Raw genomic sequence first — 57671 nt, 5'->3', positions numbered from 1 at the left:
AACGGGATCATCAAGAGTCCAGCCATTTTAGACATTGTCGCTAAAGAACTAGATCTAAACATGACGGCTGGGCAATTAAACTCAAAAATTACTGTTGCCAGCGAAAACGGATCCCAATTGGTGAATCTTTCAGTACAAGATCCAAATCCACAAACAGCGGCGCTCATTGCCAACAAAACAGCTGAAGTATTCCAAAAAGAAATCGTGGATATTATGCACGTCGATAACGTCAAAATTTTATCGAAGGCAGTAGTGGCAGACAATCCATCCCCAATCAAACCGCAGCCATTATTAAATATCGCCATTGCGATGGTAGTTGGCTTAATGGCGGGTGTCGGAATTGCCTTCTTACTCGAGTACTTTGATAACACGATTAAAAACGAGCAAGATATCGAAAAGGAACTTGGTCTGCCAATCTTAGGTGTGATTGCGACGATTGAGGACCAAAAGCTAGAGGAATTGAAACGGCGCAGTGATGCTAGAAATACAACAGTGAGAGGTGAGACCCTTGGCTCTTAGAAAAAAGAAAAAACTAGTAAGTAAAGATGCACGACGTAAATTAATTACTGCGATTGCGCCAAAGTCGCCGATTGCGGAACAATATCGTACGGTTCGAACCAATATCCAATTTTCTTCGATTGATAATGAAATCAGAACCATCATGGTGACCTCATCAGGCCCAGCAGAAGGGAAATCAACAACGGTGGCAAACTTAGCGGTGACATTTGCTCAGCTAGGCAAGAAAGTGCTGCTTGTCGATGCCGACCTGCGCAAGCCGACAGTTCATCACACGTTTGCAACAGAGAATTTATTCGGCTTTACCTCCGTTTTAACAAGACAGCGGCCGCTTGTAAAAGCAGTTGTCGAATCCGATGAGCAGAATCTGTTTATTTTACCAAGCGGTCCGATTCCGCCAAATCCTGCGGAACTATTAAGCTCGAAATCAATGGATCAATTTATGGATGAGGCGAAAGACCTATTCGATTACATTTTATTTGATACGCCGCCATTATTAGCAGTAGCCGACCCGCAAATTCTTGCGAATAAATGTGACGGGACCATTCTCGTTGTCTTCAGTGAGAAGACGGAAATTGAGTTGGCAAAGAAGGGGAAAGAATTGCTGGAAACTGCCCAAAGCAAATTGCTTGGAGTGGTATTAAATGCCAAGGAGGCTAAAAAGGGCGATTATTACTACTATTATGGTAGCAAGTGACAAGATTCGACAAATTACGCCTCTTTACTAGGACTATAGACGGTGTTACGATGAAATCGTCACGAAATTGTCATAATTAATCGGAAAGAGTTGTCGTTAATGATTGATGTACATTGTCACATATTGCCAGGTTTAGATGATGGTGCGCAGGATTTGTCGGACAGCCTTCGCATGGCGAAACAGGCTGTCGAACAAGGAATCGACACAATTGTTGCGACACCTCATCACTTAAACAACCAATATGAAAATCCGAAACAAGTGATCTTAAATAAAGTTGATGGGTTAAACCAACTACTAAAAGCAGAAAAAATAGATGTAAAGATTGTTCCTGGGCAGGAAGTCCGGATTCATGGTGAAATGGTAGAGGGCTTTGCAAAGGAAGAAATCCTGCCGATCAATGGCAGCCAATATGTATTGGTGGAATTCTCCTCTTCTCATGTGCCGAGATACGCAGAAAGGTTGTTTTACGACCTGCAGGTAAATGGCTTGATTCCCATCATCGTGCATCCGGAGCGGAACCAAGAAATCATCGAACGTCCGGACATCCTCTATCAGTTTGTGAAAAAAGGCGCAATATCCCAAGTCACCGCTGCCAGCATCACAGGCGATTTTGGAAAAAAAATAAGGCAGTTTACATTGAAGTTAATCGAAGCGAATTTAACGCATTTGGTTGCTTCGGATGCCCATAACACCACAAACCGCGGCTTTAAACTGCGTGATGCCTACGATGTAATCGAAGCAAAGTACGGGAGTGAAATGGTGTATTTGCTGCTAGAAAATGCAGCGCTTATTGTGGATGGACTTCATGTCTATAAAGAAATACCAGAACGAATTAAAAAGAAGAAGTTTTTTAAGATTTTTTAGCAGATGTTATATGGGCCGCTTTTTCGGGTATAAAATTAGGAAATTAGAGAGATATAACCAAAATATAACATCTTATCAGGCAATAAAGCCTGAACGGCGAAGCTTCCTGTCCGTTATACATGGGAGCACTCGGCCGTGCTGTGGGTCTTTTGGAGGATAGAGATAGACCTTAGACGCTGCGTCGTCAAGAGCATGGTGTGAGGATGGGTTAGATGCCCAATAAAAAACATACACAAACCAATAATAAATACTTAATGAAAGGTTAAGTGTATTGCCACTTGCAATTTCATTAGGTATTTATTTTTTTGCTGTGAAAAAGGGCGGAGCTGCACAATTACAAAGATTAGCTCGATTCGTTTGGATTATATGATTGAGTTTGTCCATTTATTGTGTCAAAGCTTCGCTAACACCGCCTTTTTTGATTGGGGAAAGGCGTATTAGATTAGAGAAAAAATGGGGGAATGTCTGGTGACATATGGAAAGCGATTGGCTGCGCTGGCAATACTGGATTCAGCTATTGTACTAACAGCGGTTTACATAAGCTATTTTATTTTGGTTCCAAAGCTTTCGATTTTTGAAAATAAAATGCTGCTGGCTACGTCGATTACGTTGCTTATCAGCCATCATGTATTTGCATCGATGTATAAGTTATATAACAAGGCATGGCAATATGCGAGCATCGGTGAGTTGCTGGCTATCGTCAAAGCGGTGACGTTTACGATTATTGTGACAGGAATTATGCAAGAGCTGGGCTTCGGTAATATTTATGTCCGGGCACTTGCGATTACATGGATGCTGCATGTGCTGTTCATTGGAGGCTCGCGGTTTTCGTGGCGGATGTTCCGCGATAACGTCATGACTAAACAGAAGGACACCAAGAGGACGCTGATTATTGGGGCAGGTGCCGGGGGAACGATGGTAGCACGGCAATTGCTACATAACCATGACGTTGATTTAAAGCCGATAGCGTTTATAGATGATAACCCAAAGAAGTTGAAATTAGATTTTCTTGGTCTCCCAGTAGTCGGCGGTTCGGGAAAAATTGTTGAAGCGGTTGAAAAGTTCAATATCGAAAATATCATCATTGCCATCCCTTCCTTAAAAAAGGAAGAGCTAAACCGTATCTTTGATGAATGTGCAAAAACAAAAGCAAAAACGCAAATCATTCCTAGAATTGAAGACATTATGACCGGGAAAGTTTCTGTTAATCAATTCCGCGATGTCCAGGTGGAGGATCTTCTGGGAAGAGAACCTGTCGTATTAGATATCGGCAGTATTTCTGAAAAGGTTAGTGATAAAACAATATTAGTTACTGGTGCAGGCGGTTCGATTGGTTCGGAAATATGCCGGCAAATCTGCAAGTTTTACCCTAGTAAAATCGTGTTGGTTGGGCATGGGGAGAACAGTATTTATCAGATTGATATGGAACTGCGCAATAAATATCAAGGGCAGATTGAAGTTGTCCCTATGATTGGGGATATTCAAGACCGGGAACGAATCTTTGAAATTATGGAAGAACACCGTCCGTATGTAGTTTATCATGCGGCAGCACATAAGCATGTGCCGTTAATGGAATATAACCCTCGTGAAGCGGTGAAAAATAATATCTTTGGTACGAAGAATGTTGCCGAGGCGGCGGACACCTTCGGTGCTAATACCTTTGTAATGATTTCTTCGGATAAAGCGGTAAATCCACCGAATGTAATGGGAGCGACAAAGCGATTTGCGGAGATGGTTATTCAAACTCTAGCAACTACCAGCAAGACAAAGTTTGTGGCGGTTCGGTTTGGGAATGTACTTGGGAGCCGTGGTAGTGTTATTCCATTGTTTAAGAAGCAGATTCAAGCGGGTGGGCCGGTTACAGTTACTCATCCGGAAATGACGAGGTATTTCATGACGATTCCTGAAGCCTCAAGACTTGTGATTCAGGCTGGGTCGTTAGCACGTGGCGGTGAGGTGTTCGTGCTTGATATGGGTGAGCCAGTTAAGATTGTCGATCTTGCAAAAAATCTTATTAAACTATCGGGATATAATATAGAAGAAATCGGGATACATTTTACCGGGCTGCGTCCTGGGGAGAAGATGTATGAAGAGCTTCTAAATGAGAATGAGGTACATTCGAAGCAGGTTTTTGAGAAGATTCATATTGGTAAAGCGAAGGTTATTCATGCTGATGTGTTGTGTAAATTGATTGGTAGTTTGCTTGAGATGTCAGAACAGGATATGCATGATACTTTGATTGCGGTGGCTAACAATAAATTCGAAAGCACTTTAGCTTTTGTTGAAGCAAGTAGTACATGAGAGGTTAAGTGGATGTTTAGCCTCTTCTGATCGGGGTGGGTATTAGAGTGATATATAGAAAATATATAAAAAGAATATTAGATTTTATTCTTGCCTTTATAGGTATTGTAGTGCTTTCTCCGGTTTTCCTTCTATTAATAATATGTATTAAGCTTGATTCAAAGGGCCCAATATTATTTAAGCAGCGTAGGATTGGGAAAGATAAATCAGAGTTTTATATTTTTAAGTTTAGAACAATGAAAATAGACACTCCTAAAGATATGCCAACACACTTATTGAAAGATCCGGAAACTTATATTACAAGTGTCGGTAAATTTATGAGGAAGACTAGCTTAGATGAATTACCACAAATCTTGAATATTCTTAAAGGAGAAATGAGCATAATAGGTCCACGTCCTTGTCTCTGGAACCAGTTTGATTTAATCGAAGAAAGGGATAAGTATAAAGCAAATAATGTATACCCAGGTTTAACAGGATGGGCTCAGATAAATGGACGCGATGAATTACCTATCGATATTAAGGCAAGCCTTGATGGAGATTATGTGAAAAACTTGAGTTTTGCTTTCGATGTAAAGTGTTTTTTCGGTACTATAGTTAGCATTCTGAAGCACGATGGTGTTGTTGAGGGCGGTACCGGAGCACTTGAAAGAATGAAAGCTTCTGAATCAACAGCCGCAACAGCTAACAAAGAAGATAGGTGAAAAGGTAAATAATGAAGAGAGTACTTATTACCGCTAAAAATAGTTATGTAGGAAATGCATTTGCTGCATGGACTGCTAACAAATATCAAATGGAGTTTATCACCTGCCGTAATGACGAGTGGAAGAAAATGGACCTTTCTAACTACGATGTCATATTACATGTAGCAGGAATTGCTCACGTATCCACAGATCCCAATATGGAAAATGAATATTATAGGGTCAACAGGGACTTAACAATAGATTTAGCTGCAAAAGCAAAACAAGATGGAGTTAGACAGTTTATCTTTTTGAGCAGCATTATTGTTTATGGTGAAAGTAGTAGCGCAGAAAGAATTATTAAAAAGGATACTATCCCAGAGCCAAGTAATTTCTATGGTAATAGTAAGCTTCAAGCAGAAAAAGGAATTAAGCCATTAGCAAGTGAGCATTTTAAAATTGCAATTCTTAGGCCGCCGATGATTTATGGTAAAGGTTCTAAAGGGAATTATCCTAAATTAGCAAAGGCGGCACAGAAGTTGCCAATATTCCCGGACATAGATAATCAACGAAGTATGCTTCATATTGATAATTTGTGCGAATTTATAAGGCTTATGATTGAAAATGAAGAAAGTGGATTATTCTTCCCACAAAACAATGAATATGTTAAAACCTCCGAGATGGTTAGGCTAATTGCAAATACCCATGGTAGGGAGATAAAGTTGACGAAAATCTTTAATCCTTTGTTAAAACTATTAGGATTAAAGGTTGGAATTATAAATAAGGTATTTGGAAATTTAGTCTATGATCAGAGTTTATCAGTGTATAAACAGAATTATAGAGTAAGAAATTTAAAAGAATCTATTACGGTAACAGAAAAATAGAAAAAGTGGGTGAAGGGTTGAAAAAGCATATATTAGTCATTTCACAGTACTTCTACCCTGAACAATTTCGTATAAATGATATTTGTACTGAGTGGGTCAAGAGGGGTTATAAAGTAACAGTTTTAACGGGAATTCCTAATTATCCTCAAGGAAAGTATTACGACGGGTACGGATTGTTAAAGAAAAGAAAAGAATTATATAACGGCATTGAGATTATTCGAATTCCTCTTATACCTAGAGGTAACAGTTCAATAATGCTAGCTTTAAATTATTTGTCATTTGTAATCACGGGTTTCTTGTGGCAACTTTTTACGCGAATAAAAGCCGATTATGTGTTTATTTTTGAAGTATCTCCCATGACTCAAGCTTTGCCTGGTGTTTGGTATGCTAAAAAGAGGGAGATACCATGTTATTTATATGTTCAAGATCTTTGGCCTGAAAATGTAGAAATCATTACCGGGATTACTAATAAGACTATTATTGGTGCTATTGGTAAAATGGTAGATTATATCTATGCCCGGTGTACAAAAATATTTACAACATCAACTAGTTTTGTGGAATCGATTAAAAAACGTGGTGTTACATCAGAAAAGATAGAGAATTGGCCACAATACGCAGAAGACTTTTATAGACCAATTGAGAAAACTATTATTCCAGAAATTCCAAGTGATGATGCTTTTAATATAATTTTTGCGGGGAATATTGGTAATGCTCAAGGTTTGGATATTTTGCCGAAAGCTGCTTCCCTTCTTAAAAAGAGTAACCTAAATAAGAAAATTCGTTTTAATATTGTTGGGGATGGAAGGTATAAGGAAACACTAATTAATCAAGTTAATATAGCTAACGTTTCTGAGATGTTTAATTTTATTCCAAAGCAGCCTGCTGATAGAATACCAGAGTTTATGGCAGCCAGCGATGCGGCTTTCCTTTGTTTAACAGAAAGTCCATTATTTGAAATGACAATTCCTGCAAAGCTACAATCCTATTTGGCATGTGGTGTCCCGATAATTGCTTCTGCAGGTGGGGAAACAAGCAGAATAATCAAGGAATCTAATGCGGGTGTAAGCAGCCAGGCTGGAGATGACGAAAAACTTTGTGAAATAATAATAGAATTATTACTTAAATCGAAACAGGAATTAAATAAATTAGGACTAAATGCACGCCTATATTACGATAAAAACTTTAATAAAGTTGACTTATTAAATAGAATGGATAATTATTTTGGATTAAATCCAAACTTGGGGGAAAAACGAAATGTTCAATAATAAGACCTTATTAATAACCGGTGGAACAGGATCCTTTGGTAATGCAGTAATGAAAAGATTCTTGGATACTGACATAAAGGAAGTTCGAATATTTTCAAGGGATGAGAAAAAACAAGATGATATGAGAAAGCTTTATAAAAATGAAAAATTAAAGTTTTATATAGGTGATGTTAGGGATTTAGCAAGTGTTAAAAATGCAATGCACGGAGTAGATTATATTTTTCATGCAGCAGCCTTAAAACAAGTACCATCATGTGAATTCTTTCCTTTAGAAGCTGTAAAAACCAATATTATTGGAACAGATAATGTTTTAACTGCCGCAATAGAGTATGGAGTAAAAAAAGTTATCTGTCTTTCAACTGATAAAGCTGCTTACCCTATTAATGCAATGGGAATCTCAAAGGCAATGATGGAAAAGGTTTTTGTTGCAAAATCAAAAACAGTATCTCCAGACAGAACGCTTATCTGCGGAACAAGGTATGGTAATGTAATGGCTTCACGTGGTTCAGTAATTCCATTATTTATTGAACAAATTAAAGGTGGTCAGCCTTTAACAGTTACAGATCCAAATATGACAAGATTCCTGATGAGCTTAGAGGAAGCAGTTGAGCTAGTTGTATTTGCCTTCCAAAATGCAGAAACAGGAGACATTATGGTCCAAAAGTCACCGGCAAGTACAATTGGTGATCTTGCTCAAGCAGTAAAGGAATTGTTTAATGTTGATAATGATATTAAAATCATCGGAACACGACATGGGGAAAAGCGCTATGAAACATTGCTTACGAAAGAGGAGTATGTGGCAGCAGAGGATTTAGGTGGATTCTACAGAGTTCCTGCCGATCAAAGGGATCTTAACTATGATAAGTATTTCGATGAAGGGAATAAAAAGCTTACTACTGTAGAAGAATATAATTCGGATAATACACAAATCCTCACTGTAGAACAAATTAAAGAAAAATTATTGAAATTAGAATATGTACAGAATGAATTGAAGGAATGGAATAAAAAGACTTCTGTTATGAACTAAGGGTGGAACTAAAAATGAAAATTCTTGTTACTGGCTCTAAAGGTTTTTTAGGGAAAAACCTTGTGGCAGAACTCAAAAATAGGGGATATAACGATATATTGGAAATTACTAGAGAAAGTGATTCTACTTTACTAGAAAAGTATACAAAAGAGTGCGATTTTGTTTTTCATCTGGCTGGGGTTAATCGACCAAAGGATGAAAATGAATTCTTGGAAGGTAATTTTGGCTTTACTTCCCAATTGTTAGAGTTACTAAAAAAACATAGTAATAATGCCCCAGTGCTTATTACTTCCTCTATTCAGGCAGAAAAGGATAATCCTTATGGAAAAAGTAAAAAGGCTGGAGAAGATTTATTATTTAGTTACTCCAGTGATAATGATGTAAAAGTTTATGTCTATAGATTGCCAAACTTGTTTGGTAAGTGGAGTAAGCCCAATTATAATACAGTAGTTGCTACTTATTGTCATAATATTGCAAGAGGCTTAGACATTCAGGTAAACAATCCTGATGCAGAACTTACTTTTTGTTATATTGATGATGTTTTAGATGAATTCTTAAGAGCTCTAGGGGGGGACCCTACTCTCAGGGAAAACTATTGCTTTGTACCAGTAACTCATCAGATTAAACTTGGTGATTTAGCAAATTTAATAAGAAGCTTCAAAGAAAGCAGATTAGATTTAAGCATTCCAAATATGGAAGATGCCTTAACAAAAAAATTATACAGTACCTATTTAAGTTTTCTGCCGGAAGATCAGTTTTCTTATGATCTAAAAATGAATTGTGATCATAGAGGATCTTTTACAGAATTTATGCGAACACCTGAAAGAGGACAGGTTTCTATAAATGTATCAAAACCCGGTATTACCAAAGGGAAGCATTGGCACCATACTAAAAATGAAAAGTTCTTAGTTGTAAGTGGTGAAGGACTAATTCGGTTTAGAAAAATAGATTCTTATGAAATCATCGAGTATAGGGTTAGCGGAGAAAAGTTACAGGTTGTAGACATCCCTACTGGATATACACACTCCATTGTTAATGTAGGAGAAAGTGATCTTGTAACGGTAATGTGGGCTAATGAATGTTTTGACCCCGAAAAGCCCGACACCTATTTTTTGGAGGTATAAGTTAATGAAGAAGTTAAAAGTCATGACTGTCGTTGGTACTAGACCCGAAATTATAAGATTGTCAGCTGTTATTAATAAATTAGAAGAATCTAAAGCAATTGAACATATCCTGGTGCACACAGGCCAAAATTATGATTATGAATTAAATGAAGTATTTTTCAAGGATTTTAATTTAAAGAAGCCAGATTACTTCTTAAATGCTGCTACAGGTACAGCAGTAGAAACAATAGGAAATATTCTCGTTAAAATAGATCCTATTATGGAAGAAGTGAAGCCTGATGCGATTTTAGTACTTGGTGATACTAATAGCTGTCTATGTGCTATAGCAGCAAAAAGAAGACACATTCCGATATTCCACATGGAAGCGGGAAATAGATGCTTTGATCAACGGGTACCGGAGGAAACAAATAGAAAAATTGTCGATCATACTGCGGATATTAATTTGACTTATAGTGATATTGCAAGAGAATATCTTCTAAGAGAGGGATTCCCATCAGATAGGATTATTAAAACAGGAAGTCCAATGTTTGAGGTTCTCAATTCAAGAAAAGACGATATTGATAATTCAGATGTATTAGAAAGATTAGGACTTGAGGAAGGTAAATATTTTGTAGTATCTGCGCATAGGGAAGAAAACGTTAATTCAGAAACCAATTTTATGGATTTGGTTGATAGCTTAAATTCGATTGCAGAGAAGTATAATATACCGATTATTGTTAGTGCGCATCCGAGAACAAGAAAAGTGATTGAGGGAAGAGGTATTGAATTCAATCCATTGGTAAAAACATTAAAACCTTTAGGCTTTAATGATTATGTAAAACTGCAAATCAAGGCAAAAACAGTTCTTAGTGATAGCGGGACAATAAGCGAAGAATCTTCTATTCTAGGGTTTAGAGCACTTAATATTAGACAAGCTCACGAAAGACCAGAAGCAATGGAAGAGGCGTCAGTAATGATGGTCGGTTTAAAGAAAGAAAGGATACTACAGGGAGTGGAGATATTAGAAACACAAGAACAAGGTAATTTAAGACTTGTAGAAGATTATAGTATGCCAAATGTTTCTGATAAAGTATTAAGAATAATTCTATCCTATACAGATTACGTAAATCGAGTAGTTTGGCGGAAATAGGATAAGGAGAATGATTTAGTTGACAGGTTATAATCTAAAAATAAAGTACGATGAAAGACAATTAATATACATTATTAAAGCTTTTGCTATTATTAGTGTAATTATTGCTCATGTATCAAGCACAATAAATAATTTAAATTTATTTTTTGCTAATCTAGGTACACTCGGTGTAGTTCAGTTCTTTATATTATCAGGTTATTTATTTGGAAAGAGCAATGATTCATTTAAAGTCTTTTTATCTAAAAAAAAGTCAATTATTTTACCATGGTTAATAAGCGGATTTGCATTATATCTTTTAACTCAATTTTGGGGTTCGGAAGTTGAATCAATTGGAGGTTATAAATTTTTACTTTATCTTTTAGGCGTAAACTCGTATTTGTATTATTTAACGATGTTAATAATCTGTTATTTTCTATTCTTTAGGAGCAAGAATAATTTTATACTGATTATATCAATTATAATCACTATATTTTCAATCTATTTAACCGCCTATAACAAAATAACATTTATTTCTCCGTATGTGAATCCTCTTAACTGGATTGGATTTTTTACTTTTGGAGTAATAATCAGGAAGAATTGGAGTATTTACCATTTATTCTTCTTGGCGAAAAAATATATTATTTTTATATTCTGTATCTTTATGTTGTGTTTAATACTTTCAGTACTATCTAATAAAGCATATTATTGGACATCTCTTTCTATTCCACTTGAGATATCAGGGGGATCTTTAGTACTAATTCTGGCACACTATACATTATCAAACAAATTATTAAAATTTATAGGAAAACAGTCGTTTTCAATTTATTTATTGCATATGCCATTAGCGGGTCTCTCTAATACAATATTTGATCAAATATTAAATTGGTATAATCCAATTATTAAGGCATCGTTTGTCTTGATCATAATAGTATTACTTCTTTATATTGTTAATAAAATTGCATCTTTTAATAAAAAAATATTTAGGTTTTTTTATTACTGTATAGGGTTTAGATAATGAATTAAAAAATTGGAAGGTATGAAATGAAAAAAATAATATTCGTCAATGCTACCTCCCTTTCGACTGGTGGGGGACTAACAATACTTAATAATTATATAAACCAAGTAAATAGTAAAAAAAATAGTAATGAATTATACTATTTTTTTATTCCAGATAACGTAATAAAAGTAAATAAAAATAGTAATATAATATATATAAAAAATTCTGAAAATGAATATTATAAAAATAAACATTATTGGAACTCCTTGGGAATGAAAAGATGGTCAATAAATAACAAAATAAAACCAGATGAGATGTTTTCAATGCAAAACTATTTCCCATTTGGATTTAAAAAGGATAATATTTTTAAAAGTGTTTATATTCATCAATCAATTCCTTTTTTTCCTTACAAATGGAGTTTTTGTAGAAAAGATGAGAGGAAATTATGGTTTTATAAATATATATATATTTATCTCATCAAAAAGAGTGTTAAAAATGCCGATAAAATAATAGTTCAAACTAAATGGTTTAGAAACCAAATAATGAATAAATTTAATATTAGTAAAGAAAAGTTTGTAATAGAGAGACCAGATATACCCAAAGTTCTCCCAGATAATAACGATCAAATTTTCTTTAGAGAAGGCTTTAAATCGTTATTTTATCCAGCATCATCGGATTTATATAAAAATCATGAAGTATTAATTAAAGCAATGAACATAATTGTAAATATACTTGGTAAAAGGGATGTTTTACTTTATCTAACAATAAATAAAAATGACTATCGTATTAATACCATGATTAGCAGGTATAATTTGGAAGAGAACATAATTCTTACAGGAGTTTTAAATTATCAACAAGTACTGGGCTTATATAAAAAGATTGATTTACTTGTTTTTCCGAGTAAAGTGGAAACCTTTGGATTACCTCTCCTTGAAGTCCAACAGTTTGGATTACCAATAATAGCGGGGGATTTAAACTTATATAAAGAAGTTATTGGTGAATATTCTAGCAAAGTAATATATTGCCCTCTTGACGATGAACAAGCATGGGCTGATTCAATAAAGGAGATATTAGATGAAAGTTTTGTATTTAACTAATATACCTTCACCCTACAGAGTAGATTTCTTTAATGAACTTGGAAAACTATGTGATTTAACTGTCTTATTTGAAAGAAATAATGCTCAGGGTAGAAATGAACAATGGTTTGAAAAAAAGTGTCAAAACTATAAAGCAATTTTTTTAAAGAGTAAAGAATTACAATCGGATGGGGCATTAAGTTTCGAAATTTTAAAATATCTTAAAAAAACTTACGATATTATTGTTATTGGTGGATATTCCACACCAACTTCAATGTTAGCAATTAACTATCTTAAAGTTAAAAAGAAGTCATTTTTATTAAATGCAGATGGAGGATTTATAAATCCAACTGAAAACAAATTAAAAAGGGCAATTAAAAAGTATTTTATTTCTAGTGCAACCTTTTGGTTAAGTACGGGAAAAGAGACGAGTGAATATTTAAAATATTATGGTGCTGATGAAAATCGAATATTTAAGTATCCATTTTCATCTATCATTATGGATAACATTGTTGAATCGCCCATATCTATAAATGAAAAGCAAAGACTAAAAAAAGAGCTAGGAGTATCAGCAGAAAAGGTTGTTCTCACTGTGAGCCAATTTATTTATAGAAAAGGTATCGATGTTTTAATTAATGCATGGGGAAAAATTAATTACCATAACAAAAGTGAGCTAATAATTGTTGGTGGTGGGGAATTAAAAAACCAATATCAACAGATGGTAGAGGAAAAGAAATGTTTAAATATTAGGATTATTGATTTTCAAGTTCAAAACGAGTTATTAAAGTACTATAAAATATCAGATTTTATGGTTTTACCTACAAGGGAGGATATATGGGGTCTCGTAATTAATGAGGCATTTGCTAATGCCTTACCTGTTATTACCACGGATAAATGTATTGCGGGATTAGAATTGATAGAAGATAGCCAGAATGGTTTTATTGTTCCTACAAATAATGTTAGTATTCTCGTTGATAAAATAAATCTCTTGTTATCCAACGATTCATTGTTATTAAATATATCCAAAAACAATCTTGAAAAAATAAGACCATATACAATTGAAAATATGGCGTATAAACATATAGATATTTTTAAGGAGATAAGATCAAATTTTTAATATACAGCCATTGTGTCTATGAAAATTAAAATTTTTAAGGAGATTAGAATGAAAGTTCTTTATATTGGATATGCGATTGATAAAGATTTATGTAATAAGCAGTTAGGGGCCTCAGTTGCAGGAAATAACATGCAAATAGGTGTTATAGAAGAACTATATAAGTTACTTGATGGAAATTTAGATATTATAACAATATTTCCAACTGCTCCTTATCCAAAAGTAAATAATTTTTGGATAAGGAAGAGGAAAATTAATATTTCACCAAATATAAAGGCGCAAACTATAAATTTTGTTAATTTACCCATTATAAAACAATTATGGCAAATTGTAACGGTTTTTTTGAGTGCTAGAATTTATGTAAAAAATAACCAAGGATGTAAAATATTAACCTTTAATGCTTTCCCTGCAATTGGTGTACCAATATTATTGATTTCAAAACTTTATAATTGTGAAACTATTAGCATATTAGCAGATTTACCAATAGATACAATTAAACGGAACCCAATAAACAGGTTATTTAGATTGTTTATGGATAAAGTTACCATTATTTCTATTAAGGCTTTTGATAAGATTATTGCACTAAATAGGAATGCTATAAAAGAATTTGCGCCAAATAAGCCTAATATTATTATTGATGGGGGGTTTCCTTTAGAAAGTATCAATTTAAATAAGTTTGAACGACTTTATGAGAGTACAGGAGAAAAGATATTACTTTTTGCCGGTACACTTGTTGATTATAACGGAATTAAAATGTTAATTGAAGCAATGAGATATGTTAGTGATAAAAATGTTGTCCTGCATATTTATGGAACTGGTCCCCTATTAAATTTTGTTAAACAAAAAGCAGATATAAATTCTAATATTAGATATATGGGTAATATTACAAACTCAGAAATGCTCTTATTACAAAAGCAAGTATATTTTTTGGTTAATCCACGACCAGTTAATGATCCTATAAGCTTAGTTACTTTTCCTTCAAAAATATTAGAATATATGTTAAGCGGTACTCCAATACTTTCAACAAAACTTAATGGTTTTACTGAGGATTATCTAAAATTTATTAACATCATCAATGACACTGACAGCGCAGCAATGGGACAAAGTATAAATAATGCTTTAAAAATTTCTTATGATAAGTTAATGAAAAGGGCAGAAAGTGGTTTAGAATTTGTACTAGAAAATAAATCTTGGGAAACACAATGCCAAAAGATTTATAATTTTTTGAAGCAGACACATCAGAACAACAATTGAGTAGGAGTAATTATGAAAAGCACCGAATTAAAAATTAACCATGGTAAAATAACTTTGGGAAAAGTATTCTTCTATTTTGTTATTATTGATGTTTTATTTTTACCATATTTTAAATACTTTGTAATGCCAAATTCATTAATATTTGTAGTTATATGGACAGTAATAAATATAAAAAAAATTAAAACTGACTTTGATTTTAAAGTATTTATAATTTTATTTTATTTTGTTCTGCTAAGCTCATTTGTTTCTTATTTTTTTACACCCCATACATTAAATGGATACAGCAATATTTGGGGCGATAATATAAAAAGGCCATTTCAACTATTGTCCTCATTTTTGTATTATTTTTACCTTAAAACATATCTAAAATCTAATTCATTTTCTTTAAAAAAAATATTATTATTGTTTATCCTTTTTGCCGATATCTTAGCCCTAATAAGTATTTTAAATATCGGCCTTTACTTTGATATTAAGGAAATGTTCTCAGTTAGAGATCCATTTATAGATAATTTTTTTATAACAACTGATGATTACTTTTTTAGATATAGTTATTTATGGGTAGATCCAAATAGTATAGGATATATAATTGGTGTTGTAGGCTTTTATTTAATGATCAATGAAAAGTTAAGTTCTATCCAGATATTGTTTGTAATAATATCAATGTTATTAATATTAATTACATGTATGAGTTCAGGAGCTTTATTAGCTGTTTCTATTGTTTTTGTTCTGTTAGTAGGGATTTACTTAAAAAGGTTATGTATAAACTTTTCTATAAAAATAAAGAAAAAGGAGATTTTTTCTTTATTAATTTCAATCTGTATATTATTAATAGTTGGTTTAAATATTGAAACTATGTCCAATCTAAAGGTATTTAACTACGGCTTAGATCGGATATTTGGAAATAGTTCGGAATCTAGAAAAACTATTTATCAATATATAATAACGAATAAAAACATGTTAAAAAGTTTATTTATTGGAAATGGTTATACATTAATAGTAGATAATGCAATAAAAAGGCCTCATTCTGATCATTTAAGAATAATTTATGGATACGGATGGATAGCATATTTAAGCATTATTTTATTTTTATTTAGGAAAAGAAAAGGAATAGCCTTTCATCATCATTTTTTCCTTATACCTGGTTTTGTAGCTTTTTCTATAAATAGTTTAATTGATGAACAAAAAGTATTTGTAGTGTTTTTAATTTTACTTGCTGCAACTGTATTCAAAAAGAAAGTAATCCGAGAGACTCATACAAGGGGGTCATAAAATGTACAATCAACTAATATCAGTAATTGTACCTGTTTTTAATGTGGAAAAATATCTATCTAAATGTATTGATAGTATATTAAATCAGACATACAAAAATTTAGAAATTATATTAGTAAATGATGGTTCTAAAGATAGTTGTGCGGAAATTTGTGAAAATTACGCCAAATTGGATGATAGAATACGTGTGATTCATAAGGAAAACGGTGGTCTATCTTCTGCACGAAATGCAGGATTAAAAATAGCTAAAGGAGAATTTATTGGATTTGTTGATAGTGATGATTGGGTAGATAAAGACATGTATGAAATTTTAATTTCAAAGGCAATCCATACAGATGCCGATATAGTTGAATGCAAAATAAGATACATCTTTAAGGACCATTCTGAAGGGCATGATACTTTGGAACTTATAGAATGCGATAATATAACTGCTCTAAATTACTTTTTAAGCAATTATAGGTTTTTTAAACCTGTTGTTGTTAATAAGTTATACAAAAGGAAAATATTTAATAATCTAAATTTTAAAGAAGGATATATTCACGAAGATGGCTTTTTTACCTATCAAGCATTATTTTCCGCAAGAAAAATATTATATATAGGATTAACAAAATATAATTATTTACAGGGTAGAGATGGAAGTATTATGACTGAAAATTTTGGTGAAAACAGGCTAGTGATTCTTGAAGCGTTTAAAGAGAGGACCAGTTTTTTGGAAGATAAGGGCTATAATAGTTTAGCAAAGAAATCTTTTGAAGAATATTTAGGAACTCTTTTAATGTTTTATATTAATGCTAAAACTTATACGCCAAATAATTATAAATTACAGGCTAAAATAAAAGAGGAAATTGTTTTAAACTATAAAAATATCACTAAAATGAAAAATAGCTTAAAAGTAAGGTTTTTTCTCTTTAAATTACATCCGGATATATTTATATTGTCGAGAAAGTTTATTATCTTTATTTTAAAAAAAAGGAATGTTAGGAGAAAGAATTAAGTATGTCAACTATTAAAGATAATGTTAAAAAGGTTCTAAAAATGTTACCTAATTCGCAAGAGAGTATTATTTTATTAAAACGTAAAGAATATTATTTCAAAAATTTTAAAAGTGTATCAGAATCTATTTTAAAAAGGGTAGGGAATAATCAAAACCCTATCATATATCTATTTGCATGTCCAAAATATCGTAATATGGGAGACCATGCAATTGTTGTAGCTGAGAAAAAGTTGATAAGTGATTACTGCCCAAACTTTAATGTAGTAGACATATATTTAGATGATACTTATATAGCTGCTAAAGTGATAAAAAAATTAATAAAGAAGAATGATATTATTGCGTTTAATGGGGGGGGGTATATAGGTGATGAATATCTTCATGCAGAAAAAGCAATAAGATATTTATTAGGCATTTTCAGTGAAAATAAATGTATTTTTTTCCCTCAAACAATTTTCTTTAGTAATACAGAGGTAGGAAATAAGGAACTAAATAAAACTGTAGACTCTTACTCTAAACACCCTAACTTATTATTAGTTGCAAGGGAAATGAAAAGTTATAATCTTATGAAAGAAAGATTTGTTAAAAATAAAATATTACTTGCCCCTGATATTGTATTTTATTTAAACGAAACAAAAGTAAATGAGGAAAGAATAAATATAGTAACCTGTTTAAGGGATGATGTTGAAAGTACATTTTCTATAAGTGAAAGAAGGGAAATAATAAATAATTTAAAAAATACGTATGGAAATATTATTGTAACTGATACGGTTAATAAATATGATGTTGATTGTGACCATAGAGAGATAGAATTGAATAAGTTATTTAATACTTTTAAAACTGCTAAGGTAATTATTACTGATAGAATACATGGAATGATATTTGCTGCTATTACTGAAACTCCATGCGTAGTTTTAAGTAATTATAATTATAAGGTAAAGGGCACATATGAATGGATAAAGCACTTAAATTATATTAAATTTGCAAAAGGCCCTGATGAAATTAATGGACAGGTTAAAGAATTATTAAATTTTAATACAGATAAGTATGATAATAGTTTTGCAAATAAGTATTATAATGAAATTGTTGAATATATTAATTCTTAATGTGAAAATAATGAATAAAAGAGCACTTAGAATCAATTATAAAATTATTTATAATGGCGTAAGAATTAAAACAGATATTAATCGGTATGTAAATAGGGGATAGTATGAAAGATAGTAGAATAAGAAATACTTTACGCAACCTAACATTTGGGGTATTCAATCAAATAACAACACTATTACTAAATTTTTTTAATAGGACTATTTTCATTAAAGTCCTTGGTGTAGAATATCTAGGTATCAGCGGGCTATTTACAGATCTATTAATGATGCTTTCCCTGGCAGATCTAGGTTTCGGTACAGCCATGGTTTATAGCTTTTATAAACCCCTTTCAGATAATGACCATAACAAAGTCGGTTCACTAATTAGATTCTATAAAAAAATGTATAGTTATATTGCCTTGGCTGTTGCTTCAATAGGTTTGGCTATATTTCCATTCTTGGATTATATAGTTAAATTAGATGTGCCAATACCATACTTAAAGATTTATTATTTAATATTTTTAGGAAATACAGTAGTATCTTATTTATTTGTTTATAAGACATCAATTATTAATGCTGACCAGAAGAATTATCTTATTTCTAAATACCAGATGTGGGTTAATTGTGGTAGAATCCTTTTTCAAGTGTTATTCTTATTAATTACTAAGAATTATTTTGTATACTTAGTAATACAATTATTGGCTACTTTTATCAATAATCTCATAGCATCGAATAAAGCAGATAAATTATATCCTTATATTAAAGAATCAGCCTTTGAACTTAGTAAGACAGAAAGAAAGAATATTTTTGAGAATATTAAATCTGTTTTTATATATAAAATATCTGGAGTATTACTTAATAGTACAGATAATATATTGATTTCAACAATGATTGGGACAGTTTGGGTGGGCCTTTATTCAAATTATAATTTAATTATTGTTGCTATAAGCAACTTTATTCATATCCTTTATTCCTCAGCAACATCTAGTATTGGGAATGTAGTGATTACAGAGAAGCCCAAAAAACGGTATGAAATTTTCCAATCTATGCAGACAATTAGTCTTGTTATAAGCTCTTTTGTTACTGTGTGTTTATTTGTTTTATTTAATGATTTAATATATGTATGGTTGGGAACAAAGTATATATTGGATACATTTATTCTGGTTTCAATCGTTTTAAATTTTTATTTAGGAAGTGTTCTTCATCCTATTTGGTCTTATCGTGAGGCTACTGGATTATTTGTACAAACAAAATATATAATGCTAATTGCTGCAATTGAAAATATTTTTCTATCAGTTATAATGGGCCAATATTTAGGGATGGCTGGGATATTATACGCATCAGCAATTTCTAGATTAACAACGTACTTTTGGTACGAGACAAAACTGCTATTTAAGAATTATTTTGAGGAGAAAGTTAGAAAGTATTATATTCCTTTATTTTTTAATATGCTGTTTACTATTATTTTGATAACAATTATTATGCAAGTATCAAAATACTATTTGATTGATTGTTGGTATAAACTGATTATTAAAGCTACTTTAGTAGGAATTGTAACTTTAATAGCAGTGGTATTAATTTATCGTAAAACCATTGGATTTAAAATGCTAGTAAATAAAATTAGAAGAATTTACGTTAGCAGTGATTCTAACTAAATTTTTATTTTTAATTATGTTGTATTTGTCAATATTAATTTGAGCCATTGTGATTGATCATATATGGGGGTAATGGCGTTTGGGGGGCCTGGGAAAGGGCACCCCCAAAAAAACAACTCGCAGTCCCCAAGCTATCCTCCAATTTCTTCCCTTCGTTTCATACTTTGTCTGAATCGAGGATTCTCCGTTAGAAGGAGGATGTGTGACTTGTGAGTAAATCTACCAAGGGAAGATGCTGTCATTTCTCATCCCCTAAATAAAGGTCTATTCTTTATCTTCGAATTAATAGTTATTATTACGCTTGCTCGTCCATAAGGACTAGAAAAGAATTAGAACAAATTTTTGTGAAGAGGACATACCCTAACTCATCGATAATGATCAGAATGTATTTAAGCCATCTTTTCTTGAATATATCCAAGCTTATGCCTTATGCCCCTCGTTTCCCATCAAAAGTTCATCAACCAACTTGGCAACGGTAATAAATATAACTTTATAACCATTTTTGAGCATTTCATTGTTTAGACCAGTTGTCAGATGAGTTATCCCTGACCTGCTGTTCCCTAAAAATATGATATTTTTCTTTTTCTCAACAATATCTCCTTTAAGCATCCTTTGTATGTTTTTGATTTCTTCCCTTGATTCTAATTCAGCGTCCTATAACTCTAGAAGATATCGTTTATAACTAAGATTCTCTTGTGAGTTAGCGTACTGTTATCAAAATGATGAATGTAATGATGGCAGACACTTATTCTGCAGCCTCACTTTATAATTTTGTTTTTCTAATCAGAAATGGCAGATGTTGATGTTATTGCCTGTTCTGAATTTATCGAACGTAATATCCCCTAAGTAAAGTTCTGGTTAAAAGGAAATAGACGCCTCCCTTAATGTATAAATATAAGGAAAATTATACTGGAAGCGTCATAAAATTAACAACTTATGTTAATTTTATTAGATTATTAGTTAATTTATATCAACCAGAGGGTAGCTTGTATTGGGAAACTATCAAATTCGACATTATGATGTTTTTTTATACGTTAAAGGAAAACTAACTCTCGACACAATTTTTTTCCCTAATTTGATTGTAGATAGTTCAATATATTTATATGAATAATAGGCCACTATTAAAGCAATTATTGGAGCAATTATAATTGTAATCTCTATAGGAAGTATTTTACCTAAATAGTATACTGTTACCATAATTATAGGTGTGTGAACCAAATAAAGGCTGTAAGAAATTTTCCCTAACCATAAGAGGGGTTTTTTATTAAGGAATTTATCAATTTGATCTGAACTTAAAACAAGACTCATAACCATAATAATCCCTAATATAGCTATAAAATCACTTAATAAATCTATACTGTGGACCAAAATGAAGTTTGTTTTAAATTCTGATAAACTATAAAATATCCATTTGAAATTTATTAAGCATAAGGCAATACCAAACACTAAGACTTTTACTATAGGCTTTAATAAGTAAACAAACTGATAGATAACATCTATTTTATTTGCCATAACAGCACCTATTAAGAATAGAATTGAATAGTAACAAGTATTAGATAATGAAAGGATAAAGGTGGATAAAAAATCATTTTTGATGTATAGAGACACTCCTATTAAGAAAAATCTCAAAAGCAAGCAAATACTGATAAAACAAATACCTGTTTTTTTCCAATTGCCCTTTGTTAAAAATAACATAATAAGAGGAAATATGATAGATATTCTCATTTCGTGGTCTAAACTCCAAATAACACCGTTCACATTCGGTTGATCATATCCAATCATTAACACATAAGAAATAATAGACTTAAATGTTAATGGGTGTTCCCAGCGATTATTGAATGCAGGACTCAGTGAATCAATCCCTTTATAGTTTGCAAAAAAAACCATTAACAACACTGAGAAAATCATTATTAGAATGTATGGTATGTATATCCTGCAAAACCGTTTAATTATATAGATAACATATAAATTGGCTCTATTATTAAAATAAGGTAGAGATAAAACAAAACCGCTTAAAATAAAAAACAATAAAACTGCTTCCCCTCCCGCAACAAAAGTATGGAGTGGAGAAGTAATAAGAAGTTTTAGAAAATTGTTCTCAAATTGAAAATGATAATTTGCATTATAAAATGCAGGAAACGCAAGTACAGAATGGAAAATTACTACAATCATTGCTGCTATTCCTCGAAGTGAATCCAAAGATTCAATGCGATTTTTTTGCTTAACCAAACCAATATCCTCCTTAATAAATCTCACCTTCACATTATTACACCTTATCACTATGTTTGTCATTAGTTTTTTAGATTACCTATATCTATTTTCACACCTCACAAATCGCGTCTGCTATGGTATATCTGCATGAATTGTTAAAACTGTTTTGATAAATAAAATTTGAGCCATTTTAATAGGTATTTTGTAAGCCCGGATTCAAACAATGCATATTAATAGGGGGCGATTTGTGTCAGACCTCAACTAAGATAAAGTTTTAACGTAGTACAGTTACGATTACAACGGAGGTATGGTGCTTCCCAATTATGAAATTTATAAAGTACAATAATAAACTTATATCGAAGTTAGAAGGAGTTTGAGCGCAGGTTTCGAATTATTGTAATAGGAAAAATGTTATGGGGGAAAGGAGTGAATTTGAAGTTGTCCATACAGCCTATTTTCTGGTTTCCGAGTGATAAGTATCATATTATTAGTCTTGGAAATAAAAGATTTAGATTTTTTTAAAACGATTTTGCTTGTGTTGCTTATTTAGAATTACTTCAGGAAGCTCACAGCGGTTTTCCTTTTCTACTCCACTCATATTGCCTCATGGAAAATCATATCCATCTACAATTAGAAACTTTCATCATCATCCAAAAAAACAGATGATGTTAACGAGGTAATTGCTTTTTGGGACTCTAATGGATTTGGTGTTACGAACGTGAATGGGAAACAGCAGCTGTTATCCTGGTTAGATGATTCTAGCTTTCTACACCCTAAAGAGGTGATTTTAAAGGCGATGTCTATTGCCTGTGCCAATAACAAGCGGAGTCTGAGTTATGTGGTAGGATTCTGAAAAACTGGCAAAATGAATCGTTACTGACCGTAGAAGAAATCGATTCGCACCAAGGGCAGGAGAAGCCTGTACTAAAGCAAAGGCATTCATCTGAATCGATTCTTGCCGGAAGATCTATTCCAGATGGGTTTGAATTCGATCTTACGGCTGGGGAAGAGGAGGAGGATAGCTGTAAAAAGACTTTACAACTTGGTGGGCAGGTCCTAGCATAGTTTTGGTAAAAAATATACTCTCGTAAATGGGTGGTACAGGCACGGCTCGAATTTTGTTGAAGATTGATAGTCTTTTAGGTGGATAAAGAATGATAAAATCAAATTGTAATTTTTTTCTTTGGTTGGAATCCTCTACTTTATTTAGTAAGCGATCCAGTTTAGCTGGGGTAATATCACAGATTTTAATTCTTTTTAAAAGCAATTTGCTATGACCCGATTAGGGTGAAGGAAAAAGAGGAAACTTCGCTTTTCATTCCGGAAGGAGTCATGCTTAATGCCTCAAGTTCCGGATTGATAGAAGGCTATCTGAGAAAGCAATTGGCAGCCTTCCAGCCAATCTAGGATTACGTTCTCATGCTGTGAAGGAGAAAATATGCTATATATGCTCTTGGATTAACTCTCTCTACCATAACAAGATGGTGTGCTCTTCTACTGCATTATTTGAATGAAGAGTCCTATCCCTATGCTTCTGGAATTTTTGGGGAAGTTGTTGAATACAATGTTTAAAAAACTAGGTTCTGCTTCTTCTCAAGTATGATAAAAGGATGATCGTATATGGTGAATGAGCTTACTAAAGATGACTTAGAGACTTGCATCTATAGAATTATTAAACAGGCTATTATTAACCGTGAGTTAGCTCCAGGAATTAAATTGCCCGAAGAAGCCCTTGCCAGTACATTAAATGTCAGCAGGACTCCAATTCGTTCCGCTTTACGCAGGCTTTCATATGAAAAGCTAGTTCAAGTCATCCCAAGAAAGGGAGCTTTTGTTGCCCGGCCAAGCCCGAAAGAGGTAGAAGATACCTTTGAAATGCGTATGCTTTTAGAAGACTATTCGGTGAGAAAAGCATGTGAAGTGATTACATCATCCGAGGCCTTTATTCAAAAAATTGAATGGCTGATTGAACAGGAGTTCAAAGCCTTTCAAGAACGAGACATTGCTTCTATCTTTGAATTAATAGAAAATATTCATATAGAAATCGCCAAATTCTCCGGGAATTTGATGCTTATCAATCAGCTAAAGGAGTTAATTTCGTTAACAACGATTTATCAGACTTTTTACAGCCATATGAGAATGGATAGTTCATGTTCACCTAAAGAACATCTTGCAATTTTAAGGGCCATTCACAGCCGCGATCAGGAAACAGCTTCAAGATTAATGAGAGAACATATTTCAACTGTTCTAGCTCTGCTTGATTTCAATTTAATTAAGCAGCCGCAAGGGTCAGTAGAGGGAATTGTTAAGAAGTATTATGAAAGGTTAACGAATCCGGTGTGATTATTTCGTATAATAAAACAGTAAGACTTAGACTGTCGACAAATCCGAAAAAAATTGGATTTGCCAACAGTCTTTTTTTATATGAAATTACATTTCCACAATTCTATTTCACTCAAAAAATTCATTCATGAAGTTTTTAAATAAATAGAAATGTCGTAACATTGTCAACCTCTTCATATAATGAAACCACACAATAATTGTATACAGTTTTTGTATACAAAAGGTGTTGGTATTAGGAGGTGAGAAGAAAGGGCTGATTTTCCATTTAAAAACTTGTTTATTCGATTTCGGCGCGCAGGTAGCTTTGAATGGGAATTATTGTTACCTTATGATTTCGGGCTTTCATACCAATTCTTCTGTCTAAAGCCTCATGTTGTTCATGGTAGCCATAGGTTAACAAAAAAGGACTTTTAGGGGGGAAACGAGTTGGGTGGTGTTCATTTTCTTGACATTTTTATCATAGCTGCGTTCTATGGCTCAATCATCTTAATGAGTATTTTTTTAGGAAAGAAAGTAAAGCAAAAGGGGCTTGAAGAGTTTGCAGTTTCTTCAAAAAATATGAAAACGTTCCCACTGATATGTTCGGTAGCAGCCACACATATAGGCTCCGGTCTTACACTCGGTTTAATTGGCATGATGTATATGAATGGCCTGCAGGCCGTGTGGATTGCACTTTGGTATTTTATCGGGACAATGATTTATACATTAGTTCTCGTGAAACGTATACGTAAAAAAGCCGATCAACCAGGCTGGGGAGTGACCGCAGGGGATTTAATCGAAGACCACATGGGAAGAAAAGGCCGGTTTATCTTTGGCGGTGTAGCTACTTGGGAGCGAATAGCGGTAACGAGCGGACAATTAGTGGCTGCTGGATTACTGATCGCCACTATCTTAAATCAATGGGAAATCAATTTATTGACGGCTACATTAATAGCGGGGGTCATTATCATTATCAATGTTTCCTTTGGCGGGAATTCAGCTGTCATCTGGGCAGATGTTCTTCAAATGATCATTATGTTAATCGGTTTGGGGGTGTTGTTACCGTTTATCCTTGGCAGCCAATTAGCCCCGGGAACATTATTTAATTCCGCGGCACCTGAATTTTATAGCTTTAAACCGACAAATATGGCGATTATGAGCACGGCAGCCGCTTGGTTTACATCTTCTCTTGCCAGCCAAACGATATGGTCAAGAACTGTATCAGCGAAGGATGGAAAGACAGCAGTCAAAGCCAATCTGATCGGGTCATCGATCGGGATCGTTTGGGGTTTTATGATGGTGTATATTACATTTGCGATGAAAGCAATTTATCCTACTATCCCCGGTAACCCAGATAGCTTTTTATTATCGACGATTATAGATGGTTTTCCCGTTATCATTGTCGGGTTAATACTGGCAGCGCTATTAGCTAATATCTTGTCCACAACGAACACTTCTCTACTACATGCCGTAATGAACATTACCCATGACCTCTACGCTAAGACATTTAAGCGTAATGCCACTCAGGAACAAGCGCTCAAATTTGCACGAATCACAACCCCTATTGTTGGAATCTTTCCTGTTATTTTAGGGATTTATATACCCAAAATAATCGAAGTTCAAAATCTAGGCTATAACCTTTATGGAGCAGCGATAACGGCACCGTTCTGGGCAGCGCTATTATGGAAAAAGAAGCTTACGCCTGCAGGCGGAATTGCGGGTATGATTGTCGGTTTAACTGTTAGTCTCTTTTTCTATATATATCAAGTATTACCAATACCCAATTCTATTTTAGGTGTAATTTGTTCTGGCATTACTGTAGTTATTGTCAGTAACCTTACTAGGAAGGACAAAAAGGATCTAAATGAAATGCCCCAAATGAATAAATAGTGAAATAAAACAAGGGATCGATTGGCAGCATGAAAAATGTAATGGAGGGATTAGCTTGTTTAAAGACAAGAAGATGATTGACTTAACTTTAGAGTTATATGAGGGATTGCAGTCGTGGGATATTCACCCAAAGGTAGTATTAATGGATTACCACGTTTGGTGGATGAACAAAGACAGGTACGAAGGGGATTGCCAGGGTTTCTCAACAAAGCTTTTTGCCATGACAGATCATACAGGTACACATGTGGATGCCCAGCGGCATTTTTATCCAGAAGGCGATACAATCGAAAAGTACCCTGTCGATAAAATGATGGGAACGGCTGTTTTGCTTGATGTAAGTTTCCGAAGCATTGATCAGCCTATTTCGGCCAAGGATTTAGAAAAAGCACTTGAGATTGCCAATGAGACGATTGAAGAGGATGATATTTTAATTGTAAGTGCCTGGCCGCACAGCAGATCCCACAATGGCTTTAATACCAGCCCAGGCCTGACTCCAGATGCAGTCAATTGGCTGTTAGAAAAGAAAATTAAATTATTTGCTACCGATCTAGCAACCGTAGATCTTCAGGATATGTCCAGGTATGCCCATTGCTCCTTGTTGAAAGCCAATATACCTATTGTAGAAAATTTAATAAACTTAGAAAAAATCCAACAGCCAAGATTTGACTTTATCGGATTACCCCTCCGACTAAGAGGTGCAACCGGTTCTCCGATAAGGGCAGTAGCATTTGTTGATTAGTTCAGGTGCCAGGCACCACCCGAATAATCTTGTTTCACAGATATGTTTCACAGCAAATGCATAGCAATGTCAAATAAATAGGATTGTACGTTTCCTTTAGTATTTTCTTTCATCAATAATTAATGATGACTTTAAATACATAAAGAGATTAAGTACAAACTTCTACAATTTTTGTTTGCAAAGCAATGCACTTTTATTTGGCAATAAATAAAACGAGCATCTGCAAGATAGCAGATGCTTTGGCAATTTATAAAGGCTGGGTAATTATTGACGAGTAAGACGCTCATGCCTGATTCAACCTTGAATACACGCTTATTAAATGCCTCTAATTCAGAATCACGTTCATCGAGATTATAATTGATTTGCTCGAGTATCGATGTGATATCCTCTGGTTGGTCCTTTTCTATTTTTGACAAAGAAGAATGGATGGGTTCTAACCTTTCGTTTGTTTCACTTTTATAAGAAGAGAATTCTTCTTTAAATTCGACTAGGGTGTGTAAGATTATGTCCAGTTTTTTATCAAAATCACTCATCATACTACCTCACTTTTATAAGAGGTTAATTAGATAGAAGATGTGAAATGAAAAATTGAGACTTCTGACACGCAAAAAAATGAACTGAAAGGAAGTATTATGAACAAGGGTGAAAAAAACTGGCTGCACTTTTTGGAATTAATACGGTCTCTTAAAGGGAAGTAGGAAGAATAGGGCAAATGTTAAATTGTTTTACAAGGGCTGACCTATAAAGAAATCGCTCTTAAGTATGGACTAATTCCACTAGGATTGGACAGATTGAAGACCGCCAAGCGCGTAGGGCAAATGCTTGAAGTTGCGGGAACAGGGTATGTCGGATTAGTGGGATTAGCCTCTTATAAAGAAAAACACATTGAATAGGGGAACTCAATGTGATTTCAGTAGCTTATCAAATTTGAAAGGTTTTTTATTATTCAGGCTTAACAGTCATAAATTCGTCAATAGTATCAGGGGTATGTTTACCTTCTTTTCCTTGGAAAAGGTCAATATTAACGGTCACATCCATACAGCCAAGGTATTTTCCATTTTCATCACGTACGGCCATGAATTTTTGGTAGATTTGACCAGATTCCTCACCAGAACGTTTTGGGAACCAAAATTCCCATTCGTCACGTGCTCCTGAACGGAAATCATTCAACAATTTTTCAACATGGTGAGCCACTTTTGGGTGAAGCTCAAGTACATGGCGACCAATCGCTTCTTTACGGCGACCATGCACGCGATCTGGATTATTTGAATACCAGCGAAAAATATCGTTGGCATCGCAAAAGCCCATTTCAAATGGCAAAAGCTTGATGATTGAATCCAAAGTGCTTGCTTTAATTGCACCAGTTTCAAAATTAATGACTGCTTCAGGACTAATTAAATCTGACAATTTATCTTTAGACATTGATAACTCCCCTTTATACAATCTCCATTATGAGAAGAATATAATAGTACAAACATTAGTGAGAAAAAACCCGTTACTTTTAGGTGATTATTACCTCTAACTACATTAATTATGATAGCATTAATAAAGACAGCAAAATGTGATTTATCTCACAAAAATAGTTATTCGCGAGACAGGCACCGCCCGAATTTTGTCAAAGATCTGACGCCTATCACCGTTCGAATTTAGAATCTGGATTATAGCAGTTGGTGATATAAATAAGCTATTTTAAAATAAACGTTTTGTTTGACATAATTTGCTGGTAATGGAGGGTTGCAATCTTTTATTGATGGGGACTTTAACAAAATTAAACAAACGTTTAGTTTTAATGACCAATAAGCTTCCCGATGATTCATTGGGGAGCCCTCTTTTATTCTAAGGTTTAATGTTTATTCCTCCAAGTCATCCCCCTTTTTACCAATTCCTAAATGTTCCTCAATTTTCTTAACTAATTCATAAGGATGCATATCAGGTGCAATGGCTATCTCCTTTGCTTTGACTAATAAGCCGATTTTTAGGAATTAATGAATCAATTTTACTAAGGAGCAATGCCATTTTTTGTACGTTGTTTCATTGTTTACCAATAGGCGTGGCTCAGGTTATAATGAATGATATTAAATTTTAAATTTCGCATCTCGAAATTTTTCTGCTAACAATAACACAGAAAGGGGAGACCGACTTGACCGACTCAAGTAGAAAGAAACGGCTCCAGTTAGCTGTCCTATTAGGATCACTGGGCATTTTGGGGCCTTTTACAATCGATACTTATTTACCGTCGTTTCCTACCATTGTCAGTGATTACAATACGACGGCATCTCTTGTACAGATTAGTTTGACTACAGCCTTATTGGGCCTTGGTTTGGGGCAATTGGTGATTGGCCCATTAAGTGATGTGAAGGGACGCCGGAAGCCATTGTTGATCTTCCTTTGCATATACATATTGGCATCGCTGATATGCTCAATCGCACCCAATATTTATTTCTTGATTGCATCCCGATTTGTCCAAGGGTTCGCAGCATCCGGTGGAATCGTCTTATCAAGGGCAATCGTAAGGGATCTTTATAGCGGGAAGGAACTGACAAAGTTTTTCACACTAATGGTGTTGGTGGGGAACCTTGGGCCAATTATTGCTCCAATCGCCGGAGGAGTGATCCTTAACTTTACGGTGTGGAACGGGGTTTTCATTGCACTTGCATGTATTGGAATCATCCTAACCATTACCGTTTCATTTAAGTTAAAGGAGACGCTTCCACCTGAAAGACGGGTACCCAGCAATCTGCCTCAAGTCATAGGGAATTTCGGCACATTGTTTAAAAACAAAGTGTTCATGGGTTATGCTTTGACGCAGGGGTTCATCACCGCCGGCATTTTTGCCTATGTTTCCGGTATCCCGTTTGTTTATCAAAATATATACGGGGTGAGCCCGCAACAATTTAGTCTTCTGTTTGGGGTCAATGGATTGGCTCTCATCATTGGAAGCCAGTCGGTGGGCAGATTAACCGATATCATTTCAGAACGGACTTTCCTGAAAATAGGCCTTGGTCTTGCGAATATATCAGGTTTAGCCTTGTTAATTGCAATTCTTTTAGAAGCGCCGCTGATCGGGGTAGTGATCCCGGTTTTCACCTTTTTAACTTCCATTAGTATGATTGGAACAACGTCTTTCACATTGGCAATTGAATCACAGGGACATATGGCAGGCAGTGCCTCTGCGTTATTGGGGGTATTGCCGTTCATTATGGGTTCCCTGTCAGCGCCGCTTGTAGGGATTGGAGGAGCGTATACAGGAGTTCCAATGGCTGCCGTCATCTTCGTTGCAAGCTTCTTGGCTTTTATATGCTATTTCATCCTGGTAAAAACTAAGGTGCAGAAACCGGCTTTGGCCGCCAATCGGAAAGCATGATCTGGGTGCCTGTGTCACGCCCCGAATTTTGTCGAAGATTGGTATGTGTTTTTAGATAATTAGAAAATGATAAAATGGATTTGCAACTGAATATTGTTAGGGTGGTTAGTTGTCGCTCTTCTTTCCATTTCGGGAAGGGGGTGATAATCATGGAAACATTTCTTGAATTGCTCAAAGAAGTTCTGAAAGGGATTATGCGCTATCGGTCTTTCCGATTTTGAATGTAGAGTATGAGAAAACAGCGATAAATTCGGGTGTCATCACTTGGATTTTGTCGAATCAAGAGGTGTTTCTCATGATGGCACTCTTGAAAAGGAGATTTCCCCCCCCCATAATTTACTTTCACAGTCAAGTTAATCGCCATGCACGGCGCACAATAAAGAAGGTGGCTAACATTAAATTAACGTTAACCACCTTCTTTTAAGCCCATTGTAATTTCATAAACTTAGGATAACTTTCTTCTGTAGTACGTAATAACATTATTAGAGTATCCATCAAAAACACTGGGTCCAACTCACCTTGTCCTACATTATAAGAATATTGCGCGGATACATTTCCATCTGCTTCCATAAACTTTGTAAATCTATAACTTACGTTTAAATCATTAATTAGGTTATGTACGGCTTCCTTCTTTAAAGGGTTATTTATACTAGCAACACCAAAGATTTGTAAATCAATTAAATCCTCTCTATCATTAAAAGCAACTACTAATATTACAGAGCCCCCATTATCAAAACCTTGTCTAGTTCTGAAAAAAACACCACCGTTATCTTCCTGTACTTCTTCCATGTAAACATTTTGTTTCTGTAAATAATTTCTGAAAATCGAAACGTTAGACACGTACATTCCTCCCTGTTTATAATACTATATTCCTATTTCTATTATAGTGCTATCCTCCCCTTTTATAAAGTGCATTCCCCAATTATTTCCCAATCTTTTATCAAATATTTTTTCTACTAAAATCAAGGATTCCGTTATTAAATGAGTTAATTCCATAATTGTCTTTTAGAATTATTAAGCTGCAGGAACTGCATAAAGAATGGGCGCGTAATTACGGTGCCACAGACACCACCCGAATTTTGTCGAAGATTGATGGGTTCATATTTGAATAGGGAGTGATGGAATGGGGAGGTTGAACCGAAGGAAGAGGATTCTCAAACCGATTGTTTTAATTTTGATTCTGATGGTTGTGAACCGAAAATTACTATATTTGAACAATTACCATTATTTGAATTTAGGAGATGGTGTAGGGGGAATATATTAGCTATATATCTTAGGGGGACATAGCAGCTGTCACTAATGCAGACCCAGTAATTGCGGCCAAATGACCTGATAAATCAGCTAAACACTCAAAAGTTATACATCCGTTATTTGTCATATCAGCCACCTCCAGATGTTTTTTAGCTTTCAAAAGCATTTGTAACACTATTAGTAATACAAACAAGACTGCTAGTGCCCCAACCGGGAAAATGGCCCCCCTAAAACATATATAAATCAATAATACTATGTCAGTTTAAAAAACAAAAGATTAAAAATTGAAGCCTTTTAGTCTTCAATTTTTAATCGAAATGGTATTTTTCTCTTTATTCTATAGATGTATTCAATTTTAAAAATAATTAGTATCATTCAGACTCAAAAGCATAAACTTTCCATTCCCCATCTTCCTTAACCATTTGAAGACGAGCATCACTTCGTTTACCATTATCAAAAATAAATTTAGCATAAACCATTGTTGATTCATTATCGTACTTTTCTTCCTTTGTAATTTCAAATTCATCTAGGTCCCCATTTGTCCTATGAGTAAAATTTCTCATAGTTTGGTAAACCCAACGCTCATCACCTAGTTGTGAAAGCATATACTCAATTCCTGATTTCGACCATAATTCTTCTGCTTTATCATAATTTTCTTCCTGTGTCTCTTTAATAAATTCCTTCGCTACATCCGATGGAGATTGCCTTCCTAGATTGAAAGATAAAATAATAATAAAAGCTACAACCCCAATTCCAATTGTAACTAATCCTTTTCTACCCTTAAAAGCATTTAAAATCGGGTTAGGAATTTTAGACCTGATGTCTGATAACTTAGATGTTACACTTTCAACAGAGTTTACAAGGTTGATAGTTTTTTCGCCTTCAATGTCACCTAATTTTTTACCACAATTACTACAAAACTTTTCACCTTGTGAAGTTTGCTTTCCACAGTTTGGACAAAAATTCACCGCCATTATAATTCCCCCTATGTCTCTATAAATAAAATTTTTTGCCATCACAATAATAGCATACAACATTGTCGAAAATACCATTTTCTTGTAACATTTTAATATTAACTATTAATTTCACAGGCTTGAAGTACAGCTTCATCACCAGCAGTTAAAACAATTCGGCACGTCAAGCGAACAAACGAATCTGGATTAGCTAGAGCTTATACTCTTTAATGAAACAGAATTAGAAGCAAGCCTCGATTTATCTAATACTGGTGTCTGATATTACGGTCATAGAGATTTACACAGATATTTCTAGAAAGATAGTTGAGAAAGGAACAATTTAAAGTTTGGAATGCAAATCACTTTTGATCAAAAATGACCTAATGGCTTGGCGGTAGGAGAACAAGGGGCGGATTATTTGTATTGTATCTGACCTTAGCTATTTTCCAAAAATCAGGTATGGTAAAATTATCTAAACAACTTGTCCGGAATGGGAGGCAATTCGTATGTACAATGTATCCAATGATAAGGCGCTAAAAATAAGTGCTACGACTTTTTCAGAGCTTAATTATAAGGAAAGTGATATCGAAGAATTATTACGAAAGAATATCGATATGATATGCGATGAAGAAGAATCGATGCTGATTGTGGGAAAGCAAGTACGAAACGCTCAGCATGGAATTAGTGATCTTACTGCAGTGGATAATAGAGGAAATATTGTATTAATTGAAATCAAAAGGGATCGGAAAGATATTGAAGGGCGAAAAGAAGCCTTTGAATTTCAGGCTATTCGGTATGCAGCAAGCTATGCAACTATTGAAGATCCGGAGGATTTAGTGAATAAAATATATGCTCCCTACATCGAGAAATACCGGAACGAATTTGAAAACGGCCCTTTAACCAGTGTGGAACTCGGGACTCGAAAGTTAATGGAGTTTTTGCGGGAAAACAGTGCCGAGAGCAATTTTAATAAAAGTCAAAAAATCATTCTTGTTGCTTCTGATTTTGACGAGCAAACTCTGTCTGCAGTTGCTTGGTTAAATAGTAATAATGTTGATATAACTTGTTTTAAAATGATTCCTTACAAAATAAAAGAAGAAGTCTACATAAATATTGAAAAGGTTTTGCCCATTAATACATATAGAGACTATTATGTTAATTTCTTGGAAAGTCCTGTAAAAAGTAGTGTCCAGAAAAAAGGCTTTACACGGAGAGCGCTGCCTAAAATTAATGAAATGCTCGAATGGGGTGTGGTTAAAGCCGGTGACACGATAGTTGCAAAAGGACGGGAAGACGAGGGGAAACTGCTGCCTAATGGAAATGTTGAAGTAAATGGGGAAGAAATCTCTATGCAGAAATGGTTAAAGGAGCTATTTGGTTGGTCTAGCATTCAGACTTATGTGTTTGCTGTTCATAAAGAAACTGGAAAGACGCTTTCTCAGATACGTGGGGAGTATATGGAGAAGGAGCAGGAAGAGGGTATTTAAAACAGGTGCTTGTCACTCCCCGAACTTTTTCGAAGATGGATGGCTTGTTGGATTAATAGGAAGTGGTAGACATTCCATTATCACCTTCAATTCCTGAGTTTATCAATTTCGTATGTTCAAAACCAATGATCCAGTGTCCCCCTAAAATGAAGAAGGGACAGACCGCCTTTAAGAGGAGTCTGTCCCAAATCTAGTGTACCCTCCCCACTAGGGGACAGGTACCAACTATTCGAATGTAAAGTTATTATCCAGTTGGCAGCTTCATTTTATCCAAGATGGTGGAAAAGTAATTTTTGACCGTACCAACTGTTTTTGTTTGCTGATCAGGGGTATTTATTATGTGATCATCAGCGAGCGAATCGATCAATTCCCCTTCATCATCCATTAGTTCGGAGGCATAGATCCGCTTTCCGTTCATAATACAGCGAATCGAACGGGTTAACTCTTCACTTGGGTTATCCTTTAATAAATATCCTTTTACATTCGCTTTTAATGCTCTTTTGAAATAACCTGTCCGTGCAAAGGTTGTTAAAATGATTACTTTGCATCCAGATGACACTAACTCCTCAGCTGCCTCAAGTCCGTTCATTTCTGGCATCTCGATATCCATGATACATACATCCGGTTTTAATCGGTGCACAAGGGAAAGTGCTTCTTTTCCGTTGTTTGCCAGCCCGACCACTTCCATATCCTCTTCCAAATTGAGCAAGTTGCCAATTGTCCCTAACAGCAATTCCTGATCCTCGGCAATGACAATTCGAATCATTTATGTTCGCTCCTTATCTGACAGCTGCCGTAAAGTTATAGTTCGGTCTTCACTCGGGCAGGAACACTGTTTTTCATTAAATGTTTCACATCTTTGAAGGTGACAAAATTCTTGTTCTTCTCATCCCATAAACGGAAACGGAGTGACTTTAGGCTTGTTGCAAGCGTAATCGTCGGTACATTTTTTAAAGGAAGCGTATTATTGTGTGCTTCTTCGAGTTTATAGTTTGGTACCCTTGGACTTAAGTGGTGCACATGGTGAAAGCCGATATTTCCTGTGACCCATTGTAAAACTTTCGGAAGCTTATAGAAGGAACTCCCTTCAACTGCCGCTTTCACATATTCCCAATCCTTATCTTCTTCAAAGTAAGAATCTTCAAATGTGTGCTGGACGTAAAACAACCAAATACCTGCTGCACCTGAAATCATGAATATGGTACCTTGAACAAATAGGAAAGACTGCCATCCGATTGCCCAAGAGAGCAATGCCGCTAGAACAAGGATGAGAATATTCGTTAAATAAGTGTTATTACGCTCCTTTTGTCTGGCGCCTTTTCTGTTAAATCTATTTTTTAAAAGAAACACGTAAATCGGTCCTAATACAAACATCACGAAAGGATTACGGTAAAAACGGTAAGCTAAACGAAGTTTCAGCGGTGCCGCCAAATATTCATCCACTGTAAGCGTCCAAATGTCGCCTGTTCCCCGCTTATCCAAGTTCCCGCTTGTCGCATGATGAACAGCATGATCGTGTCCCCATTGGTCAAATGGAAATAACGTTAAAACACCTGTAAAAGTTCCAACTATTCGATTGAGGCGACGGCTTTTGAAAAAGGAATGATGGGTGCAATCGTGAAATATAATGAAAATCCTTACTAAAAAGCCTGCTGCGAATATAATCGGTACGAATGCTAACCAATAAGAAACGGAAAGGCTTACATACCCAAGGTACCAAAGAATAATAAAGGGCCCTACCGTATTGATGATTTGCCATACACTTTCCTTTGTCGATGCTTTCTCAAAGGGCGCTACTTGTTTTCTTAAATCTTTTGTATTTTGCAAGGTCATGTATTTAAATTCCCTTCTTCTTTTGTTGTTACTCTAAGTATAGAGGAAGAGAATTGTCTTGGTAAGGAGTAGATGTCATGTATGGGGTATGACAAATGTCATATATTGTGCCTGTCACCACCCGAATTTTGTCGGATATTGGGGTCAGACCCCCACTCACGTTCCATTTGTTTAGTATTTGCTGCTTAAAAGCCGTGCGTTTATCATTTTCGACATTTTTTAACCCTATTTGAACACAAAAGTCCAGCATTGTTGCGGGATAGAGGCATTTTCAAATAAACGTTTGTTTCAGTGACAAAAAATTCACCTGCTAAACAAATAAAACTCTTTAGAAGTGCCAATCTAGTCGGAGTTTCAGTGTTGGCAGTCCAACTGCCTTTGTTTTTTACCAGCTTCGTCAATTTTTAATTAATTACTGCTCTGAATATTGTTATAATTGTGATAGTAATTTTAAGGGAGTGGACAAAGATGAACATTCATAATTTAGAGGCATTTGTATATGTTGTCCATTTTGGTAGTTTTAACAAAGCAGCAAAAGCATTGTTCCTTTCACAACCATCCATTTCCGCGCGAATTCGCTCGTTGGAAAGTGAATTAAATACGATTTTGTTAAAGAGAGAGGGAAGAAAATCTTCTTTAACGGAGGATGGGCAAAATTTTTTCCCCCATGCTGAAAAAATAATAAAACAATATCAAGAAGCTTTATACAAACTAAATCAGCAGCTTTATATTCCTGACCAAATTAGAATTGGTTGTGCGAATTCTGTATCAAGTTATTTAGTACCCGAAATATTACCACAGTTAAGAAGGAAATTTCCAACTTTAAATGTAAAAATTATGTCTAATCATTCAGAGGAAGTTTTTTCAAAGGTACTTAATAATGAGGTGGACCTTGGGATTATTAGGGAAATTACACATCCGAAAATTAAATCAAATATTATATTAGATAGTCATGTCGGACTCTATGCAAGTCCGGATCACCCAATTATTAAAAGAAATGAACGTATTTCAATTGAAGAATTAACAAACCATCAAATCATATTCTACGATCATAATTCCCCAGATTGGATTTTTGTAAGTAGATTACTTGAGCCCGTTAAGTTACAAAAGAAAATAGTTGTTGTTATCGATAATATGGAGGCAGCTAAAAGACTTGTAAAAAAAAACCTGGGTATATGTTTTTTACCGGAGCATGCCGTTCAGGATGAGCTAACTAAGGGTACATTAGCCCAAGTCTTATTACAGTTAAATATTGAAGTGAGTACAAGAATTTCACTGATTCATCTAGCTGAAAAGGAACCATCACCTATTATTGATTTTATTAAGACCCTTTTCTTATAGACTGTCTCCAAATTAGTGGATATTCAAAATGTAAAGCTATTCTCAATGGAGCTATTTGGTCCATAGAGAACAGCTTTTTTAATTTCCAAATTTAACCCATAGAAATTATCTATTATTCGATAAATTAGTCTGATAACTTTTTGTAAAAAAACTATGCTATCTTTCTATTAAGGGTATTCTGAATTATCAGGATACTTTGGACTTATTTATTTAAACATAATATTGAAAGGAGTGAACGTTTTGATTTTTCAGGATGGGGTTCTTGAATTGGATTTGATCACATCAACTGCATTGGGGGCTATTTTACTAATTTTAGGAACGTTGTTGAGTAAAAAGGTTCGGTTTTTTAGGGATTATTGCATCCCGGCTCCTGTTATTGGAGGCTTTGGATTCGCGATTGCAGCGTGGATTTTGCATGGATCCAATGTGTCCATTTCCATTGATAAAACATTAGGCGATTTATTTATGTTTGTTTTCTTTGTCACGATTGGGTTAGGAGGAAGCTTTGCCCTTATAAAAAAAGGGGGAAAGATTTTATTCTTCTATTTGCTCGTATGTTGGGGATTAGCTATTTTTCAAAATGGTTTGGGTGTAGCTTTAGCTTCTGTTTTAGGAATTGATCCTCTCCTTGGTGTTGTTTCAGGTTCAGCTGCTTTGGAAGGCGGGCATGGAATGGCGGCGGCAATGGCGCCATTTATTGAAGAATCTGGGGGAACCGGAGCCCTAACAGTCGGTATGGCTGCGGCCACATACGGCCTTGTTGCTGGCAGTCTGCTCGGGGGTCCATTAGGGAACTGGTTAATTAAGAAAAAGAATTTAAAGATAGAAACGGATGAAGGCTGGAGCCGCTCATTAGACGATACAGCAGGTAAAAAAGATGTGAAAAATCACTTGACAGCAAAAAATATTTTCACTCTGATTGCGGTTATTTTGATTGTACTTGGTATTGGAACCAATGTTGCTAAATGGATTACTAATGCAACGGGGTTTACCGTCCCGGGACACGTCTTTAGTTTATTTTTAGGTTTGATTTTTAGCTCTATTAATAGCAGCAAGAATTACGTTGAAATGAACTCTAAAGGTCTCGAAATTATTTCGATTATCTCCTTAGAATTATTTTTAACAATGGCTATGATGAATTTGAAAATTTGGGAGCTTTATGACTTAGCCATCCCACTAATTATCATTTTAGTTGTGCAAACAATTGCCATTTTGTTCATCGCTTGGTTCATTGTGTTTAGGATCACAGGTAAAAACTATGATGCTGCACTTCTAGCCGCTGGGTTTATTGGTCATGGTTTAGGTGCAACAGCAAATGGTTTAGCTGTTATGGATTCAATCACAACTAAATACGGTGTCATTTCAAAAAAAGCTTTCTTTATAATACCTGTAAGCGGATCAATGCTTATTGATTTAGTCGGTGTTCCATCAATTGTGATATTTACAAATCTATTTGCTCACTAAATGGTTAATGATTTTGGGGAATAGAAAAGAAGGATTAAAAGATTTATTTTTAATAGATTAATAAAAAATGGAGGAAGTTAAAATGAAAAAAGTAAACATGCCAATTACAGGAATTGCTTCTTTTGCGAAGTATCCGATATGTGATAATTTAGAAAAATTGAATGCCGATATAGCTGTTTTGGGTGTCCCTTATGATACAGGTGTTGGGTTCCTATCAGGATGTCGTTTTGGTCCCCGGAGGATTCGAGAAGTTTCTACTCACTATAGTCGTGGTGATGCTGGTTTTTATGATCCGGAGCGAGATGAAGTGTTTCTAGCGGCACCAAATAAAATTGTAGACTGTGGTGATGCTGATGTTGTACACGGTGATATTCAAGGGTCTTTTGACGCCATCGAATGGGCTGTACGAAAAATACGTGAAAAAGGAGCAATCCCAGCCATTATGGGCGGTGATCACTCCATTTCAATTCCAATTGCTCGTGCGCTTGAGCCAGAAGGTTCGGTTACAGTTGTCCAGTTAGATGCCCACCTTGACTGGTCTGATGCTCCAGGCGGGCAAAGATGGGGAAATGGAAGCCCGATGCGCCGCATGTCTGAAATGGAACATATTAAAGATATGGTCCAAATTGGATTGAGAGGATTAGGTAGTAGTAGAAAAGAAGATTTTAATGCGGCAAAGGCATATAACAGCGTATTAATTTCAGCAAAAGAATCACAAGCAATTGGTGTAGAGGGAATTTTAGCAAAAATTCCAAAGGCGGATAAATATTATGTAACGGTTGATATTGATTGTTTTGATATCTCACTAGCTACAGGAACAGGTTCCCCATCACCAGGCGGATTTTCGTTTGATTTCCTGAATGAAATTCTTGAAGGAATGACTAAAAAAGGAGAAATCATCTGCTTTGATTTAGTAGAAGTGGCTCCACAATATGACCCTACTGGAGCTACAACGCGTATAGCTGCAATGACTATGTTGAACTTTATGGGATTTATCTTGAAAGAAAAAGAGAAAAAACAAAGTAAATAAAAGTAAAAAGAGCATAGGAATTCTTATGCTCTTTTTCTGTAAATCGCGTGCCTGTCACGCCCCGAATTTTGTCGAAGGTTGATGGTTTTTCGCTTTGATAGAAAGTGGTAGAATGGGGGTGTAGTAAGTTCTAAATAGTTTTTGTTGAGTTTTATACCATTTCTCTTATTCCGCATTTTTTCTTTCCAAATTGCCACTAATTTATTTTCCTATTTTTGATGAATGCAACCTAGATGAAGTCGAATCAATGCTATTTTTATTATGGCTGTTTTGGAGGTTGTTTTATGACAAGGAAGGTATCTAGTATCTGTTTAGTTCCATTTCAAATTTTAACGGAAGTCAGTCCTTTAACGAGCGATCAGAGGAAAATGCTTATGAGTGTTGCAGCAAAGCAAAACTGGAGTAACCGCGTTCAAATAAAAATCATTTGGTTGGCCAGAACCATCTCGGATCTTGTTGGTGAAAAAGTGATAACAGATAACGCGATTTGGGAAGCAATGAGCCTAAGACGCCGGGGATTACATAAGCAACAAACGATGGCGAGGGAAACTTGATGTCACGTCCAAAAAGAGTATGGATCCCAAACTGTTATTATCATATTGTTTGTAGAGGGAATCGCCGTGATCCGCTTTTTCGAAATGCCAGTGATTTTCAAGCTTTCCTGCATATCCTCCATCAACTCCATGAAAAGTTCCCTTTTGAAATGTCCTCCTATTGCTTAATGAATAATCATTACCACCTGCAAATGAAAACAGAGGAATATTCATTATCCAAGCTTATGTCGCTGATTAATAAACGGTATGCCAATTACTATAATACAAAATACCGTTTAACGGGTCATGTGTTTGAGAAGCGGTATTATGACAAAGTGATCCAAGATAAAGAAGGGATGCTGGCGGTCAGCCGTTATATTCACTTAAACCCTGTAGAAGCCAAAATGACAAGGAAACCCGAACATTATCCATGGAGCAGCTTCTATTTATACAAATACCCAACTGCTATTTCGCCGAATTTTATGAATTTGGGCAGCTTGCTCGGTTATTATGAGGGGACAAGGGAACAGAAGCGAGAGAGGTATTGTAGGAGTTTATTGGGAGAGGGCAGTGATATGGCTGTCTATCATACTGATTTATATTCCCGCCATTAGAAGCAAGTAAGAGAACGTGATGTGTATAAAAGGGGGCTAAAGTTAAATGATAGAGGTAGATGGAATTAATTGGTCGGAGGTTAATCATCAGCATTTTGAGAAGTTTATATATTACCTTCTTGCATTCGAAGGGCATTTTTATAATAGAATGTGGTTCGGGAAAGGGGGAGGAGACAAAGGCAGGGATGTTGTAGCAAAAACATTTGAAAAACTCCCTTTTGGTTTAGCATATGAAAGAAAGTGGATATTCCAATGTAAGAAGTGGGCAACGATGCCTGATAAAGGTGCTATAATGAATGAAGCATTTACTGTAATGGAACATAAACCAGACTATTGGGTATTAGTTATTCCAGTTGATCCAAGCCCTGATAAAATTGATTATTTTTCTGTAATTGAAGAAAATGCAAATTTTAAAATGGTTGTTATCCCCTTATCTCAAATTCAGGAATTATTATATAAGTACCCTGAATTAAAATACGTTTTATTAAATGGAAAGTTTCCAGATACATCAGCCGAACCTTTAGGTGTTAAAAAAATTGAGATTTTAGATGAGAAAGAACCTACTGAAGGAGGAGAAGTTTAAAATGTATAAATTAAGATATGATGATTCTTCAGGGTTTATTTATATTGTAAATGAAAATAGGGTTGAACGTTTACTTGAAAGCCACTTTTCAAGTAAACCTGCCATTTCTCCTGACGGAACATATGCTGTTTATATAACCCCTTTAGAATGGGAAGTAGCGAGCAATTTATATAAATTTGATTTAGAGTTGGGAACTAAAGAAGAAATCAGATTAGATATAGACGAAACAAAATATAAAGTTAAAGATGCGGTGTGGATAGATGATTCACATCTTGCCATGATTATCGGTGGAATAGATGGCACTATAGCAATAGGTGGAAATATTTACCGATATGATTTAGAAACGGAGCTTCTTATACCCATTACAGAATATGAAGATAACCGTAAGCAAGCGATAAAATTAAATATTATGGAGGAACTACTTGTTTTTGATACGATAGAGTATATTGATCGTAGTATGAGTCGATTTATTCGTAAACAAGAAGAATTGCCATTAATAAGTGCTGTTTAATATATTCTATTTAATAACCGGGCTTGCGTTCTGCTTGCCTGGTTTTTAATGTGGCACCGCCCGAAGTTGGTGCCTTATGGGTGCCTGTCACCACCACAAAGAGAAATGATGGGGACGCCATTATTCGCCATGATTCTTTGTAATTAAAAGAGAGAAACGTTGATATATAAAGAATAACCCCCAAACCAAATAAACGTTTGTATGACTGACAAAAATTTTAGCAGTAAAACTAATAAAACCCTTTAACAGTGCGTGATTTAGCATATTTTAAATAAACGTTTGTTTGGTGGAGTGACTTAAAAATTTTGTCGTGTTGCCTCTAAATTTGTCACAAGGATATCTTTGTTGGAAAGACATATGTGGTATGGGTGGAATTGATCACAATTGTCACATGGAATATCGACCAGTGTTTATTTAACAAGAAAACCGCCGCCAGATCTACGGCGAACGGTTTTCTTCCTTCTCAAATTTGCTATCAAAATCATCATTGTCTTTTTTGATTTCTTTTACAACTTCCTCGGGCTCCATTTCTAATCCTTTTGCAAGCTTAAAGATGGTATAAATGGATGGTGTTTTAATGTTTCTTTCCAAATCACTGATATAGGACCGATCCAAATTGCTATAATGAGCCAGCTCTTCTTGAACCATTCCTTTTGCTTCACGTAAACGCCGAATTGCTTCTCCTGTGTAAAAGGTCTTTTCTTTCTTCAAGGATTATTCTCCTTTTTAAGACCATTACATAATTAGAAGCAAGATTGCTCCACGGGCTACAGCCTACAAAACTGTGTATTTTGGAAAAATAGTATGAAAATTGCAGTCCTGCGTTTTATCCTTGGAATCGACATTTTTTATTCCTATATGAACATAAAAGTATGATCCTGATGCGGGTTGGAGTCATTTTCAAATAAACGTTTGTATGACTGACAAAAATTTCACCTGTCAAACAACTTAAATACTTTAGCAGAGCGCAATTTAATGTTTTCAAATAAACGTTTGTTTGGTTGAAATGATTGATGTTTTTGCAGTATTTGTCACAAAAACAAAGAAAGAAAAGGGATGGTTCTTCTGTTTTAACACCAACGAAATGAAGCATCCCTTTGCTTGCCCAAATACTAATACTCAGGACTTTCTGTTTCCGGAAATCCTTTTAGCCACCAATTTTTCGGGTGTTCTTCTATTGCTTTGATGAATTCGGATAGTTCCATTTGAAATCCGTATGCCAGCGAGACAATGGTTTCAAAGCTGGGTCTTCTTCCTTCTCTTTCTAACAAACTGATATAGGTACGATTGAGACCACTGCGTTCTGCCAGTTCCTCTTGGGTAAGTTTAAGTGTCTTTCTTAATGCTTTGATGACCTCTGCGATATGTAGTTCGATCTGGATTTTCATGTATGGCTCCTTTCAAATGTTAAAAAGATTGGGATTTTAATCTTGCTTTTTTTCTAAGGAATGAAAATCGTATTTTCCGGTCTTTTCCTTAGCCAGCTGCTGCTCTTTTTTCGGCTGGAGGAGAAAGGTTGAACCATTAGGATGAGTGCCTCTTTCCTTTGAAATCTGCATTAATTGACGGGCCGTTTGAATTTTGTCATTAAAGTAATATAGTTTAAGATCAACCATTATGTAATAACCATTGCTCAATTCTACCTTGGTCTTGCTGCCTGCCGCGGTGGTTTTCATAATATGTTTCGGATTAAACCAAATGCAATCTGCTTTATGAGGCGACTTTAAAGGGAACAGACAAATTCCCAGATAAGGATTCACAATTACAGGGCATTTGATTTTCTTTCCAAGAATCCTTTTCGAACTGTTCATGGCTCCTCTTAGATCAAAACCAATCGCTATTAACGAATCATCCAGAAGCTGTAATGGTGTTCGGTCTACAAGAAAAGCAGCAGTCCCATCCATCACACGTGCACACAGTTTTCCATATCTGTCATATTCACCAGTCATTAAAATCATCGTCTTATCGATCATGTAATTTGTTTGATTAGGCATCATAACTATCTCCTTAGAATAGGATTGACTTGCTAAAAGACTTGCCTGAATTGCTGCTGATAGGAACTGCTTCTTAGTACAAAGTAGAAGGATTGCGCTTTCATTCGGACGTAGGAACACCACCACCACCTTCACCATTAATCTTGGAAAAAACTTTAAAAACTGGGGCATCCTCCTTTAGACCTATTAAATAACAGAAAACCCCATCCAACCACGCACTACAGTATACAAAAACCGACAAAATCCGCCCATTTCGTGACAATTTTTTGACAATTGCTGATACGGGGTTTTTTGCTTTTTGAAACGTGGGGAGGCGGTTCTTTTCCTCCATCCAGGTTGAGGCAGAGATTAGCGCTCAGGCTGGGTTCCGTTGGGTTCGGTAACGGAATTTCGCGGGTTTTCCAATTTATTTCGCCGACTTTTCTTTTTATTTCGCGGACTTTACCCAGGATTTCGCCGGATTCCCCATTTATTTCGCTATCCCCCTTTTTTATTACCACTTCTAGATGTATACTTACCGTTTTTTGTGCACCCTTTTGCCTAGCAAATACATACCGAGTCCACACCTGTAATTTTGATATAGCACCATGTAGTTAACTACTTATTTGTGCCGAAAATGGATTTTTTTTCAATATGTATGACCATATTTCTCAAATACATCTCTTTGATAGCGATGGTGTAATTTTCTATCCAAGACTCCATAAAAATAGGCAAATGGGTTTCTGACAGCATTAGTGAACTTAATCTTTCGAATCAGCTGCTTAAAGGATTCTATGGCAAGTTCCAATACGACTTCTTTTCTGTTTTGGCTGCTGTTGTAATAGGCAGCGATTTGGGTCATATGCCAATACTCCTCGATCGTTTTCGCTTCGGAATAGAAGTATTTAACGAGCTCAACAAAAGGTTTTGGAACACGACTCCGGACATATGTATGGTCTAATTCTGCTGCTAACGGTTCTTCTTTACGTTTATTATTCATTTGATCTTTTTCAGTTTTTAAAAGATTATTAGTTTCTTTTGGCTGGTCCATTATTTCTTCTTTAGGTGGTTCACTAGAAGGAAAACGATTGAATACGTACAAATTACTGGACTGTGAGCCGTTTTTTCGCTCCGTTTCATGGACCGTGAAAATGCCTAAAGTTTTAGCCTTGCTGAGCATTCTTTTAAAGGTAGAGCGGGAGATGCCGTTGTCGTTGTATTCTTTATGAATCGCCGCTACTACAGTTCCGATTTTGGCATTGCAAACACCAGGAATTTTTGCGGCAAAGCGAACTAAACGCTTTAACCCAACCAATTCCCCTTTAGTAAAATCATCCTTATGCCCCAACATCCACTGCTCCATATGATGGTTAAACTGCTGAATACTCTCAAACTGTGAAAACTCTGCAAAATTTTCAATGTTGCCTGAATTTACATTCATTGTGAGCCACCCTTTCGGAAGTGCGTTCCCTGCTGAAACAAGGGGACGATTTGTTTGTTTATCGAAGCATCATTATGCTCCGTTGCACTTTTAAGATATCGGGTTTGGCTGGAGTTATCGAATGAACAAAAGTCTAGTTTGGAGCCATTTTTGAAAGGAAAATGTGATTTTTGGCTTCAAATTGGTTTTTTGGAAGGGTTTTTTTGTAATTTCTTTCATTTTATATATGGATTTTGGGAGACTTTTAATAAAGGGATTAAATTGAAAAGTAATACCCTGCGGGGATGATAAATGCGGAAAACCCAAAAGCATATTTGAAGACGTTTGAGTCTATGCCGATAGGACAGGGGCTCTGAGTGAGGAACGACTTTTTATTCGCTGCAAGAAGTAGATAAAGGAAGCGGAGCTAAATTCATCAAAATGCAGAAATAAGAACTTATTTTAAAGAATCTTAAGTTTTGTATTTTACTACAGTCATATTACCTAAAATTCCTCATACAATAACGATATAACAACTAGTATTAATGATATAACAACTTAGAAATCCATTTTGGCCAATTTGACAAAATGAAGGGAGGTAAACATGTTAGGGGAAGTGATTGATAAGAATTCCAAAATACCGATATACCATCAATTGTATCAATTAATAAAACATAAAATTGAAAACGGTGAATTTAAAGAGAATAGTATTATTCCCTCCGAGGCCGAAATCCAAGAACAATTTGATATTAGCCGTATCACAGTCAGACGAGCAATTTCAGATCTAGAACACGATGGATATGTAAAGAAAAAAAGAGGTATTGGCACCATTGTGTTACCTAGAAAAAAATACCGAAACCTTTCGGAACTTCAAAGCTTTAGTGGGGACGCAAAAGCCAAAGGGGATAAGCCGAGTTCCATCATTCTTGTATGTAAAGAAATACAACCCAGTGTTAAGGTAAGTGAAAAACTAAAGATTGGCCTCGAGGAAAAGGTTTGCTATTTGAAAAGATTAAGACTATTAAATGATAAACTGATCGGAATCAATGAAACATATGTAAGTTTAAAATTTGGATTTAGAATAACCAAGGATAATTTTGATTCGAATAGTTCCTTGTATGAATTTATTGAAAAGTATGGAATAGGTTTGGGAAGTGCAGATGAGACAATAGAGGCCATTATGCCGACGAAGGAATTAAAACGGGAATTATATATTGATGATCATGTACCTATTATTTATAAAGAACGAGTTACCTATAATGAGCAAGGTATCCCTGTTGAATATTCCGAAAATTCATACATCGGGGCGGAATATAAATATAATCTCTTTATCATGAAAGTGAGAGGCTCATAATGAAGATGTACGATTTCCATTCACATTTAGGAAAGACGAGGTCAGGAGAAGAAAATAGTGCTTCACAATTAGTAAGCCAATTATCGGCGTTTGGCATTTCAAAGGTTGGGATTTGTAGTCTTTCCCAATACAGTATGCAAGATAATAATAATATTATTGCTGAAGCTATGAAGGAATTCCCGGAGTTTATCGAAGGCATGGCTTATATTGACCCGAAAGCACCAGATGCCATTGATGAGGTAAATAGGTGTTTGGGTGATCTCCAAATGAATGGAGTAAAATTCATGCCATGGAAACATGGCTATAGTGCAGAAAACTGTCCCCAAATCGGTCCTGTCTTGGATGAAATTGGAAAATACGGAGTTCACGTCCAAATCCATGGCGGTGCTAGTCCACTGTGTACACCCTATGTTTGGGTGAATTATGCAATAGAAAGGCCTAAGATGAGATTTGTATTTACACATATATGTGGAAGGGAATTTGGGTCTAGTATTATTGAAAAGATTAAGGATATAGATAACTTCTGGGTAGAAACCTCAGCAAATATGGAGTATGACATTTTATTAAAAGCAGTTAAACTCCTTGGCCCTAGGAAAATATTATTTGGAACAGATTGGCCATATAAACCAACTAACATTGAAATTGATAAATTATATCATTTGGGGATGTCAGAAGAAGAGTTAGAATGTGTTTTTTATAAAAATGCAGAACAATTATGGACGAAAGTTAATTAGAGGAGCGGGATAAAAAAATGTCAGTAACACTTATGAGAATCGATGATCGACTAATACATGGTCAAATTGTAACAGCATGGCTGGCTGATTCTAGAGCTGCTGCAATACTTGTTGCAGATGACATTGCAGCTAATGATCCAACTCAGAAAATGTTACTTCAACTAACTACTCCACAGCATGTAAAGTTGTACGTTGAAACAATTGATGAAGCCTCAAAATTATTAAATTCCAATACAATAACAGAATCAATTTTCTTAATCGTAAGGAACCCAAAAACAGCTAATCAATTATTTGAGACTGGGTTTAAAATGGATGTGATTAATGTAGGCAATATAAGTAATTCTAAATCTGTAACAGGAAGAAAACGGTTGTTGCCATATTTATATTTGGAGAAAGAGGATGTAGAAAACCTAAAACAAATTGCAGAAAAAGGTATTAAGCTTGACGTTCGTTCTGTTCCGAGTGACAGGACTATTGATGGGGTTGAATTAATAACTAAAACCTATTAAAGAACGGGGAGATAGAATGGATAACCTGCTGCTTTCTTCAATATTGGTTGCCTTGGTCATGTGGTTAATATTCCTTGATAAGTATGTAACACAGTTTTTTACCTATCGTCCAATTGTAGTTGGTCCACTTGTTGGATTTATTATGGGTGATGTTGGGATAGGACTACAAGTTGGGGTCATTATTGAATTAATGTTCTTAGGGCAGGTATTTGTAGGAACTGCTCTGCCGCCGGAAGAGACTTTTAGCACAGGTATCGCAACCGCTTTCGCTGTTATCTCAGGCAGCACCGTTGTTGCTTTGGCGACAGCATTACCTTTGGCCGTACTAGGACAGATGGCCATGTATTTTAGAAATATGGTTCTAACGGTATGGACTGGTAAAAAGGTTGAGGATGCTGCCAAACGTTTAAGTCTTAAAGGGATGTGGTTTTATGGTCAAATCATGCCCAATTTGTTTAACTTAGTACTATTTGCTGTTCCTACCTTTTTAGCAATCTACTTCGGTGCCGAAACTGTTCAGGCGATAATAGATGCGGTACCTAAGGTAATTGTTGATGGACTAACTGTTGGTGGACAGATGATTGGTGCTGTCGGGTTAGCATTATTACTAAAATCAATAAATACTAAGGGGATTTGGCATTACTTCTTAATTGGGTTATTTTTCTCTAGTTATTTAAATATTAATCCTATTGGAATTACCCTAATTGCTGTAATCTGTGTTGCCATGGCTTACTTTACTGATAAAAGACATGAGAAAGAGGTGGCATAAATATGACTTCAGGCAATGATATGGTAGAAAACAATAAAGATATAGAAGGTAAAGATAATTCTGATACCCATTTAAATAAAAAAGATCTTTGGAAAACGTATTTATACTCACAGGGCTTTGTTACAGGATTTAACTATTCAAAACAGGAAGCACCAGGTTTTATGTTTTCAATGATTCCAGTGTTAGAAAAAATATATAAAGATGAAGATGAAAAACGTGAAGCGTACCTAAGACATTCTGAACTTTTTTTAACAGAGGCAAGATTATCTCACTTCGTTATAGGTATGACTGCAGCTATGGAAGAAAGAAATGCTAATGAAAAAGATATTGACCCACGCAGTATTGGCGCAATTAAGTCGGCATTAATGGGGCCGTTAGCGGGTATTGGAGATTCATTGTATCACGGTACATTACGGCCGATTATGGCTGGCCTAGCCATATCCTTGGTTGTTGCGAGTAATCATACTAGTGTAATAGGACCTATTCTATTTGTCTTTGTGATGGCATTGGTAGGTCAGCTGTTAAGAGGATTAGGGATATTCAAAGGGTATAAATTTGGAGTTGATTTTGTTGCAAAGGTACAAAGTTCTGGAATTCTTGGAAAGCTTACTCATTATGCTGGGATTGCAGCATATGTAGTTATTGGAGGGTTCGTGTATAAGTTTGTAAATATGAACCTCGCATGGAGCTATAAGGCCGGTGAAACTGTTGTTAGTTTGCAGAAAACTTTGGATGGGTTAATCCCAGGATTATTACCAGTCATATATACGCTTCTTATGTATTATCTTTTGAGTAAAAAGAAAGTGGGAGCGGTTACTCTAATAGTCATTACGATGGCCGTCGGGATTGTGGGTGTTTTATTAGGAATTCTTAAGTAAATCAATTTGAAAGAAGCGATACTATGATCATTGATTATCATTCACATATTAAATGGGATAGAAGAAATAATCATTATTTTGTTAATGAGTTAATGGAAGATATGGAAAAAAATAAGATTGCTAGAAGGGTTGTCTCTGCCTTACATGGAAAAGGTATTTCTAAACAAAACAATTTTATTGCAAACTTAGTAGAAGAATTCCCTGAAAAGTTAATTGGCTGTGCCGTTATTAATCCGAAAGAATATGATTGTGTTGATGAGATGAGACGAATCTGTTCTATGGATTGTTTTAAAGCTATTGAGTTAGACTCATTGGAACATAATTATTTTCCTGAAGAATGTGATGCTCTTGATGAGGTCTTTGAACTTGCTGGAAAGCATAATCTGGTAGTTAATGTCTTTACAGGATGGGGATGCCGAACAATGCCTGCCCAATGGGCGTATTATGCAGAGAGACATCTAAATGTGAAGATGGTGTTCTTGCATATGGGAACAACGGATTTTGGCTATGGCTGTGTCGAGTTAGTTCCAAAGCTTGAAAATGTTTATGTAGAGACTTCATGTATGTATGAACTGCCTATATTAAGAAAGGCATTTTCCAAAATTAATCATGATAAATTTCTTTTTGGCTCTCACTACCCTCATAAAATAACAAAATGTTCAATTGATACCTTCGACTTATTAAACTTGTCGGAAACAACATTAGATAAAATGTACTTTCAGAATTCAGCAAGACTATTAGATTTATAGCAAAAGAGGGAAATAACTTTTAAGGGCGTGTAGCAAATGAATGTGGAGGAAGTTAGAAATTTATTACCTGAATCGTCCTGCCAATACTTTGATGATATTAGGTATAGCAGGGTTTTAGGTGCTAATCGTCATATCGAAATGATTGGAGATATGATAGCTTCCATTGCAATCCATGAAGATAGCACTGCGCAAATAATTGATAAGACATTAGAATTAGCGAAATACTTTAAAGCGGTTAGAGGTTCACAAAGCAGAGCTGTTTATAACGCGATAAATTATATGATAAATGGTTTGGATCAAATGAGATTACAGGAATACAACCAAGTAAAAAGTTTTTTAATAGAGCGGTTGAATAGTTATTTTCATAAAGCCGAAGAAGACATAGCGAAAATTATAGAATATGCAAATAATGTTTGTGAGCAATATGACTCGATTATGGTGTTTGATTATTCAAGTACACTAAATAAATTTATATTAAATGCTAATAAAAAAATGAACGTATATATTGCTGAAAGCAGGGCTTTAGATGGTGGTAGACCATTTGTTGAAGGCAGCCTTAAGGCTGAGCATAACACTTATTTTTTTCCGGATTCAACTATGTTTGAGGTACTGAAGAAGTGCCAAGCAGCCTTTATTGGTGCTGAAACATTTTATCCGAATGGAACTGTATTTAATACAATCGGATCGGATATCCTCGCTGTACTATGCGAGCATTTAAATAAACCTTTATATGCACTAACCCCAATGATCAAGGTAGATACAAGAAATATCCAGGGGCATACTAGATTATCACCAATGCCGTATGACTTCAGTCAAAAAATTGCCTTACATTGGGAGGAAGAAATAAAGAAGAAAGTAAATTTTGATGGTATCAAGTTATTAGAAATCGAACCCAAATATTTAAGGGCAATTATAACTGAGAAAGGTGTCATCCCACCATATGCCATGTTTACTATCGCTCTGGAATATGCAAAAAATTTAGAAGGAGATTCTTATGTTTAAGGATAAGAGAGCACCATATGCCTTAGCAATGCTTCAACCCGAACCAATGCCTGGTAGCTTTAGGCATAGTGGTATGCCGTTTGAAGAAATTATTCAAATTTCGGTTGAAGAAGTTGCCATGTTACAACGAAATGGGTTCGATGGATATATTATTCAAAATAGAAATGATGCTCCAGTTAAACAAATTGCTAACCCCGAAACAATAGCCTATATGAGTGTCCTAGGATATGTTTTGAAAGAAAAGTTCCCAAATATGATTCAAGGGATACTAGTCAATTGGGATGGTGTAGCTAGTTTGGCAGTTGCTGATGCAATAGGAGCAGATTTTATTCGAGTTGAACATTTATATACAGGTGTGGAGGTTGGCTATGCCGGTTTATTAGAGGCCCAATGTGTAGATATTTGTAATCTTAAAAAGAAACTCGGATCAAAAGTTCCCGTGTTTGCTGACGTTCAAGAAATTCATTATGAGCAGATCGGCAGAAAGGAGATTTCAGCTGCTGCATGGGATACCATTCAAAATGCTTTTGCTGATGGATTATTCCTTGGGGGCAAAAACGCAGATGAAAGCATTGAAATCATTCAAAAAATCCGAAAGAAAATTGGAGGTAATGTACCAGTTTTTCTCGGTGGTGGAGCTACGGGTAATAATATTGCTAGATTACTAGAATATTATGATGGTGTTAGTGTAGGTTCATGGGTTAAAAATGGGAATATGAAAAATCCTATTGATGAAGAAAAAGCTAAAATTTTTATAGCAGAAGTGGAAAAAGCAAAGAAAATTAGACATTGATAAAGTAAAGGAGAATATATGATTGGATTAATTTTAACTGGGCATGCAAACTTCGCCTCTGGTTTGACGAGTTCCTTAAAATTAATAGCAGGGGAAGCTGAAAATTATGTATCTATTGATTTTCTGGAAGGAATGTCCCAAGAGAACTTAACAGAGGAGCTCAATCACGCTATTAATCAATTAACTGGTTGCCAATCTTTCATCATCTTAACCGATATACCTGGAGGAACACCTTACAAAGCAGCTGTGTTATTATCTCTTAATAATGAAAATATCAGAGTTATAAGCGGTACCAACTTACCCCTGTTATTACAGTTAAGTTTATCTAGGCTAGAAGGAACCAACACTGAAGATTTAGTGGAAAACTCAATAAAAGAAGCCAACCAATCACTATCCTTATTTGATAAAAATGCCTTTCAAATATGAAACAAAAGAAGCAAGGGGACGGTTCTCTTGCTTCTTTCTGCACTTATTGCAGAGTGAATATTTTGAAAGGGGTGGATAATTATTGCTTTCCTTCGTTATCTATATTTACTAATAGGATTAGTTCTTTATGGTCTAGGTATTGCAATAGCAATAAAGGTAAAACATCTTGGGTTACATCCATGGGATGTTTTAAACGTAGCGCTGTATCAAAGGTTCGGGCTATCAATAGGAACATGGGGTGTGCTATGTGGTTTAGTGCTTTTACTGTTTTCATTTTTTGTCAATCGCCGCTATATACATGTAGGCACAATCCCAAATGCATTGCTAATTGGACCGATCACTGACTTTTTCCTATGGACAGATATCCTGCCTGCGGCAACTAATACTTGGCTAGACTATATTATCCTCCTATCAGGAATCGTTATTACAGGAATAGGAGCAGGTATGTATGTAGCAGCAGGTTTCGGAGCAGGCCCAAGAGATGGATTTATGCTTTCTATCTCCGATATGACAGGTTTATCAGTCAGCTACGCACGAATCATTGTAGAAACTTTAGTCCTTATTTTAGGTTATTTTTTAGGTGGACCTGTGTTTATCGTCACGTTTTTATACACATTCATATTAAGCCCAGTTTTTCAAAAATCCCTGTTGGCTTTTAAAAAAATTCTAGAATTGGTTGATAATAAAGGGGTTCAGAAAAATATAAGTGGTTAGTTAGTATGGTGTCACGTTTTAAAATTTTTTACTATTCAAGTGCAGCATCCCTTAGATGATACATGAGACGGTTCTCGCCTTTCATTTGTTTTAATGAGACATAAGAACCGTCCTTTTTTGGTTCATAAACTAGGTTAGTAGGGAAGAGAATGCAAAAATAGTAAATTTCATGTCGGTTTGGTTAAATAGGCGCCTTCCTAAGGTCCATGAACCTATATAGAAATAGAGAGGTTTAAATGCCGATGGAATGGAGGGAGTGTCATGGATTTTAGTTTTGGTAGGTATAAAGGAAAACTAGTTTCTTGGGTCGTCATCGAGGATCAAGATTATATTAGTTGGTTAATTCGTCAGAAAATGAACCAGTTGCAGGAATACGATTTTGCCATTGAAATCATCAAAAGGTTCGATGGAATTCCATTTTCAAATGTCAGTGATTACGGCCAATGAAATGTACCATCCTTGAAATAGTTTTTAACACTGAATGACAGACTGTTGTACCGCTTAATACATTTGAAATAATCAAAAATGTATTAGGTGTTATATAAGGTTAATTAATTTCCATAGAGCAGTCTTCCAAAATCGGGGCGTTTAATTGAATAAAAAAAAGGATTTTTCACGAAACAATTGAACTAATAATTAATGGTTCTCGCTCCAACTTGAACAATAGGAGGTGTTACAAATTGTCGATCTTCCGTAATCCCCAAGTTATTCTGTTCAGCTCGGATGTAGTGAGAGCAGCTACGTTCTACGAGAGTCTGGGATTTACCGAGACCTTCCGAGTGCCAAACGATGGCGAACCAATTCATATTGATTTGGTTCTCGATGACTATAGAATAGGCATCGCATCTGTTTCCTTGCACGCGATGATCATGGCCTCGACCCAGTGTCTCATGGACAGCGCGTTGCAGTGATTTTATGGACAGCTGCAGCCTTTAAAACCGTCATCTCGAATGGTGCCAAAGCCCTGGTCTCACCGCACGAATGGCTCGGTCGGCTGCTCATTGCCTGGATTGCAGATCCGGACGATAATCCAATTCAGATTGTGCAAAATCTCTGACGATGCACACTGTCATCACAGGCAACGGTTAGCATTCTTCTTGGCAGTTCTCCCTTTGCTAATGAAGCAAGAAGATTAAAACAACTGCTTTCTGATCTAGGATATTTTTTATATTAAAAAAAGGGGAATAAGGAGTACTTCGTTAAAAAAAAGGAAGTACTCCATTTTTATAGATATCTCGTTAAAAGGATTCTACCGCTCCTCAGCAATCTTGCGTATTTCTAGAGCAAGAAGTTCGCTTTTTTAATGAATTGGGCCTTTTTCAAGGAGGCAATTTTATATTGATGGCGAATATACTTACAAAAGATTCAATTCTTTTCAAGAGGAAGGAGCTAACAAGATGGATAAAACGGCACTAATATTGGTTGATATTCAAAATGATTATTTTCCAGGCGGTAAAATGGCACTCCATGAAACAGAGAAAGCTGCGAATAATGCACGGGTAATCTTAGATTATTTTCGTGATAACAATCTTCCCCTTTTTCACATTCAACACATTTTCGAAGATAGCCAAGCACCATTTTTTGCAGCAGACACAGAAGGGGTTCATATTCATCAAAGTGTTGCCCCATTGGAAAACGAACCGGTGATCGTCAAGCATTTTCCGAATAGTTTTCTACATACGTCTTTAGAAGCTGAATTAAAAAGAATAGGTATTAAACATGTGATAATCGTGGGCATGATGAGCCATATGTGCATCGATGCAACAAGTCGTGCGGCGGTTGACCTTGGGTTCAAGTGTACGGTTATAGAGGATGCATGTACATGTCCTGATCTCACCTTTAACAATAAAACCATTGATGCAGAAAGTGTCCATTATGCATACATGGCAGCGCTTGAAAGCTTATATGCAACAATTAAGACAACCGATGCTTTTCTTGATTACGTGACCAATTAAACACCATTGATTCATTCCCCGAAAGGACGCATTTCTGGAATATAGATTTGCGTCCTTTTTTCATGATAGAGCGTTTAATCGAAAAACAATATTTCAATAAAAATAGTCAGTGTGGAGTTCTTGAGTGATTTTATTTTAACCAACGATAGCAGCTTTAAGGAGAAAATTGAATAAGTAATACTTTCATTCTCAAAATCAATTAACTTATTTTCTAAATACTGGAGGGCTTTCATTGAAAACATTTTTTCTATATAACTGGATGGTCAGAGAAGAATGGTATCAGTGGTGTGAAGAGTTAAGTGAAGAGGAGCTTTTACAAACTAGAACTGGCGGAGTAGGCAGTATACTACATACACTCTTCCATATTGTTGATGTGGAATGGAGCTGGATACGCCTTTTACAAGGTAAACCAGACTTTATGGGGAATTTTGATGATTATAAAAGCTTGAATCAGGTTCGGAAATTGGATGCTGAATTTCGTGCGGAAGTGGAGAATTTTGCGAATAACTGGGATGATCGTATGGAAAATCAACTATTTTACGATACCCTGCCAGATGGAAGAATTGTAACCGACACTTGGGGTGAGGTAATACGACATGTTATTGCACACGAAATTCACCATATAGGACAATTATCAATTTGGGCAAGAGAAGCAGGGAAAAAGCCTGTGTCTGCAAACTTTATTGGCCGGGGACTTATCTCGAATGGACGTACAGTTTAAGATGATTTCGAAAATGATAGCGAAAGCTGCCAACGGGATTGAACTGAAAGAATATTGATATGGATAGCATCAGAGGAGTTGTAATCAAGCTTTAATTTCTTGACTGAAGTGTTACGATCAACAAGTGACAATAGCAGAAAAGCGTAAAGCTGCTATTGATAATATTTTTATTCCATTAAAGGGCACGTTTATGGAAGATCACAAGCCTAATTCCTCAATAAAAACATTTAGGTTGCTCCTGTTTATTATCTAATTACCATTTAGTAGCATCTAATGTTGCAGTAAAACGTCCAGAAAAAAACATTCGTGCCTAAAGACAGCGAATGCCCTTTTTTAAAATGGAAATCTGAATCTAAGATGAAGAGAGATCAAAACATTAGCAGAGAAGATAGTAGAAGAATATAAACATACCAGTCACTCAGAAGAGTATTGCAAATCTGCAAGTCTAATAAAATTCAATAAAGTCAAACGCTAAGTTAAGGAAAAATAAAGTATGAATCGCGGCGAAAATCAATCCTTGTTTTGACCATTTGTTCATAGATACCACTCCTTTTGTTATTTTTATTATAACACTTTGTCACAGAATGTTCAAAAATAATTCCAGATAGGTATTGATTTTTTTGTTGTTTTAATAATAGGGCCAATCCCCCGTCCTAGTAAAGTTTTACCGAAATGGGGGTCTGACCCCAATGGTAGTTTCTGTTATTTAACAATAAGGACATCCATCTCCGCTTTTTTCATTACCTTTTCACTGACACTGCCCTCTAGCAGTTTTTGGAGCGCTCCTTTTCCGCTATTCCCCACAATAATTAAATCCACACCTTGCTCCGAGGCAAAATCACATAAGTCATCATTAACAGGCTGTCCGTCTAATGCCTCAAATTCGGCAGGTACCCCTTGGCTCATTAAAAATGACTTCGCCTGATCCAAAATCTTACTGTTCGGGCTGGTTTCTTGTGTTTCCGGAGGAAGCTCGGTCTTAGGCAGTGGAACGGGGGATGGGGGAACTCCTCCATTTATACTTGTTACACTTGTTACACTCGGTACAACAGAATAAGTATAAGCCATATTAGATGTTTGCTTTTGAATAACATGAGCAACCGTAATTTTGCAGTCACGGTTCAGTGCATAGAATTGTGCGGCTCTTTGCAATGCTTTCATACTGTCTTCGGAACTATTAAAACCTATAAGGATATGATTATACATGTTCATCTTCCTTTCGTTTTAAGAGTATATAATTTATACCCTTTTTGCTTTTGAATCAAACTACTGCTGCCTGTCACCGCCCGAGTTTATTCTCTCGACAAGGACTGGTATAGGGAATAAGTCAATAGCAGATGGTGGAAGTAAAGATGCTGAAATGAAAATATAATGGCCGCCAAATTTCGTCGCTATTCTTTGTAACTGAAGAGGAGAAACGTTGATATATATAGGATTTGGCACAAACTAAATAAACGTTTGTATGAGTGACAAAAATTGATATTGCTAAATGTACAATACCTTTTAGAAGTGCGTCATATAGCATTTTCAAATAAACGTTTGTTTGGTGGGGAACCTTAAGAGTTTTGTCGTGTTGCATTGCCCGCCCGAGAGATTTTTCCTGTCTTTTGGTCAATGGAGAGTTGTTGCATTGCCCAAAAAGGA

57 protein-coding genes (1 of these 57 running past the window's edge) are annotated in these 57671 nt (G+C 35.3%); 44 read left to right on the top strand and 13 right to left on the bottom strand.

Annotation, left to right across the window (positions count from 1 at the left end):
* From IE222_RS11120 to IE222_RS11035, 18 genes are all read left to right on the top strand, one after another.
* Positions 1-519, top strand: the 3' portion of a protein-coding gene (locus tag IE222_RS11120) for a YveK family protein (RefSeq protein ID WP_191272744.1). The gene continues 231 nt to the left of window position 1, outside the view; the window shows 519 of its 750 coding nt (coding positions 232-750); its start codon lies off the left edge, out of view; its stop codon occupies positions 517-519.
* Positions 509-1213 (top strand): CpsD/CapB family tyrosine-protein kinase, encoded by a 705-nt coding sequence (locus tag IE222_RS11115; protein WP_191272743.1) that lies wholly within the window; start codon positions 509-511, stop codon positions 1211-1213. Before IE222_RS11120 ends, IE222_RS11115 begins: the two co-directional genes overlap by 11 nt.
* A gap of 99 nt (positions 1214-1312) precedes the next feature.
* Positions 1313-2077 (top strand): tyrosine-protein phosphatase, encoded by a 765-nt coding sequence (locus tag IE222_RS11110; RefSeq protein ID WP_191272742.1) that lies wholly within the window; start codon positions 1313-1315, stop codon positions 2075-2077.
* Positions 2078-2545: 468 nt separating this feature from the next.
* Positions 2546-4378: a polysaccharide biosynthesis protein gene (locus tag IE222_RS11105; RefSeq protein ID WP_191272741.1), complete on the top strand. Its 1833-nt coding sequence runs from the start codon at positions 2546-2548 to the stop codon at positions 4376-4378.
* A 47-nt stretch (positions 4379-4425) separates the two neighbouring features.
* Positions 4426-5079 carry a sugar transferase gene (locus tag IE222_RS11100; RefSeq protein ID WP_191272739.1) on the top strand — a complete coding sequence of 218 codons (654 nt, stop codon included), beginning with the start codon at positions 4426-4428 and terminating at the stop codon, positions 5077-5079.
* 11 nt (positions 5080-5090) lie between these two features.
* Complete coding sequence (locus IE222_RS11095) at positions 5091-5939, top strand: NAD-dependent epimerase/dehydratase family protein (RefSeq protein ID WP_191272737.1); 849 nt, start codon at positions 5091-5093, stop codon at positions 5937-5939.
* A gap of 17 nt (positions 5940-5956) precedes the next feature.
* Positions 5957-7204, top strand: a complete 1248-nt coding sequence (locus tag IE222_RS11090) for a glycosyltransferase family 4 protein (RefSeq protein WP_191272735.1) — start codon at positions 5957-5959, stop codon at positions 7202-7204.
* Positions 7194-8231 (top strand): nucleoside-diphosphate sugar epimerase/dehydratase, encoded by a 1038-nt coding sequence (locus tag IE222_RS11085; protein WP_191272733.1) that lies wholly within the window; start codon positions 7194-7196, stop codon positions 8229-8231. Before IE222_RS11090 ends, IE222_RS11085 begins: the two co-directional genes overlap by 11 nt.
* 14 nt (positions 8232-8245) lie before the next feature.
* Positions 8246-9355, top strand: a complete 1110-nt coding sequence (locus IE222_RS11080) for a capsular polysaccharide biosynthesis protein CapF (RefSeq protein WP_191272731.1) — start codon at positions 8246-8248, stop codon at positions 9353-9355.
* 4 nt (positions 9356-9359) lie between these two features.
* Positions 9360-10484 (top strand): non-hydrolyzing UDP-N-acetylglucosamine 2-epimerase, encoded by a 1125-nt coding sequence (gene wecB / locus IE222_RS11075; RefSeq protein ID WP_191272729.1) that lies wholly within the window; start codon positions 9360-9362, stop codon positions 10482-10484.
* A 19-nt stretch (positions 10485-10503) separates the two neighbouring features.
* A complete protein-coding gene (locus IE222_RS11070) occupies positions 10504-11478 on the top strand; it encodes an acyltransferase family protein (protein WP_191272727.1) in 975 nt (324 codons plus the stop codon).
* A 26-nt stretch (positions 11479-11504) separates the two neighbouring features.
* On the top strand, positions 11505-12557 hold the full coding sequence (locus IE222_RS11065; RefSeq protein ID WP_191272726.1) for a glycosyltransferase: 1053 nt from the start codon (positions 11505-11507) through the stop codon (positions 12555-12557).
* On the top strand, positions 12535-13653 hold the full coding sequence (locus IE222_RS11060) for a glycosyltransferase family 4 protein (protein WP_191272724.1): 1119 nt from the start codon (positions 12535-12537) through the stop codon (positions 13651-13653). The genes IE222_RS11065 and IE222_RS11060 overlap by 23 nt, the downstream gene beginning before the upstream one ends.
* Before the next feature lie 48 nt (positions 13654-13701).
* Positions 13702-14904 carry a glycosyltransferase gene (locus IE222_RS11055; RefSeq protein ID WP_191272722.1) on the top strand — a complete coding sequence of 401 codons (1203 nt, stop codon included), beginning with the start codon at positions 13702-13704 and terminating at the stop codon, positions 14902-14904.
* 12 nt (positions 14905-14916) lie between these two features.
* Positions 14917-16173, top strand: a complete 1257-nt coding sequence (locus tag IE222_RS11050) for a hypothetical protein (protein WP_191272720.1) — start codon at positions 14917-14919, stop codon at positions 16171-16173.
* Position 16174: 1 nt separating this feature from the next.
* Positions 16175-17167, top strand: coding sequence for a glycosyltransferase (locus IE222_RS11045; RefSeq protein ID WP_191272718.1), 993 nt, complete (start codon positions 16175-16177; stop codon positions 17165-17167).
* A gap of 2 nt (positions 17168-17169) precedes the next feature.
* The gene (locus IE222_RS11040) at positions 17170-18270 is read left to right on the top strand and encodes a polysaccharide pyruvyl transferase family protein (RefSeq protein ID WP_191272717.1); all 1101 of its coding nucleotides are present in this window, start codon (positions 17170-17172) and stop codon (positions 18268-18270) included.
* A gap of 104 nt (positions 18271-18374) precedes the next feature.
* Positions 18375-19904: a lipopolysaccharide biosynthesis protein gene (locus IE222_RS11035; protein WP_191272715.1), complete on the top strand. Its 1530-nt coding sequence runs from the start codon at positions 18375-18377 to the stop codon at positions 19902-19904.
* A 420-nt stretch (positions 19905-20324) separates the two neighbouring features.
* Here the strand turns inward: IE222_RS11035 and IE222_RS26900 are convergent, their stop codons facing one another.
* Positions 20325-20522 (bottom strand): ATP-binding protein, encoded by a 198-nt coding sequence (locus tag IE222_RS26900; protein ID WP_223282664.1) that lies wholly within the window; start codon positions 20520-20522, stop codon positions 20325-20327.
* A 396-nt stretch (positions 20523-20918) separates the two neighbouring features.
* Complete coding sequence (locus tag IE222_RS11025; RefSeq protein ID WP_191272711.1) at positions 20919-22133, bottom strand: acyltransferase family protein; 1215 nt, start codon at positions 22131-22133, stop codon at positions 20919-20921.
* 700 nt (positions 22134-22833) lie between these two features.
* Between IE222_RS11025 and IE222_RS26350 the strand changes: the two genes are divergently transcribed.
* The 4 genes from IE222_RS26350 to IE222_RS11005 all read left to right on the top strand — a co-directional run bounded on the left by IE222_RS26350 (position 22834) and on the right by IE222_RS11005 (position 27066).
* On the top strand, positions 22834-22968 hold the full coding sequence (locus IE222_RS26350; RefSeq protein WP_240009767.1) for a DnaD domain protein: 135 nt from the start codon (positions 22834-22836) through the stop codon (positions 22966-22968).
* A 767-nt stretch (positions 22969-23735) separates the two neighbouring features.
* Positions 23736-24458 (top strand): GntR family transcriptional regulator, encoded by a 723-nt coding sequence (locus tag IE222_RS11015; RefSeq protein ID WP_191272710.1) that lies wholly within the window; start codon positions 23736-23738, stop codon positions 24456-24458.
* Between the two features lie 426 nt (positions 24459-24884).
* A complete protein-coding gene (locus IE222_RS11010; protein ID WP_191272708.1) occupies positions 24885-26327 on the top strand; it encodes a sodium:solute symporter family protein in 1443 nt (480 codons plus the stop codon).
* A gap of 55 nt (positions 26328-26382) precedes the next feature.
* Positions 26383-27066 (top strand): cyclase family protein, encoded by a 684-nt coding sequence (locus IE222_RS11005; RefSeq protein WP_191272706.1) that lies wholly within the window; start codon positions 26383-26385, stop codon positions 27064-27066.
* Positions 27067-27197: 131 nt separating this feature from the next.
* Here IE222_RS11005 and IE222_RS11000 read toward each other — a convergent pair whose 3' ends face one another.
* Both IE222_RS11000 and IE222_RS10995 read right to left on the bottom strand, forming a co-directional pair.
* Entirely contained in the window at positions 27198-27599 is a 402-nt protein-coding gene (locus tag IE222_RS11000) for a hypothetical protein (protein ID WP_191272704.1), read from the bottom strand.
* A gap of 409 nt (positions 27600-28008) precedes the next feature.
* Positions 28009-28488 (bottom strand): PAS domain-containing protein, encoded by a 480-nt coding sequence (locus IE222_RS10995; protein ID WP_191272702.1) that lies wholly within the window; start codon positions 28486-28488, stop codon positions 28009-28011.
* A gap of 718 nt (positions 28489-29206) precedes the next feature.
* On the opposite strand from IE222_RS10995, the gene IE222_RS10990 reads away from it, so the two are divergent.
* On the top strand, positions 29207-30430 hold the full coding sequence (locus IE222_RS10990) for a multidrug effflux MFS transporter (protein ID WP_191272700.1): 1224 nt from the start codon (positions 29207-29209) through the stop codon (positions 30428-30430).
* A gap of 420 nt (positions 30431-30850) precedes the next feature.
* Here IE222_RS10990 and IE222_RS10985 read toward each other — a convergent pair whose 3' ends face one another.
* Entirely contained in the window at positions 30851-31270 is a 420-nt protein-coding gene (locus IE222_RS10985; protein WP_191272699.1) for a YbjN domain-containing protein, read from the bottom strand.
* A gap of 782 nt (positions 31271-32052) precedes the next feature.
* Positions 32053-32655, bottom strand: a complete 603-nt coding sequence (locus IE222_RS10980) for a zinc ribbon domain-containing protein (protein ID WP_191272697.1) — start codon at positions 32653-32655, stop codon at positions 32053-32055.
* A gap of 485 nt (positions 32656-33140) precedes the next feature.
* On the opposite strand from IE222_RS10980, the gene IE222_RS10975 reads away from it, so the two are divergent.
* Positions 33141-34121 carry a hypothetical protein gene (locus IE222_RS10975; RefSeq protein WP_191272695.1) on the top strand — a complete coding sequence of 327 codons (981 nt, stop codon included), beginning with the start codon at positions 33141-33143 and terminating at the stop codon, positions 34119-34121.
* 244 nt (positions 34122-34365) lie between these two features.
* Here IE222_RS10975 and IE222_RS10970 read toward each other — a convergent pair whose 3' ends face one another.
* Positions 34366-34887, bottom strand: a complete 522-nt coding sequence (locus tag IE222_RS10970; RefSeq protein WP_191272694.1) for a response regulator — start codon at positions 34885-34887, stop codon at positions 34366-34368.
* 35 nt (positions 34888-34922) lie between these two features.
* Entirely contained in the window at positions 34923-35954 is a 1032-nt protein-coding gene (gene desA, locus IE222_RS10965; protein WP_191272692.1) for a Delta(5) desaturase DesA, read from the bottom strand.
* A 468-nt stretch (positions 35955-36422) separates the two neighbouring features.
* On the opposite strand from desA, the gene IE222_RS10960 reads away from it, so the two are divergent.
* The 7 genes from IE222_RS10960 (at position 36423) to IE222_RS10930 (ending at position 42030) form a co-directional block, all read left to right on the top strand.
* Positions 36423-37295: a LysR family transcriptional regulator gene (locus tag IE222_RS10960; RefSeq protein WP_191272690.1), complete on the top strand. Its 873-nt coding sequence runs from the start codon at positions 36423-36425 to the stop codon at positions 37293-37295.
* A gap of 240 nt (positions 37296-37535) precedes the next feature.
* Complete coding sequence (gltS, locus tag IE222_RS10955) at positions 37536-38759, top strand: sodium/glutamate symporter (protein ID WP_223282652.1); 1224 nt, start codon at positions 37536-37538, stop codon at positions 38757-38759.
* Positions 38760-38841: 82 nt separating this feature from the next.
* Positions 38842-39789, top strand: a complete 948-nt coding sequence (locus IE222_RS10950; protein ID WP_191272688.1) for an agmatinase — start codon at positions 38842-38844, stop codon at positions 39787-39789.
* A 284-nt stretch (positions 39790-40073) separates the two neighbouring features.
* On the top strand, positions 40074-40343 hold the full coding sequence (locus tag IE222_RS10945) for a magnesium chelatase subunit ChlI family protein (protein ID WP_223282651.1): 270 nt from the start codon (positions 40074-40076) through the stop codon (positions 40341-40343).
* Positions 40343-40936 (top strand): transposase, encoded by a 594-nt coding sequence (locus tag IE222_RS10940; protein ID WP_191272684.1) that lies wholly within the window; start codon positions 40343-40345, stop codon positions 40934-40936. The genes IE222_RS10945 and IE222_RS10940 overlap by 1 nt, the downstream gene beginning before the upstream one ends.
* 46 nt (positions 40937-40982) lie before the next feature.
* A complete protein-coding gene (locus IE222_RS10935) occupies positions 40983-41519 on the top strand; it encodes a restriction endonuclease (protein ID WP_191272682.1) in 537 nt (178 codons plus the stop codon).
* 1 nt (position 41520) lies between these two features.
* Positions 41521-42030, top strand: a complete 510-nt coding sequence (locus IE222_RS10930; protein ID WP_191272680.1) for a DUF4652 domain-containing protein — start codon at positions 41521-41523, stop codon at positions 42028-42030.
* A gap of 438 nt (positions 42031-42468) precedes the next feature.
* On the opposite strand, the gene IE222_RS10925 is transcribed toward IE222_RS10930, so the two are convergent.
* The 4 genes from IE222_RS10925 to IE222_RS10905 all read right to left on the bottom strand — a co-directional run bounded on the left by IE222_RS10925 (position 42469) and on the right by IE222_RS10905 (position 45444).
* On the bottom strand, positions 42469-42741 hold the full coding sequence (locus IE222_RS10925; RefSeq protein WP_223282650.1) for a helix-turn-helix domain-containing protein: 273 nt from the start codon (positions 42739-42741) through the stop codon (positions 42469-42471).
* Positions 42742-43142: 401 nt separating this feature from the next.
* On the bottom strand, positions 43143-43418 hold the full coding sequence (locus tag IE222_RS10920; RefSeq protein WP_191272678.1) for a helix-turn-helix domain-containing protein: 276 nt from the start codon (positions 43416-43418) through the stop codon (positions 43143-43145).
* Between the two features lie 36 nt (positions 43419-43454).
* Positions 43455-44195, bottom strand: coding sequence for a competence protein ComK (locus IE222_RS10915; RefSeq protein WP_191272676.1), 741 nt, complete (start codon positions 44193-44195; stop codon positions 43455-43457).
* Positions 44196-44652: 457 nt separating this feature from the next.
* Complete coding sequence (locus tag IE222_RS10905) at positions 44653-45444, bottom strand: hypothetical protein (protein ID WP_191272672.1); 792 nt, start codon at positions 45442-45444, stop codon at positions 44653-44655.
* Positions 45445-46027: 583 nt separating this feature from the next.
* Here IE222_RS10905 and IE222_RS10900 point away from each other — a divergent pair.
* From IE222_RS10900 to IE222_RS10835, 13 genes are all read left to right on the top strand, one after another.
* Entirely contained in the window at positions 46028-46777 is a 750-nt protein-coding gene (locus IE222_RS10900; RefSeq protein WP_191272670.1) for a GntR family transcriptional regulator, read from the top strand.
* Positions 46777-47511, top strand: a complete 735-nt coding sequence (locus IE222_RS10895; RefSeq protein ID WP_191272668.1) for an amidohydrolase family protein — start codon at positions 46777-46779, stop codon at positions 47509-47511. Before IE222_RS10900 ends, IE222_RS10895 begins: the two co-directional genes overlap by 1 nt.
* 17 nt (positions 47512-47528) lie before the next feature.
* Positions 47529-48020 (top strand): PTS sugar transporter subunit IIB, encoded by a 492-nt coding sequence (locus tag IE222_RS10890; protein ID WP_191272666.1) that lies wholly within the window; start codon positions 47529-47531, stop codon positions 48018-48020.
* Between the two features lie 16 nt (positions 48021-48036).
* On the top strand, positions 48037-48789 hold the full coding sequence (locus IE222_RS10885) for a PTS mannose/fructose/sorbose/N-acetylgalactosamine transporter subunit IIC (protein WP_191272664.1): 753 nt from the start codon (positions 48037-48039) through the stop codon (positions 48787-48789).
* Positions 48790-48791: 2 nt separating this feature from the next.
* Entirely contained in the window at positions 48792-49667 is an 876-nt protein-coding gene (locus IE222_RS10880; RefSeq protein ID WP_223282649.1) for a PTS system mannose/fructose/sorbose family transporter subunit IID, read from the top strand.
* A gap of 23 nt (positions 49668-49690) precedes the next feature.
* Positions 49691-50416: an amidohydrolase family protein gene (locus tag IE222_RS10875; RefSeq protein WP_191272662.1), complete on the top strand. Its 726-nt coding sequence runs from the start codon at positions 49691-49693 to the stop codon at positions 50414-50416.
* A 36-nt stretch (positions 50417-50452) separates the two neighbouring features.
* Positions 50453-51418, top strand: a complete 966-nt coding sequence (locus IE222_RS10870) for an IF-2B domain-containing protein (RefSeq protein ID WP_191272660.1) — start codon at positions 50453-50455, stop codon at positions 51416-51418.
* The gene (locus IE222_RS10865; protein ID WP_191272658.1) at positions 51411-52211 is read left to right on the top strand and encodes a BtpA/SgcQ family protein; all 801 of its coding nucleotides are present in this window, start codon (positions 51411-51413) and stop codon (positions 52209-52211) included. The genes IE222_RS10870 and IE222_RS10865 overlap by 8 nt, the downstream gene beginning before the upstream one ends.
* Before the next feature lie 18 nt (positions 52212-52229).
* Positions 52230-52637, top strand: coding sequence for a PTS galactosamine/N-acetylgalactosamine transporter subunit IIA (gene agaF / locus IE222_RS10860; protein WP_191272656.1), 408 nt, complete (start codon positions 52230-52232; stop codon positions 52635-52637).
* A 75-nt stretch (positions 52638-52712) separates the two neighbouring features.
* The gene (locus tag IE222_RS10855) at positions 52713-53351 is read left to right on the top strand and encodes a YczE/YyaS/YitT family protein (protein WP_191272992.1); all 639 of its coding nucleotides are present in this window, start codon (positions 52713-52715) and stop codon (positions 53349-53351) included.
* A gap of 261 nt (positions 53352-53612) precedes the next feature.
* Positions 53613-53798 (top strand): exodeoxyribonuclease X C-terminal domain-containing protein, encoded by a 186-nt coding sequence (locus tag IE222_RS10850; protein ID WP_191272654.1) that lies wholly within the window; start codon positions 53613-53615, stop codon positions 53796-53798.
* 950 nt (positions 53799-54748) lie between these two features.
* The gene (locus IE222_RS10840) at positions 54749-55306 is read left to right on the top strand and encodes a cysteine hydrolase family protein (RefSeq protein ID WP_191272650.1); all 558 of its coding nucleotides are present in this window, start codon (positions 54749-54751) and stop codon (positions 55304-55306) included.
* A gap of 232 nt (positions 55307-55538) precedes the next feature.
* Positions 55539-56027 carry a DinB family protein gene (locus IE222_RS10835; protein WP_191272648.1) on the top strand — a complete coding sequence of 163 codons (489 nt, stop codon included), beginning with the start codon at positions 55539-55541 and terminating at the stop codon, positions 56025-56027.
* A 702-nt stretch (positions 56028-56729) separates the two neighbouring features.
* Here IE222_RS10835 and IE222_RS10830 read toward each other — a convergent pair.
* On the bottom strand, positions 56730-57233 hold the full coding sequence (locus IE222_RS10830; RefSeq protein ID WP_191272646.1) for a universal stress protein: 504 nt from the start codon (positions 57231-57233) through the stop codon (positions 56730-56732).
* Positions 57234-57671: the final 438 nt, after the last annotated feature.

Source organism: Neobacillus kokaensis, assembly GCF_014656545.1.
Taxonomy (GTDB): domain Bacteria; phylum Bacillota; class Bacilli; order Bacillales; family Cytobacillaceae; genus Neobacillus; species Neobacillus kokaensis.
The sequence above is the reverse complement of the archived record's forward strand: the minus strand, read 5'-3'. Positions and strand labels throughout refer to the sequence as shown.

What these genes read in the sequence shown, in the direction of transcription:
- IE222_RS11110 (WP_191272742.1), top strand. Translation starts at nt 1,313, where the DNA reads ATGATTGATGTACATTGTCACATATTGCCAGGTTTAGATGATGGTGCG.
- IE222_RS11095 (WP_191272737.1), top strand. Translation starts at nt 5,091, where the DNA reads ATGAAGAGAGTACTTATTACCGCTAAAAATAGTTATGTAGGAAATGCA.
- IE222_RS11085 (WP_191272733.1), top strand. Translation starts at nt 7,194, where the DNA reads ATGTTCAATAATAAGACCTTATTAATAACCGGTGGAACAGGATCCTTT.
- IE222_RS11080 (WP_191272731.1), top strand. Translation starts at nt 8,246, where the DNA reads ATGAAAATTCTTGTTACTGGCTCTAAAGGTTTTTTAGGGAAAAACCTT.
- wecB (WP_191272729.1), top strand. Translation starts at nt 9,360, where the DNA reads ATGAAGAAGTTAAAAGTCATGACTGTCGTTGGTACTAGACCCGAAATT.
- IE222_RS11065 (WP_191272726.1), top strand. Translation starts at nt 11,505, where the DNA reads ATGAAAAAAATAATATTCGTCAATGCTACCTCCCTTTCGACTGGTGGG.
- IE222_RS11060 (WP_191272724.1), top strand. Translation starts at nt 12,535, where the DNA reads ATGAAAGTTTTGTATTTAACTAATATACCTTCACCCTACAGAGTAGAT.
- IE222_RS11055 (WP_191272722.1), top strand. Translation starts at nt 13,702, where the DNA reads ATGAAAGTTCTTTATATTGGATATGCGATTGATAAAGATTTATGTAAT.
- IE222_RS11050 (WP_191272720.1), top strand. Translation starts at nt 14,917, where the DNA reads ATGAAAAGCACCGAATTAAAAATTAACCATGGTAAAATAACTTTGGGA.
- IE222_RS11045 (WP_191272718.1), top strand. Translation starts at nt 16,175, where the DNA reads ATGTACAATCAACTAATATCAGTAATTGTACCTGTTTTTAATGTGGAA.
- IE222_RS11040 (WP_191272717.1), top strand. Translation starts at nt 17,170, where the DNA reads ATGTCAACTATTAAAGATAATGTTAAAAAGGTTCTAAAAATGTTACCT.
- IE222_RS11035 (WP_191272715.1), top strand. Translation starts at nt 18,375, where the DNA reads ATGAAAGATAGTAGAATAAGAAATACTTTACGCAACCTAACATTTGGG.
- IE222_RS11015 (WP_191272710.1), top strand. Translation starts at nt 23,736, where the DNA reads ATGGTGAATGAGCTTACTAAAGATGACTTAGAGACTTGCATCTATAGA.
- IE222_RS11000 (WP_191272704.1), bottom strand. Translation starts at nt 27,599, where the DNA reads ATGAGTGATTTTGATAAAAAACTGGACATAATCTTACACACCCTAGTC.
- IE222_RS10995 (WP_191272702.1), bottom strand. Translation starts at nt 28,488, where the DNA reads ATGTCTAAAGATAAATTGTCAGATTTAATTAGTCCTGAAGCAGTCATT.
- IE222_RS10980 (WP_191272697.1), bottom strand. Translation starts at nt 32,655, where the DNA reads ATGGCGGTGAATTTTTGTCCAAACTGTGGAAAGCAAACTTCACAAGGT.
- IE222_RS10975 (WP_191272695.1), top strand. Translation starts at nt 33,141, where the DNA reads ATGTACAATGTATCCAATGATAAGGCGCTAAAAATAAGTGCTACGACT.
- IE222_RS10970 (WP_191272694.1), bottom strand. Translation starts at nt 34,887, where the DNA reads ATGATTCGAATTGTCATTGCCGAGGATCAGGAATTGCTGTTAGGGACA.
- desA (WP_191272692.1), bottom strand. Translation starts at nt 35,954, where the DNA reads ATGACCTTGCAAAATACAAAAGATTTAAGAAAACAAGTAGCGCCCTTT.
- IE222_RS10960 (WP_191272690.1), top strand. Translation starts at nt 36,423, where the DNA reads ATGAACATTCATAATTTAGAGGCATTTGTATATGTTGTCCATTTTGGT.
- IE222_RS10950 (WP_191272688.1), top strand. Translation starts at nt 38,842, where the DNA reads ATGAAAAAAGTAAACATGCCAATTACAGGAATTGCTTCTTTTGCGAAG.
- IE222_RS10945 (WP_223282651.1), top strand. Translation starts at nt 40,074, where the DNA reads ATGACAAGGAAGGTATCTAGTATCTGTTTAGTTCCATTTCAAATTTTA.
- IE222_RS10940 (WP_191272684.1), top strand. Translation starts at nt 40,343, where the DNA reads ATGTCACGTCCAAAAAGAGTATGGATCCCAAACTGTTATTATCATATT.
- IE222_RS10935 (WP_191272682.1), top strand. Translation starts at nt 40,983, where the DNA reads ATGATAGAGGTAGATGGAATTAATTGGTCGGAGGTTAATCATCAGCAT.
- IE222_RS10930 (WP_191272680.1), top strand. Translation starts at nt 41,521, where the DNA reads ATGTATAAATTAAGATATGATGATTCTTCAGGGTTTATTTATATTGTA.
- IE222_RS10920 (WP_191272678.1), bottom strand. Translation starts at nt 43,418, where the DNA reads ATGAAAATCCAGATCGAACTACATATCGCAGAGGTCATCAAAGCATTA.
- IE222_RS10915 (WP_191272676.1), bottom strand. Translation starts at nt 44,195, where the DNA reads ATGCCCCAGTTTTTAAAGTTTTTTCCAAGATTAATGGTGAAGGTGGTG.
- IE222_RS10905 (WP_191272672.1), bottom strand. Translation starts at nt 45,444, where the DNA reads ATGAATGTAAATTCAGGCAACATTGAAAATTTTGCAGAGTTTTCACAG.
- IE222_RS10900 (WP_191272670.1), top strand. Translation starts at nt 46,028, where the DNA reads ATGTTAGGGGAAGTGATTGATAAGAATTCCAAAATACCGATATACCAT.
- IE222_RS10895 (WP_191272668.1), top strand. Translation starts at nt 46,777, where the DNA reads ATGAAGATGTACGATTTCCATTCACATTTAGGAAAGACGAGGTCAGGA.
- IE222_RS10890 (WP_191272666.1), top strand. Translation starts at nt 47,529, where the DNA reads ATGTCAGTAACACTTATGAGAATCGATGATCGACTAATACATGGTCAA.
- IE222_RS10885 (WP_191272664.1), top strand. Translation starts at nt 48,037, where the DNA reads ATGGATAACCTGCTGCTTTCTTCAATATTGGTTGCCTTGGTCATGTGG.
- IE222_RS10880 (WP_223282649.1), top strand. Translation starts at nt 48,792, where the DNA reads ATGACTTCAGGCAATGATATGGTAGAAAACAATAAAGATATAGAAGGT.
- IE222_RS10875 (WP_191272662.1), top strand. Translation starts at nt 49,691, where the DNA reads ATGATCATTGATTATCATTCACATATTAAATGGGATAGAAGAAATAAT.
- IE222_RS10870 (WP_191272660.1), top strand. Translation starts at nt 50,453, where the DNA reads ATGAATGTGGAGGAAGTTAGAAATTTATTACCTGAATCGTCCTGCCAA.
- IE222_RS10865 (WP_191272658.1), top strand. Translation starts at nt 51,411, where the DNA reads ATGTTTAAGGATAAGAGAGCACCATATGCCTTAGCAATGCTTCAACCC.
- agaF (WP_191272656.1), top strand. Translation starts at nt 52,230, where the DNA reads ATGATTGGATTAATTTTAACTGGGCATGCAAACTTCGCCTCTGGTTTG.
- IE222_RS10850 (WP_191272654.1), top strand. Translation starts at nt 53,613, where the DNA reads ATGGATTTTAGTTTTGGTAGGTATAAAGGAAAACTAGTTTCTTGGGTC.
- IE222_RS10840 (WP_191272650.1), top strand. Translation starts at nt 54,749, where the DNA reads ATGGATAAAACGGCACTAATATTGGTTGATATTCAAAATGATTATTTT.
- IE222_RS10830 (WP_191272646.1), bottom strand. Translation starts at nt 57,233, where the DNA reads ATGTATAATCATATCCTTATAGGTTTTAATAGTTCCGAAGACAGTATG.